Origin of the sequence: Pseudoalteromonas sp. EB27 (assembly GCF_001974875.1) — a bacterium.
In the GTDB taxonomy this organism is placed as follows: domain Bacteria; phylum Pseudomonadota; class Gammaproteobacteria; order Enterobacterales; family Alteromonadaceae; genus Pseudoalteromonas.
Genome location: NZ_MTQD01000013.1, coordinates 1 through 57671, shown reverse-complemented (window position 1 = coordinate 57671; position 57671 = coordinate 1). Strand labels below are relative to the sequence as shown.

General features: G+C 39.5%; 44 protein-coding genes and 2 rRNA genes (1 of these 46 running past the window's edge). 20 read left to right on the top strand and 26 right to left on the bottom strand.

Going from position 1 to position 57671, the window contains the following annotated elements:
* The 3 genes from hutC to hutH all read left to right on the top strand — a co-directional run.
* Positions 1 to 364, top strand: the 3' portion of a protein-coding gene (gene hutC / locus BW142_RS14935) for a histidine utilization repressor (RefSeq protein ID WP_024600420.1). The gene continues 344 nt to the left of window position 1, outside the view; only the last 364 of its 708 coding nucleotides appear in the window; its start codon lies beyond the left edge, outside the window; its stop codon occupies positions 362 to 364.
* A 66-nt stretch (positions 365 to 430) separates the two neighbouring features.
* Entirely contained in the window at positions 431 to 2104 is a 1674-nt protein-coding gene (hutU, locus tag BW142_RS14930) for a urocanate hydratase (RefSeq protein ID WP_076925358.1), read from the top strand.
* Between the two features lie 2 nt (positions 2105 to 2106).
* Positions 2107 to 3642 (top strand): histidine ammonia-lyase, encoded by a 1536-nt coding sequence (gene hutH / locus BW142_RS14925; protein ID WP_076925357.1) that lies wholly within the window; start codon positions 2107 to 2109, stop codon positions 3640 to 3642.
* On the opposite strand, the gene BW142_RS14920 is transcribed toward hutH, so the two are convergent.
* Positions 3639 to 4409, bottom strand: a complete 771-nt coding sequence (locus BW142_RS14920) for an NADP-binding protein (RefSeq protein ID WP_010553812.1) — start codon at positions 4407 to 4409, stop codon at positions 3639 to 3641. The two genes, hutH and BW142_RS14920, sit on opposite strands and share 4 nt — an antisense overlap.
* 116 nt (positions 4410 to 4525) lie before the next feature.
* Between BW142_RS14920 and BW142_RS14915 the strand changes: the two genes are divergently transcribed.
* The 4 genes from BW142_RS14915 (at position 4526) to BW142_RS14900 (ending at position 11229) form a co-directional block, all read left to right on the top strand.
* Complete coding sequence (locus BW142_RS14915; protein ID WP_076925356.1) at positions 4526 to 6553, top strand: methyl-accepting chemotaxis protein; 2028 nt, start codon at positions 4526 to 4528, stop codon at positions 6551 to 6553.
* A gap of 371 nt (positions 6554 to 6924) precedes the next feature.
* A complete protein-coding gene (secA, locus tag BW142_RS14910) occupies positions 6925 to 9639 on the top strand; it encodes a preprotein translocase subunit SecA (RefSeq protein ID WP_024600415.1) in 2715 nt (904 codons plus the stop codon).
* A 67-nt stretch (positions 9640 to 9706) separates the two neighbouring features.
* Entirely contained in the window at positions 9707 to 10105 is a 399-nt protein-coding gene (mutT, locus tag BW142_RS14905) for an 8-oxo-dGTP diphosphatase MutT (RefSeq protein ID WP_024600414.1), read from the top strand.
* Between the two features lie 23 nt (positions 10106 to 10128).
* On the top strand, positions 10129 to 11229 hold the full coding sequence (locus tag BW142_RS14900; protein WP_076925355.1) for a phosphotransferase: 1101 nt from the start codon (positions 10129 to 10131) through the stop codon (positions 11227 to 11229).
* Between the two features lie 36 nt (positions 11230 to 11265).
* Here the strand turns inward: BW142_RS14900 and BW142_RS14895 are convergent, their stop codons facing one another.
* The 3 genes from BW142_RS14895 to pmbA form a co-directional block, all read right to left on the bottom strand.
* Positions 11266 to 13341 (bottom strand): M13 family metallopeptidase, encoded by a 2076-nt coding sequence (locus BW142_RS14895; RefSeq protein WP_076925354.1) that lies wholly within the window; start codon positions 13339 to 13341, stop codon positions 11266 to 11268.
* A 247-nt stretch (positions 13342 to 13588) separates the two neighbouring features.
* On the bottom strand, positions 13589 to 14074 hold the full coding sequence (locus BW142_RS14890) for a DUF721 domain-containing protein (RefSeq protein WP_024605297.1): 486 nt from the start codon (positions 14072 to 14074) through the stop codon (positions 13589 to 13591).
* Positions 14075 to 14146: 72 nt separating this feature from the next.
* Positions 14147 to 15496 carry a metalloprotease PmbA gene (gene pmbA / locus BW142_RS14885; RefSeq protein WP_076925353.1) on the bottom strand — a complete coding sequence of 450 codons (1350 nt, stop codon included), beginning with the start codon at positions 15494 to 15496 and terminating at the stop codon, positions 14147 to 14149.
* A 144-nt stretch (positions 15497 to 15640) separates the two neighbouring features.
* Here pmbA and yjgA point away from each other — a divergent pair, with 144 nt between their 5' ends.
* Together yjgA and hemN are read left to right on the top strand one after the other, a co-directional pair.
* Positions 15641 to 16174 (top strand): ribosome biogenesis factor YjgA, encoded by a 534-nt coding sequence (yjgA, locus tag BW142_RS14880; protein WP_007582068.1) that lies wholly within the window; start codon positions 15641 to 15643, stop codon positions 16172 to 16174.
* 122 nt (positions 16175 to 16296) lie between these two features.
* Positions 16297 to 17670 (top strand): oxygen-independent coproporphyrinogen III oxidase, encoded by a 1374-nt coding sequence (gene hemN, locus BW142_RS14875; protein ID WP_076925352.1) that lies wholly within the window; start codon positions 16297 to 16299, stop codon positions 17668 to 17670.
* 61 nt (positions 17671 to 17731) lie between these two features.
* On the opposite strand, the gene BW142_RS14870 is transcribed toward hemN, so the two are convergent.
* The 3 genes from BW142_RS14870 to BW142_RS14860 form a co-directional block, all read right to left on the bottom strand.
* Positions 17732 to 18247, bottom strand: a complete 516-nt coding sequence (locus tag BW142_RS14870) for a DUF2489 domain-containing protein (protein WP_076925351.1) — start codon at positions 18245 to 18247, stop codon at positions 17732 to 17734.
* 12 nt (positions 18248 to 18259) lie between these two features.
* On the bottom strand, positions 18260 to 18856 hold the full coding sequence (yihI, locus tag BW142_RS14865; protein WP_076925350.1) for a Der GTPase-activating protein YihI: 597 nt from the start codon (positions 18854 to 18856) through the stop codon (positions 18260 to 18262).
* 753 nt (positions 18857 to 19609) lie between these two features.
* Positions 19610 to 20242 carry a c-type cytochrome gene (locus BW142_RS14860; RefSeq protein WP_024600405.1) on the bottom strand — a complete coding sequence of 211 codons (633 nt, stop codon included), beginning with the start codon at positions 20240 to 20242 and terminating at the stop codon, positions 19610 to 19612.
* A 281-nt stretch (positions 20243 to 20523) separates the two neighbouring features.
* On the opposite strand from BW142_RS14860, the gene yihA reads away from it, so the two are divergent.
* A complete protein-coding gene (gene yihA / locus BW142_RS14855; protein WP_076925349.1) occupies positions 20524 to 21192 on the top strand; it encodes a ribosome biogenesis GTP-binding protein YihA/YsxC in 669 nt (222 codons plus the stop codon).
* 9 nt (positions 21193 to 21201) lie between these two features.
* Here the strand turns inward: yihA and BW142_RS14850 are convergent, their stop codons facing one another.
* From BW142_RS14850 to polA, 3 genes are all read right to left on the bottom strand, one after another.
* Positions 21202 to 21720 carry a DUF1285 domain-containing protein gene (locus tag BW142_RS14850; RefSeq protein WP_076925348.1) on the bottom strand — a complete coding sequence of 173 codons (519 nt, stop codon included), beginning with the start codon at positions 21718 to 21720 and terminating at the stop codon, positions 21202 to 21204.
* Positions 21717 to 22304 carry a YceI family protein gene (locus BW142_RS14845; RefSeq protein ID WP_076925347.1) on the bottom strand — a complete coding sequence of 196 codons (588 nt, stop codon included), beginning with the start codon at positions 22302 to 22304 and terminating at the stop codon, positions 21717 to 21719. The genes BW142_RS14850 and BW142_RS14845 overlap by 4 nt, the downstream gene beginning before the upstream one ends.
* Before the next feature lie 490 nt (positions 22305 to 22794).
* Positions 22795 to 25530, bottom strand: coding sequence for a DNA polymerase I (gene polA / locus BW142_RS14840; protein WP_076925346.1), 2736 nt, complete (start codon positions 25528 to 25530; stop codon positions 22795 to 22797).
* 524 nt (positions 25531 to 26054) lie between these two features.
* On the opposite strand from polA, the gene elbB reads away from it, so the two are divergent.
* From elbB to BW142_RS14825, 3 genes are all read left to right on the top strand, one after another.
* Positions 26055 to 26702, top strand: coding sequence for an isoprenoid biosynthesis glyoxalase ElbB (gene elbB / locus BW142_RS14835; RefSeq protein ID WP_076925345.1), 648 nt, complete (start codon positions 26055 to 26057; stop codon positions 26700 to 26702).
* A gap of 226 nt (positions 26703 to 26928) precedes the next feature.
* A complete protein-coding gene (locus BW142_RS14830) occupies positions 26929 to 27324 on the top strand; it encodes a cytochrome c5 family protein (protein ID WP_007582093.1) in 396 nt (131 codons plus the stop codon).
* Positions 27325 to 27488: 164 nt separating this feature from the next.
* The gene (locus tag BW142_RS14825) at positions 27489 to 30053 is read left to right on the top strand and encodes a diguanylate cyclase (RefSeq protein WP_076925344.1); all 2565 of its coding nucleotides are present in this window, start codon (positions 27489 to 27491) and stop codon (positions 30051 to 30053) included.
* Between the two features lie 15 nt (positions 30054 to 30068).
* On the opposite strand, the gene rep is transcribed toward BW142_RS14825, so the two are convergent.
* Positions 30069 to 32087: a DNA helicase Rep gene (gene rep, locus BW142_RS14820; protein WP_024605304.1), complete on the bottom strand. Its 2019-nt coding sequence runs from the start codon at positions 32085 to 32087 to the stop codon at positions 30069 to 30071.
* 161 nt (positions 32088 to 32248) lie between these two features.
* Here rep and BW142_RS14815 point away from each other — a divergent pair, with 161 nt between their 5' ends.
* Positions 32249 to 32512 carry an accessory factor UbiK family protein gene (locus BW142_RS14815; RefSeq protein WP_024600398.1) on the top strand — a complete coding sequence of 88 codons (264 nt, stop codon included), beginning with the start codon at positions 32249 to 32251 and terminating at the stop codon, positions 32510 to 32512.
* Positions 32513 to 32556: 44 nt separating this feature from the next.
* On the opposite strand, the gene BW142_RS14810 is transcribed toward BW142_RS14815, so the two are convergent.
* The 8 genes from BW142_RS14810 to ilvG form a co-directional block, all read right to left on the bottom strand.
* The gene (locus tag BW142_RS14810) at positions 32557 to 33201 is read right to left on the bottom strand and encodes an NAD(P)H-binding protein (protein WP_076925343.1); all 645 of its coding nucleotides are present in this window, start codon (positions 33199 to 33201) and stop codon (positions 32557 to 32559) included.
* Between the two features lie 4 nt (positions 33202 to 33205).
* The gene (gene can, locus BW142_RS14805) at positions 33206 to 33868 is read right to left on the bottom strand and encodes a carbonate dehydratase (RefSeq protein ID WP_007582103.1); all 663 of its coding nucleotides are present in this window, start codon (positions 33866 to 33868) and stop codon (positions 33206 to 33208) included.
* A 30-nt stretch (positions 33869 to 33898) separates the two neighbouring features.
* Positions 33899 to 35074: a methyltransferase gene (locus BW142_RS14800; protein WP_076925342.1), complete on the bottom strand. Its 1176-nt coding sequence runs from the start codon at positions 35072 to 35074 to the stop codon at positions 33899 to 33901.
* A 61-nt stretch (positions 35075 to 35135) separates the two neighbouring features.
* Entirely contained in the window at positions 35136 to 36119 is a 984-nt protein-coding gene (locus tag BW142_RS14795) for an ABC transporter substrate-binding protein (RefSeq protein WP_076925341.1), read from the bottom strand.
* A gap of 147 nt (positions 36120 to 36266) precedes the next feature.
* Positions 36267 to 37820, bottom strand: a complete 1554-nt coding sequence (ilvA, locus tag BW142_RS14790) for a threonine ammonia-lyase, biosynthetic (protein WP_024600394.1) — start codon at positions 37818 to 37820, stop codon at positions 36267 to 36269.
* A 2-nt stretch (positions 37821 to 37822) separates the two neighbouring features.
* Positions 37823 to 39679 carry a dihydroxy-acid dehydratase gene (gene ilvD, locus BW142_RS14785; protein WP_024600393.1) on the bottom strand — a complete coding sequence of 619 codons (1857 nt, stop codon included), beginning with the start codon at positions 39677 to 39679 and terminating at the stop codon, positions 37823 to 37825.
* A 103-nt stretch (positions 39680 to 39782) separates the two neighbouring features.
* The gene (gene ilvM, locus BW142_RS14780) at positions 39783 to 40028 is read right to left on the bottom strand and encodes an acetolactate synthase 2 small subunit (RefSeq protein WP_076925340.1); all 246 of its coding nucleotides are present in this window, start codon (positions 40026 to 40028) and stop codon (positions 39783 to 39785) included.
* Positions 40025 to 41674, bottom strand: coding sequence for an acetolactate synthase 2 catalytic subunit (gene ilvG / locus BW142_RS14775; RefSeq protein ID WP_076925339.1), 1650 nt, complete (start codon positions 41672 to 41674; stop codon positions 40025 to 40027). Before ilvG ends, ilvM begins: the two co-directional genes overlap by 4 nt.
* 552 nt (positions 41675 to 42226) lie before the next feature.
* Here ilvG and BW142_RS14770 point away from each other — a divergent pair.
* The 6 genes from BW142_RS14770 to BW142_RS14745 all read left to right on the top strand — a co-directional run bounded on the left by BW142_RS14770 (position 42227) and on the right by BW142_RS14745 (position 49318).
* On the top strand, positions 42227 to 43897 hold the full coding sequence (locus BW142_RS14770; protein WP_076925413.1) for a phosphoethanolamine--lipid A transferase: 1671 nt from the start codon (positions 42227 to 42229) through the stop codon (positions 43895 to 43897).
* Entirely contained in the window at positions 43894 to 44265 is a 372-nt protein-coding gene (locus tag BW142_RS14765) for a diacylglycerol kinase (protein WP_024605310.1), read from the top strand. Before BW142_RS14770 ends, BW142_RS14765 begins: the two co-directional genes overlap by 4 nt.
* Positions 44256 to 46235 carry an LTA synthase family protein gene (locus BW142_RS14760; protein ID WP_076925338.1) on the top strand — a complete coding sequence of 660 codons (1980 nt, stop codon included), beginning with the start codon at positions 44256 to 44258 and terminating at the stop codon, positions 46233 to 46235. Before BW142_RS14765 ends, BW142_RS14760 begins: the two co-directional genes overlap by 10 nt.
* Positions 46236 to 46298: 63 nt before the next feature.
* On the top strand, positions 46299 to 46973 hold the full coding sequence (locus BW142_RS14755) for a response regulator transcription factor (RefSeq protein WP_076925337.1): 675 nt from the start codon (positions 46299 to 46301) through the stop codon (positions 46971 to 46973).
* Complete coding sequence (locus BW142_RS14750; protein WP_076925336.1) at positions 46954 to 48390, top strand: HAMP domain-containing sensor histidine kinase; 1437 nt, start codon at positions 46954 to 46956, stop codon at positions 48388 to 48390. Before BW142_RS14755 ends, BW142_RS14750 begins: the two co-directional genes overlap by 20 nt.
* A 49-nt stretch (positions 48391 to 48439) precedes the next feature.
* A complete protein-coding gene (locus tag BW142_RS14745) occupies positions 48440 to 49318 on the top strand; it encodes a TraB/GumN family protein (protein ID WP_076925335.1) in 879 nt (292 codons plus the stop codon).
* Positions 49319 to 49364: 46 nt separating this feature from the next.
* Here BW142_RS14745 and BW142_RS14740 read toward each other — a convergent pair whose 3' ends face one another.
* The 7 genes from BW142_RS14740 to BW142_RS14710 all read right to left on the bottom strand — a co-directional run.
* The gene (locus tag BW142_RS14740) at positions 49365 to 50774 is read right to left on the bottom strand and encodes an ATP-binding cassette domain-containing protein (RefSeq protein ID WP_076925334.1); all 1410 of its coding nucleotides are present in this window, start codon (positions 50772 to 50774) and stop codon (positions 49365 to 49367) included.
* Positions 50775 to 51114: 340 nt separating this feature from the next.
* Positions 51115 to 52842 carry a response regulator gene (locus BW142_RS14735; RefSeq protein ID WP_076925333.1) on the bottom strand — a complete coding sequence of 576 codons (1728 nt, stop codon included), beginning with the start codon at positions 52840 to 52842 and terminating at the stop codon, positions 51115 to 51117.
* Positions 52843 to 52969: 127 nt separating this feature from the next.
* A complete protein-coding gene (locus BW142_RS14730) occupies positions 52970 to 55303 on the bottom strand; it encodes a fatty acid cis/trans isomerase (protein ID WP_076925332.1) in 2334 nt (777 codons plus the stop codon).
* Entirely contained in the window at positions 55300 to 55662 is a 363-nt protein-coding gene (locus BW142_RS14725) for a hypothetical protein (RefSeq protein WP_024600386.1), read from the bottom strand. Before BW142_RS14725 ends, BW142_RS14730 begins: the two co-directional genes overlap by 4 nt.
* 86 nt (positions 55663 to 55748) lie before the next feature.
* Positions 55749 to 56543 carry a VOC family protein gene (locus tag BW142_RS14720; protein WP_076925331.1) on the bottom strand — a complete coding sequence of 265 codons (795 nt, stop codon included), beginning with the start codon at positions 56541 to 56543 and terminating at the stop codon, positions 55749 to 55751.
* A 758-nt stretch (positions 56544 to 57301) separates the two neighbouring features.
* Positions 57302 to 57416, bottom strand: a 5S ribosomal RNA gene (gene rrf, locus BW142_RS14715).
* A 150-nt stretch (positions 57417 to 57566) separates the two neighbouring features.
* Positions 57567 to 57671: ribosomal RNA gene (locus BW142_RS14710) — 23S ribosomal RNA — on the bottom strand; the annotation flags it as partial.

Below are 57671 nucleotides of genomic sequence, written 5' to 3'. Positions count from 1 at the left end.
TGTTGAGATTGACAGTGTTGTATACCGAAGTGTACTCGTGCATAACGAAAACGACAGCCCCTTGCAGCTAGAAGAGCGTTTTGTAAACCCTGCTCTTGCGGCTGGTTACTTACAACAAGACTTTAGCACGCTTACACCTCATGAATACCTATCTAGTGTTGCACCACTTACACAAGCAAGGCATACCGTAGAGGCTATTATGCCAAACAGCGAGATGTGCCAATGGTTGAACTTATATAACGAAGAGCCGTGCTTACAAGTTATTCGACGCACATGGTCTGTTAACGGCATTGTAAGCTTTGCGCGCCTTGTATCACCAGGCAGTAAATATCGCTTAGGTGGTCACTTAACATTTAAAAAATAACAAACAATAGCGCTTACTGCGCTTTTTTTATAACAAATCACCTTGTATATACAACAGGAGCAAAACATGAACAACCGACTCGACACAAGTCGCGTAATACGTGCACCTCATGGCGATAAAATAAGTGCTAAAAGCTGGCAAACTGAAGCAGCTAAACGCATGCTAATGAATAACCTAGACCCTGAAGTTGCAGAACATCCTCATGCACTTGTTGTATATGGTGGTATTGGCCGAGCAGCTCGAGATTGGCCAAGTTATGACAAAATTATAGAAACCCTCGATAGGCTCGAAAACGACGAAACCCTACTTGTACAATCAGGAAAACCCGTTGGTGTATTTAAAACCCACAGTAATGCCCCTCGTGTACTTATTGCCAACTCAAACCTTGTTCCGCACTGGGCAAATTGGGAACATTTTAACGAGCTCGATAAAAAAGGCTTGATGATGTATGGGCAAATGACAGCAGGTTCTTGGATTTATATTGGCTCTCAAGGCATTGTACAAGGAACTTACGAAACATTTGTAGCTATGGCAAAGCAACATTTTTTAGGCTGTGCTAAAGGGAAATGGGTATTAACAGGTGGTCTTGGTGGTATGGGCGGTGCGCAACCACTTGCAGCTACAATGGCAGGGTTTAGCGCGCTAGTTGTTGAATGCGATGAAAGCCGTATCGATTTTCGTATAAAAACAGGCTACGTTGATATAAAAGCAACGAACCTTGAACACGCACTGCAATTAATAACCGATGCATGTATAAAAGGTGAAGCCCTATCTGTTGGCTTACTTGGTAACGCTGCTGATGTATTTAGTACACTGGTTAAAACAGGTATTACACCTGATGTAGTTACAGATCAAACATCAGCTCACGATCCACTCAATGGTTACTTACCACAAAACTGGACAATGGAGCACGCAGCAAAAATGCGTGAGCAAGATCCAAAAGCGGTAGTAAAAGCAGCTAAACAATCAATGGCAGTCCAAGTTAGAGCCATGCTTGCTCTGCAAAAAGCCGGTGCTGCAACAACCGACTATGGTAATAATATTCGCCAAATGGCGTTTGATGAAGGTGTTACCAACGCGTTTGATTTTCCTGGATTTGTACCCGCCTATATTCGCCCTTTATTTTGTGAAGGTATTGGACCATTTAGATGGGTAGCTTTATCGGGCGATCCAGAAGATATTTATAAAACCGATGCAAAAGTAAAAGAGCTTATTCCTGATGATGCACATTTGCATAACTGGCTTGATATGGCCCGTGAACGCATCCAATTTCAAGGGCTACCTGCACGTATTTGTTGGGTAGGTTTAAAAGATAGAGCACGCCTTGCATTAGCCTTTAACGAAATGGTTAAAAATGGGGAACTTAAAGCCCCTATCGTTATTGGTCGCGATCACCTCGACTCTGGCTCAGTTGCCAGCCCTAACCGTGAAACCGAAAGCATGAAAGATGGCTCAGATGCAGTATCGGATTGGCCATTACTCAATGCACTCCTTAATACGGCAAGTGGTGCTACTTGGGTGTCACTTCATCATGGCGGCGGTGTAGGTATGGGCTTTAGCCAGCACTCTGGTGTGGTTATTGTTGCCGATGGTACTAATGAAGCTAAAGAGCGTATTGCTCGCGTACTTTGGAACGACCCTGCAACGGGCGTAATGCGCCATGCTGATGCTGGATACGACACAGCAAAAAACTGCGCTAAAGAGCAAAATTTAGACTTACCAATGTTAGACAAGGAATAATCATGTTCGAACTTACTCTCACGCCAGGCTCACTTGATTTAAACACACTGAGAAAAATTAATAATTCACCAGTAAAATTAAGCCTTGTAAAGCATGCTGAATCACAAATAGCAGCCAGCGCACAAACCGTTCAAAACGTTATTAATGAGCACCGCACTGTATATGGGATTAACACCGGCTTTGGGTTATTAGCTAATACCAAAATAGCCGACGACGAACTTGAATTATTACAGCGCTCCATTGTGCTTTCACACGCTGCGGGCATTGGCGAATACATGGATGACAGCACAGTAAGGTTAATGATCACCTTAAAAGTAAACTCGCTTTCGCGCGGCTACTCGGGTATTCGCCTGCAAGTAATCCAATTTTTTATGCAGCTGCTTAGTAGCGAAGTATATCCGTGCGTGCCTAAAAAAGGCTCCGTGGGGGCATCGGGCGATTTAGCCCCTCTTGCGCATATGTGCCTACCTTTATTAGCTGAAGGTCAAATGCGACATAAAGGAAAAATAATTAGTGCAGCACAAGGGTTAAAAATAGCGGGGCTTGAACCTCTTACCCTTGCAGCTAAAGAAGGCTTAGCATTATTAAATGGCACACAAGCGTCGACTGCATTTGCACTACAAGGCCTATTTAGAAGCGAGAACTTATATGCACAAAGCTGCGTTATCGGCTCGATAAGCATAGAAGCTGCAATGGGTAGTCGCGCGCCATTTGATGCACGTATTCATGATATTCGTGGTCAGCGCGGACAAATAGACACTGCTCAAGTATTTAGAGAGCTACTCGATACGCACTCTCAAATTAGTGATTCCCACGTCAATTGTGAAAAAGTACAAGACCCTTATTGCCTTCGCTGCCAACCTCAAGTGCTAGGTGCTTGCCTAACTCAGATACGCCAAGCCGCAGAAGTATTGTTATGCGAGTCAAACGGCGTAACCGATAATCCACTAGTTTTTGCCGATGTAGGCGACATAATATCGGGAGGAAACTTTCATGCAGAGCCCGTTGCAATGGCCGCTGATAACTTAGCTATCGCAATTGCCGAAATTGGCGCATTAGCAGAGAGGCGAATTGCATTACTTATCGATTCAAACCTATCCAAGTTACCGCCATTTTTAGTTGAAAACGGCGGTGTAAATTCAGGTTTTATGATTGCTCAAGTTACCGCAGCAGCGCTTGCGTCAGAAAACAAATCATTAGCGCATCCAGCTTCGGTTGATAGCTTGCCTACATCTGCAAATCAAGAAGATCATGTTTCTATGGCAACCTTTGCAGCAAGGCGCTTAGATGAAATGGCCAATAATACCCAAGGTGTTTTGGCAATAGAATGGTTAGCATCGGTTCAAGGGCTAGAATTTAGAAAACCGCTTGAACCATCAAATAAAGTACAAATCGCTAAAGCATTATTGCGCGAGCATGTGAGTTATTATGATAAAGACCGCTATTTTGCTCCCGATATAGAAGCTGCCAATACATTATTAAGTGAAGGTAAGTTATGCGACTTCATAGAGAGCAGTCCCCTACCTTCAGCATATTAAATACCATATTGGTAAGTAAAGCCTAGCGCTTCGATAGCTGAGCCAATAACTTTGCGCTCAGCTTTATCATCACTGGTAAAGCGTGGTAACTCACCGCCATGCTCTGCACACTTCACTGCGTAGTATTCAGCTTTAGTTGGGTGCGCAGGATTAACCACATTATAAATATTTTGCCCTACTTGCCAGTGCTCTATCACCGCAAAAATAGCATTAATTACATCTTGTTGGTGCACCATATTTACCACTTGCTCACTTGATGTATTGAGCTCTTTACCTGCCACAAAACGCCCAGGTTCTCTATTAGGCCCTAGTAATCCAGCTAAACGCAGCACTTTTCCGTCTTGCTCAAGTACTTGCTCTTCTGCCTCATAGAGCTTTATTTGGCGCTCGTTTGTGCATGAAATATCGCAACTTTCACTATATACACCAGGCTCTTGATCGTATACCCCGGTTGATGAGCACAATAAAAAGCCCTTTGCGTTTAACTCCTTTGAGAGCTTAAGCGCTGCGGTGAGTGTTTCAGGATAATTACTTTCACTGTGCCTGCTACGTGGTGGAATAGCGCATACCCAATAAGCATTTTGTAAATCAACTTGATGTCTTAATTGCCCATCTTCAAGTGTAAACTGACGCTCAAAATCAAACTCGTGTATATCTGTTCTATGCGTTCCTTGTACTTGCCAATCAGTTTTTTGCGCACTTACGCATAAAGCATGCCCTAACCAACCTGCACCTAATACTACTAATTTATTACTTTTATTTGTCATTTTTGTATAAGCCTTTATTTTAAACGCATAATTAGTTCTTTCTATCTAACTTTATAGAGATTTTAAGTAAGATATGATTAGATATAATTTCATAAATAATAAAAATATGCGCACTCATGCTAAATAATTTATCATTACGGAAGAAAATATTATTATTGATTGGTGGAACAATTACCGTTTTACTAATTATCGCCTCAACATTTTTTGTTAAACACATTGCTAATCTCTCTAGAGAAAACATAGAAAACGAAGCACAAAGTTATCTACAGACCGAGCAACTTTCAATGCAAAGTTACTTTGCGATGTACGGTAAAATGGTATCAACCTTTGTTAATAACCCACATTTAATCAATTTTTTTGAAAATTGGGATACTCGCGATCAAGCACTCGAAAGCGCGCCAGGTTACAACGAAGTAAACCAAGACTTTGTGCGTTTAAGCTCAAACGACGAAAACATTTTATCGGCCTTTTTTGCCTCAGCAACCACCGGTGAATACTTTAAAGAAAATGAACGTACAAGTCACTACAACGGCCAGCCTTATTACGCCTACAAGCGTGGTTGGTGGCAAGAAGCCATGCAAGTTAACAAACTTTATGTAGGTCCAATCTCTGTTGATTTAACCACAGGCGTAGCATCTGCAGTAGTACAACAACCTGTTTATAACGCACAGCGTAAACTCATTGGTATGGGCGGTGTTGATTTACAACTAAACAAAATTAACGACATGGTCGAAAATATTCGCTTTAACGGCCAAGGTTATGGATTTTTACTCGATGGAAATCAAAAAGTAGTTCACTTTTCAAAAGCCACTGGACACAAACTTTCAATTACAGATGAAGGTGCAAACGGTAAAGAAGGACTCGATGCGCTTGAACAACAATTCACAGATACCGCAGGCTTTAAAGAGTTAAACACACAAATGCGAAATAACCTTGAAGGCAGCCAAATGGTTACCTTTAAAGGAGAGCAGTTTTATGTGGTTTACCATCGCTTACAGCTAGAGCAGCCTCATATAGATTGGTATGTAGGTCTACTTATTCCTACTAGCATGATTGAAGAGCCCGTAAATGCCGCAGTAACCGCAACAACAACTGCAGTAGTTATTATCTTAATTATTATATTAGCCATGATTTTATGGGCTACCCATATGATTTCAAAACCCATCACAACACTTACGCACATTATGCGTGATATAGCATCGGGCGAAGGCGATCTTACTCAAAAAATTGATATTGATAGCCAAGATGAAGTCGGCCAACTGGCCAATCACATGAATACGTTTATTGATAAGTTACGCGCCATGATGCTCGAAACCGCAGCTCAAGCAGAGCAACTAAGCAACGCAGCAGCTCAACTAAGACATGTTTCTGAGCAAACTAATTCTGAAATTCAACAAGAGAAGCAACAAGTTGATAGCGTGAGCGCTGCGGTAACTGAAATGGCAACTACCGTGCTTGAAATATCACGTAATGCACAACATACAAATAACGCAGCTGAAGAAGTACAAGCAATTACAGCTGAAGGTGCAAGCCGTTCTACACAGGCGCAAAAAGTAATGACTGAACTGGCGTTGCATATTGGTGAAGCATCTAAAGTGGTAGCAGGCCTTGAGCAAGAAAGTAATAATATTGGTGCATTAGTCGATGTTATTAACTCAATTGCCGATCAAACCAATTTACTTGCACTTAATGCGGCTATAGAGGCTGCTCGTGCTGGCGAACACGGTCGAGGCTTTGCCGTTGTTGCGGATGAAGTGCGCTCACTAGCAAGCCGTACACAAGAATCAACTGACGATATTCGTAATATGATTTCGCGCTTGCAGCAAATAGCTCAACAGGCCTCGGTGATGATGCAACAAGGACAAGACCAAACAGAAGGCTCAGTGCTGCAAACTAAAGAAGTACTTAGCTCACTTCACAATATTGCGCAGTCGGTCACTAAAGTACAAGACCAAAGTCATCAAATAGCAACATCAACTGAGGAGCAAACAGTCGTTGCTGAAGATATTAACACGAGCCTTTCGGCAATTAATAACTTAGTGAACAGTACCGCTGACCATGCACACACCCTCGCTGACGAAGCTCGTGACTTAAGTGATTTAGCTGCAGCGCTTAACAAAACGGTTAATCAATTTAAATTATAAAACTCTCATTTAATAGCTGTGTTTAAGCGTCAAACTTAAGCGCAGCTATAACCCTTGTTTTTAATTTATTTAGCACCATATCTTTACAGTTCGCTACTATCTTTACTGTAATTGAGTAATACAAAGTTATTTTTGCGAACCAGATCAAATTTTTCGATTTTATACACAGATCTTTTTATTGAGATAGTTTGTTGTTTGGCAGAGTCTGGTATAGTAGCGCACGTAATAAACAGTGCTTTTTGAGCGGTTTAATACAATATTGCTAATTAATATGTTCTAAGTGTTATTTAAAAGCACATATTAATTACCAATTGTTAAAAATGGGTTAGCCGATACTCGGCTGACAAAGAATACATTGTAACGGTTTTATCATGATATCTAATTTATTTACCAAGCTTTTTGGTAGTCGCAATGACCGCACTATTAAAAACTTAAGAAAGACGGTCGCGCTAATCAATGCGCTAGAAACGCAACTTGAAGCGCTTTCTGATGAAGATTTAAGAGCTAAAACAGCTGAGTTTAGAGAACGTTACGATAACGGACAAGGCCTTGACGACATTCTACCTGAAGCTTTTGCTGTGGTACGTGAAGCGTCAAAGCGTGTAAATGGCATGCGTCATTTCGACGTGCAGTTATTAGGTGGTATGGTTTTACATCAAGGTCGCATTGCAGAAATGCGTACCGGTGAAGGTAAAACATTAACAGCTACCCTACCAGCTTATTTAAACGGCTTAACAGGCAAAGGTGTTCACGTAATTACTGTGAATGACTACCTTGCTAAACGTGATGCTGAAACCAACCGTGCGTTATTTGAATTTTTAGGCCTTACTGTAGGCTGTAACGTACCTGGTATGATGCCACAGCAGAAGAAGCTAGCTTATACTGCTGACATTACGTACGGTACAAATAACGAATTTGGTTTTGACTACCTTCGCGATAATATGGCTTTTAGTATTGATGAACGTGTTCAGCGTCCATTATTTTATGCTGTAGTCGATGAAGTGGATTCAATCTTAATCGATGAAGCGCGTACTCCGCTTATTATTTCAGGCCCAGCTGAGGACAGCTCTGAGCTATACACTGAAATAAATACCATCGTTCCTTTACTTGAACTTCAAGAAAAAGAAGACGAAGAAGGTGTTGAAGGCGACGGCGATTACACTATTGATGAAAAGTCTAAGCAAGTTCATTTAACAGAACGTGGTCAAATTAAAGTAGAAGAGCTACTTACTGAACGCGGCTTAATTGAAGAAGGCGATTCGCTTTACTCAGCAGCAAGCATTACGCTACTAAGTCACGTTTATGCGGCCCTTCGTGCTCACAAGCTATACCAAAAAGATGTTGATTACGTTGTAAAAGAAAACGAAGTAATCATTATCGATGAGCATACTGGTCGTTCAATGGAAGGTCGTCGTTGGTCAGAAGGTTTACACCAAGCTGTTGAAGCTAAAGAAGGTGTAAATATTCAGAACGAAAACCAAACACTTGCATCTATTACGTTCCAAAACTACTTCCGTTTATACGAAACACTAGCAGGTATGACAGGTACTGCCGATACTGAAGCTTTTGAGTTTCAATCTATCTACGGCCTAGATACCGTTGTTATGCCAACTAATAAGCCAATGGTTCGTGATGATCGCGCCGACTTAGTTTATCTAACGCAAGAAGAAAAATACGAAGCAATTTTAATTGACATTAAAGACTGCCAAGACCGCGGACAACCGGTACTTGTAGGTACTATTTCAATTGAAAGTTCTGAGTATTTATCACAGTTTTTACGCAAAGAAAAAATTAAGCACAACGTACTTAATGCTAAATTTCATGCGCAAGAAGCTGACATCGTTTCAGACGCGGGCCTGCCAGGTACAGTAACAATTGCAACCAACATGGCCGGTCGTGGTACCGATATCGTGTTAGGCGGCAACTGGAACAGTGAAGTTGAAAAACTTGAGAACCCAACTGCTGAGCAAATTGCTGATATTAAAGCGGCTTGGAAAATTCGCCATGATGCAGTAATTGATGCCGGCGGTTTACATATCATTGGTACTGAACGTCACGAATCTCGTCGTATAGATAACCAATTACGTGGTCGTTCTGGTCGTCAAGGTGACGCCGGCTCTAGCCGTTTCTACCTATCGATGGACGATGCACTAATGCGTATCTTCGCTGGTGAACGCATGACTAACATGATGCGTAAACTAGGTATGCAACGCGGTGAAGCAATTGAACATCCATGGGTTAACCGTGCGATTGAAAATGCACAGCGTAAAGTAGAAGCACGTAACTTTGATGTTCGTAAGCAATTACTTGAGTACGATGATGTAGCAAACGATCAACGTCGCGTTGTTTACTCTCAACGTAATGAGCTACTTGAAGAAGGCGATATTTCAGAAACTATCACAGCAATTCGTGGTGATGTTCTTGCTGGTGTAATTGATCAGTACATTGCACCGCAAAGCCTTGCTGAAATGTGGGATATTCCTGGCCTTGAAGAGCGTTTAAAGCAAGACTTCTTAATTGAGTTACCAATCACTCAGTGGTTAGCTGATGACAATAAGCTATATGAAGAAAAGCTTCGTGAGCGTATTGAAGAAGCTGTTGAGCAGTCATACAAGCAAAAAGAAGAGCAAGTAGGCGATTCTGTTTTACGTCAGTTTGAAAAAGCGATTATGCTACAAAGTCTTGATCAACATTGGAAAGATCACCTTGCTGCGATGGATCACTTACGCCAAGGTATTCATTTACGTGGTTACGCGCAAAAGAATCCTAAGCAAGAGTACAAGCGTGAATCGTTTGAGTTGTTTTCTGAAATGCTTGAAAACTTGAAAGTAGATGTTGTAAGCATCCTAAGTAAAGTACAAGTACGCGCAGAAGAAGATGTTGAAAAAGTAGAAGAGCAACACCGTAAAAGTGAAAATGCTCCTCGCGAATACCAACATGAAGAAGCTGAGCAAGTAGGTGGCGAAGCGCCAGCACCAGAAACAGCGACTGTAATGGCTCGTACAGAACCAAAAGTAGGTCGTAATGACCCTTGTCCTTGTAAATCAGGCCAAAAATTCAAACAATGTTGCGGTAAATTAAAATAGCCCAATATTGTTATTAGCTTATTAAAAAGCGGCGCTAGCGTCGCTTTTTTTATGGAGTTTTAAAGTAATGACTATAGAAATTGTACATGTAGCTGTTGGTGTTATTAAGAAGAATAACGCTATATTCATTTGTAAACGCGCAGATGAACAACATCAAGGCGGTTTATGGGAATTTCCTGGTGGCAAAGTAGAAGCAGGTGAAAGTGTTTTTGTTGCACTTAAACGCGAGCTTATTGAAGAAGTTGGATTAACAATTCACAGCTCTAGTCAACTTATGGTGATTGAACATGACTACGGCGATAAGTGCGTTAAATTAGATGTACACGTAGTGAGTAACTTTAGCGGTGAAGCACATGGCGCTGAAGGACAACCTAGTGAATGGGTAGCAATTAGTGAATTAGAAAATTATGATTTCCCTGAAGCTAATGCTGAAATTATCCAGAAAATAGTAGCCCGATACGCATAACAAACTAGGTACAAGTGAGCGCAATGAACATCTCAATACAAAATAAGCTAAGCGAACAATTAGCATTAAATCCTGAGTTAACTCAAGTTAGTGTGATTGGTAGCGGCCATATAAATAGTACATGGCTACTTAGATGTATTGATAAACAGTTTATTGTGCAAAAACTTAATACTGAGGTATTTAAATACCCTGCTCAGTTAGTAAGTAATGCAAAACTAATTGAGCAGCATTTAAATACCAAACAACTACAAAGCAACTACCCCCTTGAAACAGTTAAGCATATAGCTACGCAGAACAATGAATACTTAATAGAAATAGATAACGAACACTATCGTGTACTTGATTATATTAGTGACAGCTACAGCGAAGACGTTGTTAAAAACACGCAACAGAGCGAGCAAGCGGCTTACGCTTTTGGTGTATTTACGCATGCCTTGCAAGACTTTGATGCACAACAACTACATACTGTAATTCCTGATTTTCATAACTTAGCGATGCGCTTTGAGCAATTAAATACCGCAATCACAAATAACTCTGTAAATAGAGTAAAGCACTGCGCTGACGAAATAGAATATTGCTTATCGCAGCAGCATTTAATTACTGAGCTTAGTAGTATAGCTAAGCAGATACCACTAAGAGTGTGTCATAACGATACAAAAATAAATAATATGCTGTTTTGTAGTGCAACTCACAAAGCAAAAGCAGTGATTGATTTAGATACCTGCATGGCGGGATTTCGGCTTTATGATTTTGGTGACATGGTACGCACTTTCTGCTCCCCCGAAGCCGAGGATTCAACAAACTTACGCAACGTTGTTATTCGAAAAGATATATTTTCAGCCATTGTTAAAGGCTATGTAACGCCATTAAAAAGTAGCATGAGTAAACAAGAACAAGAAAGCCTGCTGCTAGGCGCTAAAATAATGCCGCTCATGTTAAGTGTGCGCTTTTTAACTGATTACTTAAATAACGATGTGTACTTTAAAGTGGCTCATGCAGAGCACAATTTAGAGCGCGTACAAAACCAACTCGCGCTTTATAAAAACATACTGAGTAACGAAGAATGGATGCACGCGTGCTTAGTCGATGAACAAATTCAAGATACAAAAAAACCAGTAAGCTAAAAACTTACTGGTTTTTATTATTTACATACAATGTAATTACCAGATTTTTACGCGGTCTTCTGGTTTGATATACATTTTATCACCTTCTTTTACGTCAAACGCTTCGTAAAACTCAGGCATATTCGACAAGATACCGATTACACGGTAGTGACTTGGTGAATGAGGGTCTGTTAATAAACGATTACGTAACTCTTCATCGCGATAGTTACGACGCCAAATTTGTGACCAACCCATAAAGAAACGTTGATCGCCTGTGTAACCATCAACCACAGGTGCTTTTTTATCACCTAAAGATAGCATATACGCTTTATGCGCAACCGTTAAGCCACCTAAGTCACCAATGTTTTCGCCAAGCGTTAGCTCGCCATTAACACTTGCATCTTCAAATGGTTTATATTCGTTATACTGTGCAACTAAAGCCGCTGTACGCTCTTCAAATTGCTTAAGGTCAGTCTCACTCCACCAGTTACGTAAGTTACCGTCACCGTCATATTTAGCACCTTGGTCGTCAAAACCATGACCAAGCTCGTGACCAATTACTGCGCCAATTGCGCCGTAGTTTACAGCATCATCCGCTTCTAAATTAAAGAATGGCGGTTGTAAAATAGCAGCAGGGAATACAATTTCATTGTTTACTGGATTGTAATACGCATTTACCGTTTGCGGAGTCATATGCCACTCAGAGCGATCAACTGGTTTACCCAATTTAGCAATCATGTCTGCGTATGCCCATTCGCTATAACGAATGTAATTGCCTACTAGCTCATCTGAGTTAATCTCTAGCTCAGAGTAATCTTTCCACGTGTCTGGGTAACCAATTTTAGGCGTAAATTTGTCTAGTTTTTCTTTCGCTGCAAGCTTTGTTTCAGGGCTCATCCACTCAAGATTTTCGATAGCAACGCCATAACCTTTAATTACGTTATCAACTAACTCTTCCATGCGTGCTTTAGCTTCTGGCGGGAAGTTATCTTTAACGTATACCTTACCTAAAATTTCACCAAGTACACTGTTAGATGCATCAACCGCTTGCTTCCAAAGAGGTGCTTGTTCTTCTACGCCACGAAGTGTTGTGCTGTAAAAGTCAAAGTTAAGGTTAACTAAATCTTCACTAAGTAGCTCTGCATAACCACTTACAAAATGAAATTTTAAGTAGTTTTTCCACGTCGCTAAATCAGTGTCTTTGTAAATAGTAGCGAGTGCTTCTAAGTAGCTTGGTTGACGTACAATAATGTCACTTGCACTCACACCTGCATCTTTAAAGAATGCAGCTAAATCAAGGTCGCCCATCAACTTGCTTGCGTCTGCTACTGTCATCTTGTTATAAGATTTAGTTGCGTCACGGCTTTGCACGCGGCTCCACTGTGCATCAGCTAGTGTTTTTTCAAATGCAAGTACGCTCTTAGCAGCTTCTGCTGCATTCTTAACGCCTGACTTAGCTAAAACATCAGTGATGTATTGCTCGTAAGAAGCGCGAATTTTAGTGAATTTTTCGTCATTGTTTGAGTAATAATCACGATCTGGTAAACCAAGACCCGACTGAGATAAATACAATGCATACTCGCTTGAATTTTTAGCATCGTTATTTACAAACCAACCAAACGGTAAAGTACCACCTTGTTTTTGAATTTTAGCCATTAAACCCACTAAATCAGCTTTAGATTTAACACTATCAATTGTATCTAATGACGGTTGTAATGGCGTAATACCTAGCTCATTACGCGCATCTTTATTCATATAGCTTTTATAAAATGCACCAATTTTGTACTCATCACTGCCTTTTTTAGCGGCTTTGTTTGCGGCTGCACTTTCAAGGGCTATTTTCATCGCTTTTTGCGACTCATCATATAACTGCGAAAAAGAACCGTAGTTAGATTTATCACCTGGTATTTCAGTTTTAGCTAACCACTCGCCATTTACATGGTAGTAAAAATCGTCTTGTGCGCGTACTGAACTATCCATATTAGCTAATTCAATACCAAGCTCTAGTGGTTTTTCAGCAGGTGCTGTCACTACTGGAGTGTCGGTTACTTTAGTTTCTTGTTGTTTTTCACCACAACCTACCAAGCCAAGTGCAAGTGCAATACTTGCAGCGGCCATTGTTACTTTATTCATAATGATTCCGTTTGTTAGTTAGAATTTAATACCAACTCCATTAAATTCTTGAATATAGCAGGAGTAAAAATAGCACTGCCTACACGCTTTTACTTAATGGAATGGGTATCAGGGACTTCAATCAATATACATTACCAGCCAGTATCATAAACCTCATTAGGGCAACAATAAAATGGAATATGTAACAAAGTATTTTGAATGCGGTGAGCTGCCAAATTGACCCCACCAATAACAAGATGGTGGGTAGTTAAGGCTCGCTTTTATTTTTTCCATGAAGCGCTAAACGCTCAAGTTTTTCTTTTAAAGAAGGAGGGGCCGAAGATGCTATGGCGTTTAAGTAATCAGCTGTTTGCTCACTCATTTTACGAGAGTTGGTAACTGCAGGACTGCCCGACTTATTCGCAGTACTTAATCGCTGAGTCGCCTGAGGATTTGCCGTGATTTTTATTTGCCCAAGCTCTGCCATCCCGGCGGCTCTAAAATGTGAAAGCATATCCATTTTTAAATAATTAAGCCTAAGCGCGATAGGTGCAGATACCGCCTCGATCATTAGCGTACCGTCTCGGTAATTACTTACTCGGCATTTATCACCCAACTTAGGACCTAAAAAATCTTTTAATAAGGTTTGCTGTGTATCAAGTGCTTGGCTTTTGCCTGCATAAGCCGATAAACGATTATTTAACCCCGCCATAATATCGGTTAGCGGTTTTGGTGCATATCTATCTTTAGCCATTTTACACCTCGTAAAAGCTCACTTAGACCCAGAGATAATACTCTGGACCCAAGTATACACTGCCTATTAATACTACGCGCCGGCTATTTGCATTTGCTCTATTAATATTGAGCCAGTTTGAATACCACCACGGCGCTCTATGTCACCACCAATAGCAGATATACCTTTAAACATATCTTTTAAATTACCAGCAATGGTAATTTCACTTACTGGATATTGTATTTCACCATTTTCAACCCAAAAACCAGCAGCACCACGAGAGTAATCACCTGTTACTGTGTTTACGCCCTGCCCCATTAGCTCGGTTACTAATAAGCCTGTGCCCATGGTTTTTAATAGTGCAGTTAAATCGTTATGAGTTTGTTCAACAAGCCAGTTATGTATACCGCCCGCATGCCCTGTTGGCGTCATATTCATTTTACGCGCGGCATAGCTTGCTAATAAATAAGTTTGTAACTCGCCGCCTTGAATAATTTCTCTGTCGAATGTTTTAACACCTTCGCTATCAAACGGTGACGATGCCAATCCTTTTAAAATATGCGGGCGCTCAGCTATATTCACACAATTACTAAATACTTGCGTGCCTAAGCTATCGAGTAAAAAACTTGATTTACGATAAAGCGCGCCACCACCAATTGCCGACACTAAGTGACCAAACAATGAGTTTGCAATATCAGCTCTAAAAATAACAGGCACTTTCATTGTGCCTAGCTTTTGACTATTTAATTTAGCGAGCGTTTCAGCTGCCGCTTCAAGCCCAACTGCCGCTGCGTCATTTAAACCCGCTTGATCGCGCGCAACCGTATAAGCAGAGTCGCGTTGCATCTGTTCGCCATCTTGACCTATCACCATAGTGCTAATGCTATGACGAGTACGTGGAAAGCCCGTTATCAAACCATGGCTGTTACCATAAACACGTAGCCCTTGATGCGATGAAAAGCTCGCACCATCAGAGTTAACAATACGCTCATCAGCATTTAGTGCAGCTTGCTCAGCAGCATGACAAAGCTCAATGCCTTCCTCAGGACTTACATCCCAAGGGTGGTATAAATCTAAATCTTTAGGATTAAATTCTAGCAATTCTTTATCAGCAACGCCGTTAAATGGGTCATCAGATGTAAACTTAGCTATATCAATCGCTTTTTCTACTACCATACGCAACGTTTTTGGATTTAAATCAGCGGTTGACGCCGAGCCTTTATTATTACCAACATATACGCTAATGCCTAAGCCGCCATCTTGGTTAAACTCAATGGTTTCTACTTCACCCATTCGAGTACTAACCGATAAACCAGATGTACTAGACATGGCCGCTTCGGCAGCTGTAGCGCCTAATTTTTTAGCATGTTCGAGTACTTCTGCTACCGCATCTTTAACTTGCGATATTTGAGAATAAATTGGATCGTTTTGTTGGCTTTTCATAAATTAAGTCCTGAGCCTTAGAGGCATAATGCACGCATTTCTTATATTTAAATGCTAACACACTCAATGCATCACATCAGCTAATATTCCTAAGTATCATATTCATGTATAATGGCAAAAGTTATTTTTATTTAAGAGCACCCCATGGCAAAGAAAAAAGGCAAGCCTGCTGAAATTGAAGAAGAAATTGAATATGTATCAAGAACGGAGCTTAAGCGCGAAGCGCAAGAGTTTCATCAGTTAGGTACTGAAATTGCCAAAATGGGTAAAAAACAGCGCGAACGCCTGCCATTAAATGACGATTTAAAAGCGGCAATGGTTGTTGCTGATAAAATAAGTAATAAAAGCGATGCGTATCGCCGTCACTTAAACTACATTGCTAAAACGTTGCGTACTGTAGAAAACATTGACGCTATTAGAGCGATTATCGATGTAATGCTTAATAAAAATAACCAAGCTGAAGTATTGGTCAAAAAAATTGAGCAACTACGTTCAGACTTAATTGAACAAGGTGATGATCTTATCAATGAGACTATTGAGCAGTTCCCGTCTCTTGATCGTCAGCAAATGCGTCAATTGGTTCGTAATGCGGCAAAAGAAGCGAAAGCTGAAAAGCCAGGTAAAGGTTATAAAGAGTTATTTCAATATCTCAAAGATGCACATACCGTTACGTATTAATTAGACCGTATTAATTGATATTTTATTAAAAAAGGTGCTTCGGCACCTTTTTTGTTATAGATCAAACCGCCTCCCTGCGTACTTTTTTATAATCCCCCTAAATAAATACTTAGGTGCGCGTGATGATTAAACTTCCACAGTGGGATCAAACCCTAATAAACAAATATAATGTGTCTGGCCCGCGTTATACCTCATACCCCACGGCTCTATCACTGCGTGACGGTTATCAGCAACAAAACTTACTAAACGCGATAGAATCGTCAACGAGTCGTTCACTTTCTTTATATATTCATATTCCATTTTGTAGTCAGCTTTGCTACTACTGTGGCTGTAATAAAATAATTACCCGCCATCAATCTAAAGCAGATACGTATCTCGACTTTTTAGCAAAAGAAATTACTGCTCAAGCGCATTTATTTAAAAGCTACACGGTTGAGCAATTACATTTAGGTGGCGGTACACCCACTTTTTTAACCGCAAAACAAATGACCCGTTTAATAAAGCTTTTAGAGCAGCACTTTAATTTTACGCGAACTACTGAACGCGGTATTGAAATAGATCCACGTTCGCTTGCCGATAACATGCTTGTTGATTTAAGGATGCTTGGCTTTAATCGTGTCTCGTTTGGGATTCAAGACTTTAACGACGACGTGCAACTTGCTGTTAATCGTCCGCAAAATGCAGATACGGTTAAGCAATTAATTACACAAGCTCGCGAGCTGGGATTTCAATCTATTAATGCAGATATGATTTACGGGCTTCCTCTGCAAACACCAGAGAGCTTTAAGCAAACTATAGAGCAACTTATTGAGTTAAGCCCTGACCGAGTATCGGTGTTTAACTACGCGCATTTACCAGAGCGCTTTGCCGCACAGCGAAAGATTAAAGATGCAGATTTACCCAGCGCACATAATAAACTCACCATGTTTAAAAATACGCTGGAGCAGATGACGCAAGCAGGCTATCAATTTATTGGTATGGACCACTTTGCAAAAATCGACAACGAACTAGCTGTTGCGCAAAATGAAGGGAAATTACATCGTAATTTTCAAGGTTATACAACCCATGGAAATTGTGATTTATTAGGCTTAGGCGTGTCATCCATTTCGCAAATTGGCACTGCCATTTTACAAAATCAAAAAGAATTAAAACATTATTACCACAGCGTAGAAACACAAAGCGGCTGTGCTCTTAATAAAGGTATGCATTTAACACATGATGATGTAATTCGTGCTGATGCAATTAAGCAGCTCATTTGCCAGTTTGAATTAGATATACAAGACTTTAGTAAAAAGCATGCGCTTATATTTAATGACTACTTTGAGGATGCGTTAATTGCGCTTACGCCACTTATAAAAGATGAACTAGTCACTATAAATGATAATAAAATTAGCGTAACACCACGCGGCAACTTATTCATTCGTATTATTTGCATGTGCTTTGACGCTCATTTACAAAAACAAATAAATGCGACACGTTTTTCACGAGTGATTTAACTAAAAACTGTCCGGCATAAAAAAGCAGACCAAGGTCTGCTTTTTCTGAGTACTCGAAAAACTAGTTAAAAACCACTTTATCGCTGCCAGGAGCCGCTTTAAACTCAACGATAATTTTAGCGCAATCGGCTTTAACTTCATCTTTAAGTGTTTCTTCAGCTTGCCAGCGAGCCTTATCTAGCTTAAAAATCTCTTTTTTAGCGTATTTTTTACGTGCATCGTGTGTCGGCATTTCTTTAACTACCTGGTACATTTTATAAATGCCAGGATATTGCGTCGTTAAATCACGCTCGCTCTCAAAGCCATATTGAGACATAAGCACCCAAATACGTAAACAGCCTTCAGAAAACTCACACTGCTCTTCATTCATTGCACGCGCAATTAAATGAATACTATCGGCTAGTTTGGCATTTCGCTTTAAACGCGACTTCTCAAGCTTTTGCTTTTGTTCAGCCTGCGTTTTAGCAATTAACTTTTTTTGCGCATTTAACTTGTACAGCAACTGACCCGCATAAAATGCCAGACCAACTATTATAGCAGCGCCTAAAAGTAAGGCTAAAATTACCGCGGTACTCATTATTTATCCTTACTATTTGTCGTCTTCATCTAACCATTCGTTGGCTAAATCGTCAGATAAGTATTGATCGAAATCAGAATTGCCTTTGCTTTCAATATCATCTTCAAGGTCATCTTCAAATTCGTCTTCATCCTCGTCTTCAATACCAAGAATTTCACATAACGCCTGATGACGAGCAATACGGCTATTAAAGTACTTAGCATCTTTACCTGTTAGCATTTCACCTTCTTCATGACGCTCTACTAATTTAAGTAAACGTTCGTCATTCTCAAGTGCTTCTAGCTCTTGTTCAGGTGTGAATTCAGGCTCGATTACCTTTTTCAACTCAATAGTTGGCTTTAAGTTGCGTTTCATTTCAACTTTAGGCTCAGGCGCAGTTGCAATTAATGGTACTGGCTTTTTACTGCCTACACGCTTATCTTTAGGCGCGTGACCACCATTGTGGCTTTCGCTATCTAGTAAATCTGGCGCGTTACGAGAACCTGGCTTAGCGCCTTTGGTTTTTTTAACTCGCTGCTCTTTTAATGCGCGCATTTCTTTAAGCTTATCTTGGCTTAAACGAACAGGTCCGTTTGCTGGGCTTTTGCGTGACTTTTTAGTTCTACTCATATCTTGATCATCTCACTTAAGAGGTTTTGAGCGAAGCGCAAATTAATGGGCATCGCAGTGCTGGCCTAGCCAGAAGAATTCAGTTTGCGCTATAGAGGTTGGGTTTCCCCATTTAAAAGCGCCTTAGCTAATTAATCGCTAATTTTAAACGGTGGGTATTGTAACAGGACAAATAAAAAGGCGGTAGAGAAAACATCTCTACCGCCTGCTAATCTGAGCGCCATTATCTGGACACTTCTCCCTTCGACTTTTTTTAGTCTTTATTATTTTTATTATTATCAGTCCGTATTGTTATTATTTTTACGTTCCTTGTTACATTCCATTTTGTTTTTATTATTAAACTTCCATGAGTTTTTTATTATTATCGGTCATCCTGACACTTTTTTATTATTTCCTTTAGTAGCACTAATCTTATGCTATGTAGTCATGCCGCGTTACTTTCCTTGATAGTTATTTCCGTTTTGTTATTGTTGTTTTGCGACAGTGGTTAATTTACTCGTTAATGATTTTGTTACAACTGGTTTATATAACTTTTATTATATTAATTACATTAGGATATTAAAATTAACATAAATTATAACAACTTAAGGTGCAACAAGGAATAAAAAGAAGACTTATCCTACAACCAAACATGGTCAATGTCTTACATTTAAGCGGGCGATATCGTTAATTTTTGACACAAAAAAAGCAGCCAGGGCTGCTTTTTTAACACATTGTAGTTTATTTATTATTAACTGCTAAATAAATACGACTTTAGTGTAAGCCACCTAAATACTGAGAAAGTACTTCAATGTCTTTATCTGTTAATTTCTTTGCAATGTCGCCCATCATGCCATTTAAGTCATTATGACGAGTACCATCACGGAATTTTTCAAGTTGAGACTTGATGTATCCTGGATGCTGAAAAGAAATTTTTGGAAACTTAGCCAGTGACGAGCCATTACCACGTGGACCATGACATGCTGCACATGATGGAATTCCACGCTCTGCGTCGCCTGCTTTAAAAAGCATTTCGCCAACTTCAACAACATCTTTAGGTGTAGCACCTTCAGACATGTTCATTGAAGAAAAATAAGCAGCTAGATCTTTCATGTCTTGCTCGCTAAGTGGCATAGCCATAGCGCTCATTACTGGATCCATACGCCCTTCTTTGCCGCCTGACGTCATACCTAATTTTAAATCCTGAAGTTGCTTAAGGATATAATCTGGATGTTGACCTGCAATTTTAGGGTAAATATTAACCGGCGCATTACCGTCTGGGCCGTGACAAGCCGCACACGTTGCTGATTTTTCTTTACCTGCGTTTACATCGCCATCAAATGCTGTTGCGTTGCTTGCTGACAACGCACCAAGCAATATTGTTAAAGATAGTGCTATTTTTTTCATGGTGAATTCTCTGTTTCCGACCCTGTATCATCTACAATCGTGATGCTGTAATACATATATTCTACACGATAATAAATTCTCTGGCACGTTTTCTACACATATTAAGCTTATAATTTACAGGGTTTTGACTTAGATTAAGCTTTAACATGTTTTAAATGTACCATAGGTGCTGTTTTTAGGTGGTTAAATACGCTTTTTAATACATCCTTTATAGTATAAAATACGCGCCCTGAGTGAATTTGGTTTACTCAACGTTATTTTTTTAAGTTTTAGGAGAGCCTGTGCTCAAATCTCGTATCAAATATAATACTGCGTCTTTCGTAACAAGCGCTCCCGACATTACTAAATTACCTGCTGATACGGGAATTGAAGTTGCGTTTGCCGGTCGCTCCAACGCAGGTAAGTCGAGTGCATTAAATGCATTAACCGATCAAAAACTAGCACGTACAAGTAAAACACCTGGACGTACTCAGCTAATCAATACATTTGATTTAGCTGATGTTGACGATATGCGCCTTATCGATTTACCAGGCTATGGTTTTGCTAAAGTACCAATCGAAATGAAAAAGAAATGGCAGAAGTCGTTAGGCGAATATCTACAAAAGCGTCAAAGCTTAAAAGGTATTGTTATTTTAATGGATATTCGTCATCCATTAAAAGATTTAGACCGCGATTTAATTAATTGGGCTATTGGCAGTGAAATTCCAGTATTGGCTCTATTAACTAAAGCCGACAAGCTAAAGCAAGGTCCTCGTAAATCACAAGTGCTGCAAGTTCGTCGTGAATTAAGTGCGCTTGATGGGGATATTACAGTTCATGCATTTTCATCATTAAAAGGCACGGGTTTACCAGAAGTGGCTAAAAAACTAGATGAGTGGTTTTTAGGTCCTGTTATTGCTGTACCACCTACCGATGAAACAATCACAGACGAAACTAACCCAGAAGCCTAAACGCTGGCGTTACGATAAATAAAACTGCTTTCCTGCAGATTTAATAAAATAGCCGAGCTTGTCAGTCTCGGCTTTTTCAGCCCACTGATAAAATACACTTCGCGTAACACGCGCACTACAGCCATAAGGTAGCTTTAAATAAGGTACTTTAGACCCTTTGTAATCTTTTATAACTAAGGGTTGCTGAGCGCTCACTAACCACTGCCTAGCTAAATTATCAATACAACACAACACCGGCCCTTGCGCTGTATTTTCAAAACGCCAATCAACAATAATAAACGGCGCATCATCAACCGTTATTGTTATTTTTTCGGCCGGTGTTTTTAAATAAAATAGCTCACCTTCTTTACATAAAACAGAAGCAAACAGCTTCACCATGGCTAGGCGTGTTATTTCGCAGCCATCGTAAAACCATTTCCCCTCATGATTAATGACAATTGGCAGTTCACCACAATGAGTTGGCTGCCAACTATCAAAAGGTTTGCTTGGCTCGCTTAATTGCTTGCTAAGCTCACTTAAAGAAATCACTGCTTTTTAAGTGTAATTGCAAAAGTAACAGGTACTGCTGTTGCAATTGAAGGTAAGCCCGCTAGCTCTTGCAGCTTTTTAACGCCTTCGGTTACACCAAAATCAGCACTATTAATAATAATAGGTGTTAATGATGATACCGTTAAATCACCACTTTGCGTGCTGCTAACGAGTACATCAATTGCCAATGGCTTTTTATTACCGTGAAAATCAAGCTCAGCTTTAATACCCTTCAATACATATTGACCAGGCTTTTTAATATTACTCAGTTCTTTAGTTAAATTTGCAATTAAAACAGCATTTGGAAATTTATTCGCTTCGAACAACAATGACGTTAAACGCTCATTACGAATAGGAATTAAAGTTTCAGCTGATGTTAAATCAACATTAACGCTAAACTCACCTTTATCAGAAAGCATACCTTCAAGGTTAGTAAAATGGTGAGCTTCAGCAATCGAATCTTTTTTAATTGAAACAAAGCTTAGTTGGCTTTTATCATTCACTAGCTGCCAATTGGCCTGAGCAACATTAGAAATAACTAAACTTGATAAAGAAAAACCTGCAATAGCTAATGCTTTAAACATAACGCACTCCTTAGTAATAAAATGAAAAGAATAAAAATAATATCGCTTCGATGGTATCACCTGCGATGTACCCAAACCACCTCGAAATGACGAATGAATAATACAATTGGTATGGCGCAATAAAGAATTAATTAAATAGGATTTTCAGGCGTAAAACAAAAAACGGCCCACCAAACAAGTTGGTAGGCCGGTATAGCAAACTGGGGAGAAGCTATCAATTTGTTGCACCCTTTCAGATGCATCATCAACAGGATGTCCTACAGGATAGGACAGGCGGGACTTTAACAAAAGCACGCATTAAAATACAATCATATTCCTGTAAAACAGCTCGAATTGACGAACATATAACTATTTAATACAAATAGTTGCTTAAATTAACCTTATTTTAACTAAAGCTTGCATATACCTGAATGAACCGCTGTTATTCGCCATTTTTATTAAACATAAAAAAAGCGCCAAAAGGCGCTTTAATTAAAATGCTTAAACTGCATTAATGGGCTTGTTCCCAGTTGTCACCTTCATCGGCTTCAACTATAAGTGGTACATCTAGCGCAGCAGCTTGCGACATCAGTTCGCAAATATGTTTTGTGTATTGTTCTGCGCAGTCTGTTTTAATTTCAAATACCAATTCATCGTGTACTTGCATAAGTAGTTTAATTGTATTTGGTGCTTGTTCGTGTACCCAACGGTTAACGCTCAGCATTGCTTTTTTAATAATATCGGCGGCAGTACCTTGCATTGGTGCGTTTATAGCAGCACGTTCGGCTCCTTTCCTGCGCGCCCCATTACGTGCGTTTATTTCTGGTAAATGTAAACGTCGTCCAAAAATAGTTTCAACGTAGCCATTTTCAGCTGCTTTTTCGCGTGTTGTTTCCATGTACTCTAATACACCAGGAAAACGCTCAAAATATTTATCTATATAATGCTGCGCTTCATGGCGTGGTACATCTAATTGACGTGCTAAACCAAATGCCGACATACCGTAAATTAAGCCAAAGTTAACTGCTTTCGCCTTACGGCGCATATCGGTAGTTACATCATCAAGCTCTACACCAAATACTTCAGCGGCAGTTGCACTATGTACATCTAAGCCGTTAGCAAATGCATTTAATAGACCTTTGTCTTGTGAAAGATGCGCCATAATACGCAGCTCAATTTGACTGTAATCGGCAGCGACAATTTTATAACCATCTGCAGCTATAAACGCTTCACGAATACGACGCCCTTCTTCTGAACGAATAGGAATATTTTGTAAATTAGGATCAGTTGAACTCAAGCGTCCCGTAGCTGTAATTGCCTGATGATAAGACGTATGTACACGCTGGGTTTTCTCATTGACCATTAATGGTAATTTATCGGTGTAAGTTGATTTAAGCTTTGATAAACCACGGTGCTCTATAATTACTTTAGGTAGCGGATAATCATGAGCAAGCTCCTGCAGTACTTCTTCTGCGGTAGAAGGTGCACCTTTAGGTGTTTTTTTAATAATAGGTAACCCAAGCTTTTCAAACAACAATACTTGTAGTTGTTTTGGAGAACTTAAATTAAATGGTTCGCCAGCTATTTCAAACGCCTCTTTTTCAAGCTCAATTAAACGCTCACCTAAGCGCTGGCTATGCGCTGCAAGCATATTGCTATCTATCGCAACACCGGTGCGTTCAATATCAGAAATCACACTAACTAGCGGCATTTCTATATCTTCAAATACCGATTTTAGCTTTTCATCAGCTTCAATTTTTGGCCAAAGCACTTCGTGTAAACGCAAAGTAATATCGGCATCTTCTGCGGCGTAAGGCGCTGCTTTTTCAAGTTCAATTTGGTTAAAGGTAAGTTGCTTTTTGCCTTTTCCAGCAATATCTTCAAAGCTAATATTTTTATGACCTAGGTATTTAAGTGCTAACGAGTCCATATCGTGACGCGTGCCTACACTATTAAATACATACGACTCAAGCATGGTGTCAAACTTAATACCATTTAGCGCAAAGCCTGCATTCGCTAATACGCTTTTGTCATATTTGAGGTTTTGCCCTACTTTTGCTTTATTTTCATCTGCTAAAATTGGACCCAGCTTTTGCATTACAAATTCAAGGCTTAATTGTTCAGGCGCACCCGGGTAGTCATGCGCTATAGGTAAATACACAGCTTCACCCGCTTTTACGGCAAAGCTCATACCCACCAATTGCGCTTTCATGTAATCAAGGCTGGTTGTTTCAGTATCAAATGCAAATAACTCAGCACTATTTAATTGCTCTATTAGCGTACCAAATTGCGCCTCAGTTAAAATAGTTTCGTAATGAGCGTCTTCTACTTTTGGTAATTCAGTCGCTTCGGTAGGTACCGCTAGGTGTGTTTCTGCATCTTTAGGGTTATCAAGTAACTCAGCTAACCAACGACGGAATTCGCACTCACCATATAATGCAATTAATTCGTCTTTGTTAGGCTCTTGAAGTTTGAATGTATCAAGGTCAGATTCCACTTCAACATCGCACTTAATTGTCGCAAGTTCGTAGCTCAAAGGAAGATGATCAAGCGCAATTGCTAACTTTTCACCTATTTTACCTTTAATCTCACTGGCATGATCCATCACACCTTGAAGAGAGCCATATTTTTCTAACCATTTAACCGCAGTTTTAGGTCCACAACCTTCAACACCGGGAATGTTATCGACCTTATCACCCATTAATGCTAAGTAATCGATAATAAGTTCAGGGCCTACACCAAATTTTTCAACCACAGTAACGGGATCTGAAATACTGTCGGTCATCGTGTTTATTAGCGTAACGTGTTCATTAACAAGCTGTGCCATGTCTTTGTCTCCAGTAGAGACTAAGACATGTCTTTTTTGCTCTGATGCTATACGTGCAAATGTACCAATAACATCATCAGCTTCAACGCCTTCAATACTAATTAGCGGAAAGCCCATCGCTTTAATAATACTGTGTATAGGTGCTATTTGAGTGCGTAAGTCATCCGGCATAGGGGGACGATTTGCCTTATATTCGCTATACATATCGTTACGGAACGTTTTACCTTTAGCATCAAATATAACCACCATATGTGAGGGATCATATTGTCTGATCAAGCTTTTAAGCATGTTGATCACGCCATAAATAGCGCCCGTAGCTTCACCTTTAGAATTAGTTAAATGCGGCGGAGAATGATAAGCACGAAATAAATATGACGAGCCATCAACTAAAATAAGTGGGTTTTCGGGGATCTGAGCCATGGTGAATTTGGATCCTAAATGCAAAAAATTAAGGTAATTATAAGCATGCCATAAGGTAGTAAATAAAACGACTGTGAATTACTGCTTATCGTGTTATTAAAACTATAGCAAGCTGTGGATAAGTGTGTAGATAACAGCCACGAGCTATCCTTCCAAAGCATTGTAAAATGCCTAGAAAATACTTTAACTGTATGTTTTAATTTAAAAAAGATAATACGAGGTTCTTTTTTTATTATTTTAAACCAATGTGGAAAAAGGTTTTCTAACGACTGCTTGTGTTGTTATTCACTTTGATTATTCGCGTCCATTTAAATAACCGGAGGAGTATTCTAGCACAATGGATCGAAGATCATAGCGATCCTTTATAATTTTTTTAAAGGCAAAGTGATCGCAAATGGCATAAACCGCAAAACAACTTGCATAGAGAATGATTTTTGAACTAGAAATTTATTTTCGCGAGAAATTTTGAGCATGTTAGACTTCATCCGATCGACTTATAAAAAAGACTTTAGGGGCACAAAAGCATGAAAAACGTAGCGGTAATATTAGCAGGATGTGGTGTGTACGATGGTAGTGAAATTAATGAAGCAATTTTAACTTTATTACATATAGCCAAAAATGGCGCAACTTATCAGTGTTTTGCACCGGATATTGAACAACTTCATACCATTAACTATTTAACGGGCGAAGTAATGCCTGATAAACGTAATGTATTAACAGAAGCGGCTCGTATTGCACGGGGTGACATTAAATCGCTGCTTGAACTAGATGTAACTCAGTTTGACGCATTAATTGTACCTGGCGGTTTTGGCGCTGCAAAAAACTTATGTGACTTTGCAATTAAAGGCGTAAAAGCAAATATTAATAAAGACGTACTTAATGCTTGTAAATCATTTGCAAAAGAAAATAAGCCTGCTGGTTATATGTGTATTGCACCCGCTTTGATCCCATTTATTTACGATAACGCTGTACTTACTATCGGTAACGATGCAGAGACAGCACAAGCGCTAAGCACATTAGGCGCTAAACATATAAATTGTGCAGTAGATGATGTTGTTATTGATCAGCCAAATAAGCTAGTTACCACCCCTGCTTATATGCTTGCGCAATCAATTCTTGAAGCCGATGCAGGGATCGAAAAACTCGTTAGTAGCGTATTATCAATAAATTGATCTTAGGATCTAAAAGTTAATTGTATGACTGTTTGCAATTATTAAATTGCTTAACGAAAAACAGTAAATAATTAAATTTTATTGCGTTAACGCAAAAAGTAGTCAGTTTTATTAATAAAAACGCCTCTTAGCATTTTATAAATTGGCTCAGAGAGTTATAATCGGTTTAATTTCCGTCATCTTTAATCGTGATTGATCACGTTCAAATCGAAGTGAGCAAGGCAAAATGAAAAAATTAACAGCTGCAGCATTATTAATGCTAGCAACCACAGCATACGCACAGCCATATGATAACTCTATGACTGAAGATGCAATTAAAGCACGTCTCGCGCCGGTTGGTGCTGTATACCTTGAAGGCGACAAAGCTGCTGTAGCAGCTGCGCCTACTGGTCCTCGTTCTGGTGAGCAAGTGTATCAAGGTGCATGTTTTGCATGTCACGGTACTGGTGCACTAGGCGCGCCTAAATCGCCTGACGATTGGGCTCCACGTATAGCTAAAGGTAAAGACACTTTACTTGAACATGCACTAAATGGCTTTAATGCTATGCCTCCAAAAGGCACCTGTATGGATTGTTCTGATGATGAGATAAGCGCAGCTATCGACTTCATGACATCTAAGTAAATACAGCTGAAATACACAAAAAAGGTTTACTTCGGTAAGCCTTTTTTAATACCTAAAATAGTGTTTCTAGCCAGTATGGTAGTACGAATATCAACTTGACGATAAGCGCTAAAAGTGAAAGTATAAGGCTAATAACTATACAATAAAAATAGCCGGTTAGATCATTGGAAGATAAACACCCTGTATCGAGTAAATTAGCGTATCAAAATAAACGTCTTAAAGCGCTACTAAAAAAATACAAACAATCACATCACTTACAAAGTGCGCTGATCCAATTATCAGAGCAAGCTAGTACTGTTGCCGAGCTAACTCTATTATACCCTGCCATCCACGATATTTTACAAAAGTATGTACCGAGTAAAAGCTTTTATGTGGTGCTATTAAATCAACACAGTCAATCATTAGAGCTATCTTACTTCTCAGATGAGAAAGACGGTATTGCTGTTGCCCTTAATCAATCAAATAGCTTTGATGAAGGAGCAACTGGTTATGTGTTTAAGCAAGGTAAAACAACATGCTTTACAAAGAAGCAAATGCAAGACGCTGCAACCGAAGGCTTATTTAAAGCATTAGGCACACCAGCAGAGCATTGGGTAGGTGTACCTGTTTACCAAGAACATAATATTATTGGTGTATTAGCAGCGCAAAGTTACGATACAAAACAAGGTTATAGTTCACAACAAATACAATTACTCGAGTTTATGTCGCTTTATTTAGCAACTGCAATAGAGCGTGTAAAAAAACGAGAGCTCCTTGAATCGGAAGTAAAAATTCGCACCCGAGCACTCACTCAAAGTAACGATGCATTAAACCTTGAAATAGAGCAACGTAAACGCGCACTTCAACGTCAACAAATTCTGTTCAAAATATCTGAAATAGCAACGCAAGCTAAAAATCTTGATGATGCTTACTTTAAGATACATCAAATAATAAAAACAATTACCTATGCAGAAAACTTATATATTGCACTTTATGATAAAGAGTCTGGCTGGATAAGCTTTCCTTATTGTGTTGATGAATTTAAAGAAAATACACAACCAAGACGCTTTGCTAAAGGTTATAGTGAATTGGTAATAAGCACTGAAGAAACGCAACTAATACACCCATGTAGGGCAAAAGAATTAATAGAAAGCGGTGTAGTACAAAGAGCCAAGCCTGTACAAAAAGAGCAAATGGCCACCAGTTGGCTAGGCGCTCCACTTAAAACCGCTCAAGGTGTTATCGGCCTTATTGTTTGCCAAGCTTACGATAATAAACATATTTTCAGCCAAGATGATTGCGAGTTAATTACCTTTGTATCACATCAAATTGCAACTGTTTTGCAGGCAAAGCTAGCCAATCAAGCGATTGCAAAAAGCCACCAAGAACTCGAATTTAGAGTAAACGAAAAAACCAAAGAATTGCGCCAAACTAATCTTCACTTACAAATGCAAATTGATGAGCGTAAAAAAATAGAGCAACAGCTTTATCATGATGCACATCATGATTCACTTACTAGCTTACCTAATCGTAGCCTATTTTTAACTCAGCTTGAAAAAACGCTACAACATTATCAACGTTTTCCTGAGCATCACTTTGCCGTTTTATTTATCGATTTAGATAAATTTAAAGATATTAATGACCAGTTGGGCCACCATGCTGGCGATCAGTTTTTAATTAATGTTAGTGAGTTATTCGCCCAATGTATCCGCGAACACGATTTACTAGCACGCTTAGGTGGCGATGAGTTTGTTATTTTATTAACGCATTTAACTGAGCCTCAACAAGCAGAAGATGTTGCAAATCGCATTATCGACTTAATGGAAAAGCCTTTTTGCCTTAAAGGGGAATATTTACAAAGTGGTGCAAGTATAGGGATAACCTATTCAAAGAAAAGCTATATGCATACGGATGAAATTATTCGTGATGCTGATGCCGCAATGTATCACGCTAAAAACTCAGGAAAAAATCGCTACGAGCTATTTCATCCGTTACTAACACAATCAATACCTGCGCAGGCTCTAAAAGCACAACATCACCTTGATATATTACCTATGAGCTTTAGAGGCTCAGAAATAATTACGCTTGATGAGCAGCATCAGTCTGAATCTTTATTTGAAGCATTTGGTGAACACCCAATACTTGGCTTTACTAGCTTTGATATTTTGAAAAAGTTTGCATCAGATAAAGAACAGCACCTCGAGATAGAGTTACAGTTATTACAACGCGCTTATGCACAAGCAATTACCGCAAATGTAACTATGGCGCTGGTTCCTTGTTCTGGTTTACTACTTGAGGAGCACGAATTTGTTTTATTTACAGATACGCTAAATAAACAACAAGGACATAGCCAGCTCTGTTTGCTATTTGATGAGCAAGAGATTCGCCATGCAAGTGCAACACAAATAGAAAACCTCAAAAAGCTGCCGCAACTAGGCTATTCGATTGGTTTAAACAATTTTGCTAAAGATAGATGCGAACTGAATTTACTAACCGATATTAACTTTGATTATCTGTTACTTAGCTCGACCTTTAGTAAACGTGTTTTACAACAAGAAAGTTACGATTTTCAGCTACAAGGTGTGCTAGCAATTACGAAGCTAAAAGCAATGAAAGTTATTGCTAAAGGACCATCGATACTCAATTTTAGAGCTTTACTAGACAAACACGGTTTGGCATTTTTTGTGGGAAAACAACACGCTCTAGTGTGCTCTGAGTTACCTGAAATACAAGTAACCCAGTCTTTATAAAATTAGCCTGAAGTATTACTCAGGCTTTTTAAACATTGCACGAAGGTTAGCGACTCTTGCTTGGCCTTTTTCCATTCGCTCTGCTTGCGTATTTGGCGCTTTTTTGTTTTCGAATGCGAGATCGTCCTGCGGTAATTCCTGTACAAATCGGCTTAACTCAGTTTGTGAGGTTTCACCAAATTGACGACGTATTTTTGCATAAGTAAGTGTTAACTCCTGCTGTGCACGAGTAATACCAACATAAGCTAACCGACGTTCTTCATCTACGTTATCTTCATCAATACTTACCTGATGCGGAAGTAAGCCCTCTTCCATACCCACCATAAATACGTACGGATACTCTAGGCCCTTTGATGCATGTAGTGTTGATAAGTGCACTGCATCGGTTTCATCTTCTTCTTCGTTGCGCTCTAGCATATCCCGAAGGGTTAGCTTGCTAACAACCTCAGCTAATGTCATTGGTTCGTTGTCGGCATCACCTGTCAACATATCGGTGATCCAGCGATACAATTCAGATACGTTTTTCATACGCATTTCAGCGGCTTTTGCGCTCGGTGACGACTCGTACAAATATGCCTCGTAATTAATGTTACGCACTAAGTCTTTAACAGCTTCGAGCGTATCACCACGTACTGCGTTATCAGATAGCTCAACAACCCAGCGTGCAAACCCAGCAAGCGCATTAAAGCCACGCCCTTTTAATCTATAACCTAAATCGTTATCAAAACAAGTAGCAAACAAGCTCGCGTGCTTTTCGTTAGCGAGCGTTCCAAGCTTTTCAAGTGTGACCGTGCCTATTTCGCGTCGTGGTGTATTTACAATACGTAAAAATGCATTGTCATCATCTTGATTAACTAGCAAACGTAAATACGCCATAATATCTTTAATTTCTGAACGAGCAAAAAACGACATACCACCACTAATTTTATAAGGGATACGGTTACTCATTAAAGATTTTTCAAAGCCACGTGCTTGATGATTACCACGATATAAAATAGCGTAATCTTTATAGCTTGTGCGCTTCATAAACTTATGTGAAATTATTTCAGCAACCACACGTTCAGATTCATGCTCTTCATCGCGGCACCCTATTACTTTAATCGGCTCACCATAACCTAGTTCACTAAATAACTTTTTTTCTATGTCATGTGGGTTATTCGCAATTAAAATGTTAGCCGCTTTTAGTATTCGTCCTGCACTTCGATAGTTTTGCTCAAGCTTTATAAGTCTAAGCCCTGGGTAGTCTTTACCTAATAACACTAAGTTTTGTGGGCGAGCACCACGCCATGAGTAAATTGATTGATCGTCATCACCTACCACAGTAAAACGGGCACGCTCGCCTACTAGCAATTTAACAAGTTGATATTGGCTTGTATTGGTATCTTGATACTCATCCACCAGCAAGTATTTAAAGCGTTGCTGCCAGCGCTCACGAGACGTGGCGTTATTAGTAAGTAACAAAGTAGGGATCATAATTAAATCATCAAAATCCAGTGCGTTATAAGCACGTAGCTGATTTTGATAGCGAGCATACAGCTGTGCAAACAATGCCTTTTGCGCATCACGCGCTTCGCGTATTGCTTGCTCTGGCAGTACTAATTCATTTTTCCAACTACCAATTTCCATTTTAAGTAGTTTGAGTAAGTCCTTGTCTTTTTTTAGCTCATCCTCGGTGAGTTCACTAAGAAGCTGATTGGTATCTTGATCATCAAATAACGAAAAGCCGGGTTTAAACCCTAATGTACTTAACTCTTTTTTTATTATTTCTAAACCAAGTGTATGAAACGTTGATACCCATAAACCTTTAGCGTCTTGTTTACCAAGCGTTTGCAGTACTCTCTCACGCATTTCTTTGGCTGCTTTATTGGTAAAAGTAACAGCGGCTATATTTCGCGCTTTGTACTCACATTTTTTCACTAAATAAGCGATTTTATTAGTAATAACACGGGTTTTACCAGAGCCTGCGCCCGCGAGTACTAAGCAGGGACCACTAATATATTTTACGGCTTCATCTTGTTTAGGATTGAGTTTCATAACGACCAAAGAAATTTAAAAGACGCACAATTTTAACGTAACCATTACTGCGAGCATAGCAATTGCCTTAATTAATTAAGGTAAAGATGATCATGTGTTAAATACCGTGGGTATAAGGTAATATTAGTTATTATCATTTAGGCAATGCCGAAGGGACAATTATGATCAACCCAGCAAAACTTGAAGAAATTGCTAAGCAAATTACTAGCAATATGCCACAAGGTGTAAAAAACCTAGCAGACACACTCGAAGGTAAAACAAAGCAAGTTTTACAAAACAAGCTTGCTGAGATGGACTTTGTGAGCCGTGAAGAATTTGATGTGCAAAGCCAAGTACTTATTCGTACTCGCGAAAAGTTAACTGAGCTTGAAGCTAAAGTTGCCTTACTTGAGCAACAACTTAGCACTAAAACTGACGCTGAATAATTAAAAAAAGGCAGCTTAGGCTGCCTTTTTGCGCTTTACTAAGTTTATTCAAATAGCTCATCAAGTACATAGTAAGATAACTTAACCTGCTGCGCGAAACTCACACTCAGCATTTTTTGCGCAACTTGCTCGCCAGTTATTGGTTTGTAACGCTTTAAAAACGCAAATCGTGTAATAACAGGAAAAATAATACTGCCTATCTTTTCTGCCACTCTAAATTGCTCACGATCACCTAATAATAAAGACGGTTGTAAAATACTTATTTTATCAAAAGGGAGTGCTTTAATATGTTGCTCAAGCTCACCCTTCATTTTCAAATAAGCACTATTACTGTGCGTGTTCGCCCCGCTTGATGACACTAAGCAGTAATGCGTAACACCATTACATGCCGCTAACTGCGCCGCTATAAACTGATAATCAAAATCTACTTTACGCTGAGCTTGTGTAGAGCCCGCCCGTTTACGGGTTGTACCCAAACACGAAAACAATACGTCACCTTTAAAAAGCTCAACGTATTGAGTTAATTTTTCAAAATCAATAACGTGATTAACTAGCTTTGCGTGTGTAATAGGCAAAGCCCGACGACTTAACGTAACCACTTTAGTATAACGATCGATATTAAGTAGCTTGTGTAGCAACTCATTACCGACCAAACCTGTAGCACCTATTAATATCGCCGTATTAGTCATAAATTTATTTATTTTCGCCCACTTTATTAAGTACGTGCTGCACTGCTTTTTTGTAGCTTTGCGTTTCTTCACTCGCGCACGTTACAACAGATTCTAAATCATGAAGATGGCCGTTTTCTAAACCATAAACCCAACCATGAACGCTTAGCTCTTGGCCGCGTTCCCACGCATCTTGCACAATGTTAGTACGGCATACATTACGTACTTGCTCAATTACATTTAGCTCAATAAGGCGGCTTAAACGTTCGCTTTCTGGCATTGCATCAAGTTGTTCAAGATGCTTTTCTTTTACATCCCCTACGTGGCGTAGCCAATTATCAATAAAGCCGAATTTTGCATTGTTTAAAACGGCTTGTACGCCACCACAGCCATAGTGACCTACTACCATGATATGTTTTACTTTTAAAACCTCTACAGCGTACTGCATAACCGACAAACAGTTATGGTCAGTGTGTACAACCACGTTAGCAACGTTACGATGTACAAATAATTCGCCTGGTAATAAATCAACTATTTGATTAGCAGGTACACGAGAGTCTGAACAACCAATCCATAGATACTCTGGATTTTGTTGCATTGATAAAATTTTAAAAAACTCAGGATCAGCTTCGCTTGTACGTGCAGCCCAACGTTTATTGTTATCGAATAAATTTTTTAACTTTCTCATTGCATCTCTTATTAAGTCGAGGACGGAAATTTAATGGATATTAGCAAGAATCAAAATATTACGAGGCGTTAACTGCTTTTCACAAAAAGTATTCACGCTCACCTGATAGCCTTGCTGTTGCAAATATAAAGCACGATCGAGCACAAGCCAAACCTCAATTGCCCTTCTGAACACATGTCGAACCAGTTCAACTCGGTCAGTTACTTTTTTTCGAGCAATCCCAATATCCAAATATTTATTATAATCAGTATCTTGCGGTAGGTTTATTGCCTTTTTGTCTGCAGCCCATGCACAAAATGATTTAAACGAATCTGAGAATATAGCTTTGTTAACCGAAGGTACGCTTACATAATATTGCTCGCCAGTAATCGATTTTCTAAGTGCGTCAAAACCAAGTCGCCATTCTAGTTCTGTTTTGCGTACTTTTTCCAGGCGAGAAGGTGCTGTAACGGTTTCTTGTAATGCGAGCTTTAAATCGCGATGCATTAGGTTAAGCTTGCTTTGATTTGCAACCTCACTCATTACACGGTACTCATTAGCCGTAAATAAATGATAGCAACAAGGTGAAAAGCTAATTTGCTGAACTTTCGCCAAACTTGCTTGGCGCATAAATGCTTGGTGCAAACCACCACATGCGTGTAGCGCTACGGCATGCATATCAGCATTAAAAAATTGAGTGATATCGTCTTTTAATACATCAGCTTGGCTAAAGTGCATTGCTAAGCCTTGTTGCTGTGCACTTTTTTGCCCTTGCTCGCATAAGCTTTGTTGCAGCTCAATACTATGCACATTACTTGCGCCATTAAAAGCAAGCATTCGCCCTAAGTGCCCTTTACCCGCACACCACTCTAAAACCGGTTGATTAGTAGTAGGTAATGCAGATACAAAATCTTGTAACTGATCAAACTTACGACCTTTAATCCCGTTACTTATCCAAAATGGATAGTCGACTCGAGAGTGTGCAGAGCTAGGTAACTCACATAGCTTAGCAAGTTCATCAAGTTGGTTTATGTGTTGGCTAAAAAATTTGTATAGCTGATTTTGATCGTTATCAAGAACGGTTACCTGATCATCAGTTAGTTCGTTAAGCATGCCTTGCAGCTCTGGCCAAGGAATAGTGTCAAAATCAAACGCGGTGCACTGCCAATACTGACGATGGCTCATTAAAAGTGAATCAAGTGCAAAAAATTGCTCGGCTAAAGTCATAACAGCTTAAAAAATAAAAAGACAATTAATTATATCAGCTCAGTGAGTTCTCATTAAACAGTTATTTTTGGCTAAGAATCAGACGTAAATACAAAGGTATTGAAATAATACTCACCAAAATAGCGGCTATGAGCATCCAAGATAATTGCATCTTTTCGGGTTCTTGGTATTTATAAATAAAGTGAGGTTTTACTTCGTCAAATTCGTTTTGCTGTATGCCATATAAGTCAGCAATTAAGCGCCATTTTGCTATCGACATATGCCCTAAACTAGTGGTGGGTGGAGTTATATAACTTTTTAGTACTTCAGCCTCAAAGGCGAGCTGATGAAAGCTTTTGCTCGGTGCATAGTTTTGCTGGGTGACTGCAATGGCTTCATCCATATTCATCATTGCATAGCGCCAACCTTTTAAGCTCGCTTGGTAGAATTTTTCGACCGTTTGCGGATTTTTTTTAAGCATGTTTTCGCTGGTAAATAAAATGTCGCTATACACGTCCATTCCATATCGCTGTGGGCAAACAAGCCGATGGGCTACGCCTTGCTGAGTCATATAATAAGGCTCTGTAGTAACATACACTTGCATAGCATCTAGTTTGTTTTCAATCCAAGCCTGAGCTGGATTCTCGCCATCGTAAACTTTGAGATTACCTACTCCTACACCACTGCGTTTAAGCATAACAAGTAACTCGGTGCTATCTTTTAGACTCACCGCTGTAATACGCTTATTAACGAAGTCACGTGGGTGAAAAATATCAGAGGTGTCTTTTACCATCCAGCAATAAGGTGAAAACTGCAGTAAAGCAGCCATAGCAACAAGAGGCTGACCATTAATGCGCTGCTGCAAAATACCAGAATGCCCTACGCCAAATTGCGCTTCACCACTTGCAACAGGACCAAAAGTATCAGGTTTCATTGGATTAGCTTGTTTAATGGTGACATCAAGGCCAACATCATTATAAAAACCTTTTTGCTTTGCCATATAATAACCGGCAAACTGAAATTGATGTGTCCATTTTAACTGTAATGTAACTGATTCTTGCGCCATTATGTGGCTGCAAAAAAAGCACAATCCAATGATTAATCCTTTAAATAGCAACGAGGTGTCCTCAAAAGCATGACGATTACCTGTAACTATATGTAAAACGTGTGATAAAGCAAGCACCCTAGTTAGGTGCCTGCCTTTAAAGAAGGGTTATACTGAGGCGAGTTTTTCGACTTTTTCTGCTTGCGGTTTTGATGTTAAAAATTGGGTAAAACACGGGTTTTGTGTTTCATCTTGTACACTGTAACCTAAGCGATTTAAATGCTCGTTAAACATCTCATACTGACTCGGCTCAATAGCAAAACCGGCTAGTACATTCCCCATAGAACCACCGTGATTACGATAATGAAACAAGGTAATGTTCCAATTACTGCCTAAAGTATCTAAAAAGCGTGCAAGTGCGCCCGGATATTCAGGAAACTCAAAGCGAAGTAGACGTTCATGTAATTGCTCTGGTGCTTTGCCCCCAACCATGTAACGCACATGTAATTTAGCGAGTTCGTTGTCTGATAGATCGCAAAACTGATAGTCGTTACTTGTTAAGTCTTGCTTTAGTTCATTGAGCTCTTGCTCGCCTTGGCGCAGGGCAATACCTACAAATATCTGCGCTTCACCAGGTCCTGCATAGCGGTAGTTAAACTCAGTAATAGCACGGCCACCTAAAGAAGCACAAAACTGCTTAAAGCTGCCTTTTTCTTCTTTAATAGTAACAGCTAATAACGCTTCGTTTTTTTCACCCAACGCAGTGCGCTCTGCTACATAACGCAAACGATCAAAGTTTAAATTAGCACCCGATAAAACAGCGGCTAAGTGCAACCCTTTTAATCCCGATTGCTGACTCCACTTTTTAAGCCCAGCTGTTGCAAGGGCACCTGATGGTTCTGCAATTGCACGCGTAGATACAAAAATATCCTGCATGGCTGCACATATTTCGTCGCTAGTTACTGTAACAACCTCATCACAAAACTTTTGCGCTAAACGAAACGTTTCAGTACCAATAATTTTAACCGCTACGCCATCGGCAAAACTACCAACGCGATCAAGCTCTACTGGCTTACCGGCTTCAAGTGCTGCTTGTAAACATGCACTTTCGTCAGCTTCTACGCCAATTACTTTTATATCTGGACGCAACGATTTAATGTAAACCGCCATACCAGCAAGTAAACCACCACCGCCAACAGGAATAAACACAGCATCAAGCTCGTTTAATTGCTGCATTAATTCACGTGCTACAGTGCCTTGACCAACAATAACGTCTGGGTCATCAAATGGTGGGACAAATATACCGTTACGCTGCTCTGTAAGCTCAAGCGCATATGCTTTTGCTGCATCAAAATGATGGCCATGTAATACAACTTCACCGCCAAGTGCACGGACTGCGCTGACTTTTATTTCAGGTGTTGTTACTGGCATTACAATAGTTGCTTGATGCCCAAGGTGAGATGCACTTAATGCAACCCCTTGAGCATGATTACCCGCAGAGGCAGTGATAACCACCGAGCCTTTAGGTAATTTATTTAATTTGTTATAGGCACCGCGTAATTTAAACGAATACACGGGCTGTTGGTCTTCACGCTTTAACCAAACATGGTTACCTAGCTTTTTACTGAGTTCAGCCATTTCGCTGACCTCAGTAACTTTAGCCAAAGGCTCCATGTTTGCTTGAATAATAGCGCGAAAATAATCGAGCTCTTGAGAGACCATAATTAACTAAGCGCCTCCAATTTAGCTAAATCGCGCACAGCGCCTTTATCGGCACTCGTTGCAAGTAATGCATAGGCTTTTAAAGCAGACGACACATAGCGCTCACGATCAACTGGTTTGTACGCCATTTTCCCGCGTGCTAATTGCTTTTGTTTACGCGCCTCAAGTTCTTCATCGCTTAGCGCTAAAGTGATTTCGCGTGTTGCGATATCAATAATGATTTTATCGCCATTTTCAACATAAGCAATTGCACCACCACTTGCCGCTTCTGGCGACACGTGACCAATTGATAAACCTGACGTACCACCCGAAAAGCGACCATCCGTAATAAGGGCACACTTTTCAGCTAAGCCTTTCGATTTTAAGTAGCTTGTTGGGTATAGCATTTCTTGCATACCAGGACCGCCTTTTGGTCCTTCATAACGAATAACCACTACATCACCGGCTTTTACTTCATTATTTAAAATACCTTCTACCGAATCATCTTGTGATTCGTACACCACTGCGGTGCCTTCAAAATGCAGCATTTCATCAACGACACCTGCACTTTTCACAACACACCCATCAACGGCTAGGTTGCCCGATAGCACAGCCAAACCACCGTCTTGGCGATAAGCGTGTTCAACGCTTCGAATACACCCATTCACACGGTCATTATCGCCTTCATCCCAACGACACTCTTGGCTCATTGCTTTAGTTGTACGAATGCCCGCAGGACCCGCACGATAAAACTTGCGCGCAGCTTCGTTAGTTGGGTCTGTTGCATCCCATTTTTTAACAAGCTCAGCCATCGTTGACCCAGCGACATGATTAACCGACATATCAACTAAACCCGCTTTACCAAGTTCGCGAACAACTGCCATCATGCCACCAGCACGGTGGACATCTTCAATATGGTACTCTGGTGTTGCTGGTGCAACTTTACATAAAAACGGTGTTTTACGAGAAAGCGCATCAATGTGCGACATATCAAAATCAACGCCCGCTTCTTGCGCTGCAGCGAGTAAATGTAATACGGTATTTGACGAGCCGCCCATTGCAATATCAACAACCATTGCATTCATAAAGGCTGTTTTATTGGCAATAGCGCGTGGCAATACATCTTGATTATCTTTTTGATAATACTCACGACATAAATCAACAATACGAGCACCCGCTTCAACATACAGTTGTTTACGGTCTTTATGAGTGGCAAGCGTGGTACCGTTACCCGGAAGTGCTAAGCCTATTGCCTCTAACAAACAGTTCATTGAATTTGCAGTAAACATACCTGAACACGAACCACATGTAGGACACGCAGAACGCTCTACTTGCTCTGAATCTGCATCACTTACCGATTCATCAGCGCCTTTAACCATGGCATCAACTAAATCAAGTTTAATATCGATGTTAGCAAGCTTAGTTTTACCCGCTTCCATTGGACCGCCCGATACAAATATTACCGGTATGTTTAAGCGTAGTGCTGCAAGCATCATCCCTGGAGTGATTTTGTCGCAGTTTGAAATACAGATCATAGCATCGGCGCAGTGACCATTTACCATGTACTCAACCGAATCAGCAATTAAATCGCGCGAAGGCAGCGAATAAAGCATACCGCCGTGTCCCATCGCAATACCATCATCAATCGCAATGGTATTAAATTCTTTAGGAACGCCACCGGCTTGGGTTATTGTCTCACCCATAAGTTCACTAAGCTGATTAAGGTGTACATGTCCTGGTACAAATTGTGTAAACGAGTTAACTACGGCAATAATCGGTTTACCAAAATCAGAGTCTGTCATACCTGTTGCGCGCCATAATGCTCTTGCGCCTGCACGTTTACGTCCTTCAGTTGTTGTTGCACTTCTTAATTTAGCCATAGTTACCTCTGTTTTTGCCGCAATAAAAGCGGGCATTCCTCATTCTAAAATTGGTAAATAACTGAGTGTCTCAGTTACTCGTAAATTATTTTTTAATTCGCAATTACACAGCCTGTTGGTGCTGTAAATTTTGTACAGTGACTTCTTTAACATCCACTAGCTTATTTAGCTGGCTTGTTAATAGGTGAATAGGTTTATCACTATCTACCGTCATGGCTACATTGTATAAACCATCATCTATATTGAGTTGAAAATGCGTAAGGTCAAAACCACGATGACGCACCACTCGTAAAAAGCGCTCTACCGCTATACTTTGGCTTTTTAATGCAATAGTTAGGCTATGTTTCATTTTGCTTTCTCCGTCATCATTTCGTCGTTAGCAGCCCCAGGTGGTACAAGTGGCCAAACATTTTCTTTATCATCAATACAGGCATGTACTATGTACGGACCTTTGCTGTTTACTAATGCAGTAATAGCATCATCAACTTGGTTTGCATGGGTAATTGTTTGCCCTGGAATACCAAATACTGCAGCTAATTGAACAAAGTCAGGGTTATCCGAAAGGTTAGTTTCAGAGTAACGGCCTTCAAAAAATAGTTCCTGCCATTGGCGAACCATACCCAAGCGTTGGTTATCTAAAATTAATATTTTTACAGGTAAATTATTACGGCGAATAGTGGCTAATTCTTGAATATTCATCATTATTGAACCATCGCCCGACACAGTAATAACAAAGTCATCAGGGCGTGCTACTTGTGCGCCAATAGCGGCCGGTAAACCAAAGCCCATTGTGCCAGCGCCACCACTACTTAAATGATTACTCGGGTGGCTAAACTTCATGTGCTGTGCTACCCACATTTGGTGCTGACCCACATCGCAACACACAACACCCGTTTTTGGCATGCGTTGGCTCAGTTGGTTTAATAAGTACGGTGCATAAACCTTCTCACCCGGGTAGTCGTAACGCCACGCGTGCTTAATATTCATTTCTTTGTTTGTGTCACACCACGCTTTAGGTGTTACAAAACACTCAAGTGCGGGTAAAGAGGTTTTTAAATCAGCAATTAATGAAGCTTTAGCTGGTTTACGCTTACCTACTTCAGCGGCATCAATATCTAAATGAATTACTTTAGCTTTAGCTGCAAATTTAGCTAAGTTACCCGTTACGCGGTCATCAAAGCGCGCACCTATACACACAAGTACATCACATTCCTGCACTGCAATATTAGCAGATTGAGTTCCATGCATACCAAGCATGCCTAAGTAATGCTCGTAGTCAGGTAATACACTGCCCAATGCTTTTAGTGTTGATACAGCAGGCATCTGGGTTTTATTTAAAAACTGCATTAACTCGTCTTGCGCATCAGCGGCTTGTACACCACCGCCTACATACGCTACAGGCTGTTTAGCCTCACTCAACAATTGATTAGCAATAGCAACTTGCTTTAAATCTAACTCTGGTAAGTATTCATCAGCTGCTAGCCAAGGTTTAAAAGGGACTTGCGCCATTTGAATATCTTTAGGGATATCGACAAGTACAGGACCTGGACGACCGCTTTGCGCTAAATGGATAGCTTCTTGTAGTATTTCTGCTAAGTCTTCCGCTCGTTCTACCATGTAGCTGTGCTTAGTACACGAAAGCGACATACCTAATACATCTATTTCTTGAAATGCATCTGAACCAATAGCTGCAGTAGGCACTTGGCCGGTGATCGCCAATAATGGCACTGAATCCATCATTGCATCAGCAAGAGCGGTTATTAGGTTAGTTGCACCTGGGCCCGATGTTGCAAAACACACACCTAATTTACGCGTACTGCGAGCATAACCAACAGCTGCAAACCCTGCACCTTGCTCATGGCGAGTAAGGTAATGTTTGACTGGCGCGCCATACAGCGCATCGTAAATTGGCATAATAGCTCCGCCTGGGTAGCCAAATACTTCATTTACGCCGTGTTTGGCCAATAAGTCGATTGTTAGTTCTGCGCCTGTCATTAATAAACCCTCATTCCTCAGTGACAACCCAATTACATTTTTACGCTAAAAATTTTATCCTTAAAACTAAAAAGCCCTCCGAACGGTTAAGTGCGGAGGGCTCTTTAATGCTTAAGTTTTTAAAGCACTACGAAGCCCTCGCGGGAATAATCACCACGATAATAATCAGGACTAGGTTAAGTGCGTTTGTAAGCATGTAATTAATACCAAATTTTGTTCAATTATCGCGAAGGTTATTCCTTCGCTCTCTTTTTATATTAGTACCGCGCTAGGCCCTTTAAGTCAACACCAAAGTTAATCTAACAAAAAGACTAAAACACAATTTATCAGGTTTTAAAATTCACTATATAAGTTGGTAGTGGTTTTTTTATGCTCTAATTTTAATCTCAGAAATTCACTATTCTTATATCCCTTATTTAAGGTTTGATTAATTTTTGAGAATATTTTTATAAATAAAATTATTTATCACCTTCAGGTAATGCGTAGGTTCTCTTAAGCGTCTCTTAAGTGTTGTTGCATAGCATGGCGTTGTTATTTTTAACGAGCCTAAATATGAACGTAATTAGTCAAACACCAGCACAAAAAAAACCAAACCGTAGCAAACGGTTTTACATTCACTGTAGTGCAAATGCCTTTGTAGTGATGATTGCCTGTTATTACTGTTTAGTTATAAACATTCCTTTTATTCAAGGTTCGTTTAGCGCCATAACCTCTCTTGCATCTTTTTCATGGATATTTTTACTTTCAGTCCCGCTACTTTTGTTATGCCTTTTAATTATTTTCTTTTCGATAGTGTCGGTTAGGTGGTTACTAAAACCAATTAACTACCTTTTACTGATAATTTCGAGTGCCGTGCTTTACGGCTCATTAAATTACGGCGTCGTGTTTGACTATTCGATGATTCAAAACACGTTCGAAACAGACTCAAGTGAAGCGCTGAGCTATTTAAATCCGCAGCTCATAGGCTTTCTACTGCTGTTTTGTGCGCTACCTGTTTTTATATTAAGCAAAGTAAAAATACACTTTACCCGCCCTCACCAAGAAGCGATTAGTCGTATAAAACTTATTGTAGCGTGCTGCTCACTAATTGCTTTAGTGGTCGTAAACTTTTACGCCGACTACGCAGCCACTGGCCGCAATAACCGCATTTTAAAAAAAGAACTCATCCCATTTCAGTATCTCTCTAGCGGTTATAAATATATGCGCGATCAGCTGCTGTATACCAATATGGAATTTAAAAATATAGATGCAACACCCACTCTTACTGCGCCTAACACCACCAGCGTAACAGTTATGGTTGTTGGTGAAACCGCACGAGCAGAAAACTTTGCTTATCAAGGTTATGGGCGTAACACCAACCCTTATACACAAAAGCATAATGTGACGTATTTTAATAATGTGGTGTCTTGTGGCACCGCTACTGCAGTGTCTGTGCCGTGTATGTTTTCACTGCAAACACAAGATAACTTTGATCGATTAGCAGCCGACAACCAACAAAACCTGATTGACTTAGCACAACAAGCTGGCAGTGACGTACTGTGGGTTGATAACAACAGCGGCTGTAAAAACGTATGCACCCGTGTTGTTAATATTGATATACCAACCACCCCATCAGCGCTTTGCGATGGGAAATATTGTTTTGATGAAGCACTGCTTGCTCCGCTTAAGCGCAAACTCGCTAATTTAAGCCAAGCTAATACCGTTATCGTCCTACACATGATGGGCTCACACGGACCAACCTACTTTAAACGCTACCCAAATAAATTTAAGCAATTTACGCCCACGTGCGACAGAAGCGACATTCAAAACTGCTCACTCGATGAATTAGTTAATACCTACGACAACACAATTGCGTACAGCGACTTTGTTAACGCCCAGGTAATTGAGCAATTAAAAGCGCTGCCAAGCAATATAGATAAGCAGTTTTTATATGTCTCTGATCATGGTGAATCACTTGGCGAAGCTGGGGCTTATTTACATGGTTTTCCGTATAGCTTTGCACCTAGCACACAAACGCATGTTCCTCTTTATATGTGGGCTGATGAGCATAATCAGCGCATTACCAATACCTGCTCGGCTAATTTAGACACCACTGCTACACGCTCACACAACAATATTTTTCACACCCTTTTAAATTTAATTGGCATTAAAAGTAAAACGTATCAGGCATCACTTGATTTACTTGCTAGCTGCCAAACAACACCAAGCGAAATAAAACTATGAGCAATAAAACCGTTATAAAACGCCAAGGCTTAATGCGCCTTATTTTTACCTTAAGTCATTCTTTTAACGGCTTAAAATGGATGAGTCGATTTGAAGCAGCGTTTCAACAAGAGCTAGCACTGTTTTCGTTACTCGGTGTGTTTGTGTGGCTACAAGAGATTGCACTAAGCGATAAATTACTGCTTATAGCCAGCCTGCTTTTTGTATTGTTTGCTGAGCTGGTAAATACGGCAGTTGAGGTTGTAGTTGATAGAATTGGCAGTGAATACCATGAGCTTTCGGGGCTAGCTAAAGATATTGCCTCTGCAAGCGTGTTTATAGCCATGCTAATTGCCGCACTTATTTGGTGGGCTGTGTTATGGGCATAAAGCTAACTTTTATACCTAAAATAACGAGGCTAATATTTAAAGTAATACCTAAAATACAAAATGCACTTGGCCCTGTATGGATTTTAGTTGTATTTGCTGTTTTAGCACTTAGCTTTTTAACACTTGCTCGCTTTGGTTTAAGTGTATGGCAAGGGGAGCGTGTATTTGGATCGCATGCGTGGGTGTCTATATTTATAGGTGGTTTAAGAGTTGATATAGCCACTCTAAGCTACATTATTATGCCCGCATTACTACTTACTTTACTGATGCAAAGCGTAGGTTGGCAAAATAAAGTACGCGGCCTCATTAAAATTTATTTAGTGACGATGTCTGCTTTACTTGTTTTTTTTGAAGTGATTACGCCTACGTTTATAAACGAGTACGATTTACGCCCAAACCGCTTATTTATAGAATATTTAATTTATCCTAAAGAAGTCTCAAAAATGATTTTTTCAGGCTATAAGTTAGAAGTATTTATTGCTGTTATAACACTTATTTTAAGCTGTAAATTTGCAAGTAAAGTATTTAGTAATCAATGGCAAAGCAAGTCATCACTAACAGGCTTAAACCAATCAATTTTAGCGCTCGTTTTAGTATGCTTAACTATTTTGGGCGCCCGCAACTCATTAGGGCACAGACCACTTAACCCCGCCATGGTCTCGTTTTCTACTGATCACTTACTTAACGACTTAACCCTTAACTCACTTTATAGCGTCGCGTTTGCAGTTAAGCAACTTTCTAATGAGCAATCAAGCCAAGACTATTACGGTAAAATGCCCACCGATGAATTGCTTAGTATTGTGCGTAGTAACATGCAAAATACGCAAGCCGCATTTAGTGATGTAACTGCCCCTACAAAAACGTTTCATGGCGCAAGTAATACAGGTAAACCCAAAAATTTAGTCATTATTTTACAAGAAAGTTTAGGTGCTCGTTATGTAGGCACGCTTGGCGGTTTACCACTTACACCTAATATAGACGCCCTTTATAAACAAGGCTGGGGGTTTGATAATTTATACGCTACGGGTACACGCTCTGTTCGTGGGATTGAGGCGGTAATTACAGGGTTTACACCAACGCCTTCGCGTGCGGTTGTTAAGCTTGATAAATCACAACGCGACTTTTTTACCATTGCTGATTTTTTAGCGAAGCAAAATTACAACACGCAGTTTATTTATGGCGGCGAAAGCCATTTTGATAACATGCGAAGCTTCTTTTTAGGCAACGGTTTTAAAAGTATTGTAGATACAAATAACTTTAAAAAAATAGACTTTAATGGCTCGTGGGGCGCATCAGACGAAGACTTGTACGACCAAGCCGACATAGAACTTACTAAGCTTAAAAAACAAAATAAACCCTTTTTCAGCCTTATATTTTCAAGCTCTAATCATAGCCCGTATGACTTTCCTGACGATAAAATAACGCTGTACGATAAACAAAAACAAACCCGTAATAATGCTGCCAAGTATGCCGATTATGCACTAGGCACGTTTATCGAAAAAGCTAAAAAATCGAGCTACTGGGATGATACTGTATTTATAGTTATTGCCGATCACGACTCGCGCGTATCTGGGGCGAGTTTAGTACCGGTTGATCACTTTAAAATCCCGGCCGTTATTTTTGGTAAAGGTATTACCCATAAACGAGATAGCCAACTAGCCAGTCAGCTCGATATTCCTGTTACTCTACTGTCTTTAATTGGCGCAAGTGGTAAGCACCCTATGATAGGTCATGATTTATCAAAGCCAATTAGCGGCAACAAACAACGCGCAATGATGCAATACGACAAAAACTTTGCCTACATGCACGATAATAAAGTAGTGGTGTTACAACCACAAAAACCAGCAACCACCTATACGTATAGCAATAACCAGCTTGTGCCATGTGAAAACGATGAGCAACTAGTTAAAAAAGCCCTAGCTCACGCGAACTTTGGTAATTTAGCTTATACAAATGGTTGGTACCATTAAGAAAGTGACTTGATAATAAAGCCTTGTTAAAGTAACAAGGCTATTTTTATAAACCGAGTAAACATGAAAATCCTCGTTATTGAAGACTCTGAAGCATTAAGACGCAGCTTGCAAGTTGGCCTTAGCAACCTTGGTTTTACCGTAGATGAAACTAGTGATGGCTCAGAAGGGTTGAGTATGGCACTGAGTGGAAACTACGACCTCCTCGTACTTGATTTAATGCTACCGAGCGTTGATGGCATGAGTATTTTACAAGCACTGCGCAGCAGTAATAGCCAAAGCCGAGTGCTAATTTTATCGGCACGAAGTGAGCCTCAAGATAAAATTAACGGCCTTATGAAAGGCGCTGACGATTATTTAACTAAGCCATTTTCGTTTGAAGAACTCCATGCTCGTGTCCTTGCATTACTTCGTCGCGGTTCACTGCAAAACCAACAAAATACCCTTACCGTAGGTGATTGCGTATTAGATCTGTCACTTAAAACTCTTCACTACAAGCAACATGCCATTGAGCTCACGCGTAATGAATACAAAATAATAGAATGCTTATTTAACGCCCCAGAGCGAGTATTAGGGCTCGAGCTTATAAGTGAGGCCGTGGTAGGTCAGTTTGATATGCTCTCTAAAAATGCGCTTGAAGCACACATCTCAACCATACGTAAAAAAGTAAGACAGATTGATGGCGAACTCCCGATAAAAAACAAACGTGGATTTGGTTATGTCGCAACAACAAAATAAAAGTCACTCAATAAAGCGTAAACTCGTTAATAATATTAGCGCTGTGATCTCAGTTATTTTATTCACCATATTTTTAACCGTTGATTTAAGTGTTGATACTTGGGTGGAAGATCAGTTTAATCAATCTCTAACTAACAAAGCTAACTACTTAAAAACCTTAGTTGAAGATGACAACAACGTGGTTGAATTTGATTTTGCTGGTGAGTTTATGTCGGAGTATGAAGCAGCCGATGCCACGGAGTTTTACCAGTTATGGCATGGCAGTGATGTGTTTGAGCGCTCGGACTCATTAGAGCTTTATGAAAATGCTAACCTGCCTTTTTTAGAAATGCCGATAAACGAATCTAAAATTATAGATTACGAGCTTCCTAACGGGCGTGATGGCCGCGCACTTATAAGTCACTTTGTAGCCCAAAAAGACGATAGAAACCCTACTCATTCTGCTGTTTTTAATACCATGACTCTTGCGATTGCAGCGCCCACCGCCGAACTTAATAAAGTATTGATTATTATTGATCTGGTCTTTATTTTAACCTGTGTGCTTGGTGTGTTTGGTGTGCGCTATTTAGTGACACGTATTGTAAATAAAGGCCTACACCCGCTACACAACTTAAACGACCAAATTAAGTTACTCGATATTACCGGTGTTGCGCAAACAATAGAAAGCGACTTTAAAGTAGAAGAAATAGAACCTATACGTAACGAGCTAAATAAGTTTATTACCGTTAATCAGCAACTCTATAGTAATGAAAAACGCCTAACAAGCGACATTGCACACGAGCTTAAAACCCCAATAGCTGAACTAATAAGCCTCTCAGAGGTGGCTATTCGCTACCCTGACGATAAACGCATTAGCGACACCTATACCAGTGATGTGCTTAATATTTCACAGCGTATGAAAACGATTGTTAGCAACCTATTACTGTTGCAGCGCTCAAGTAGCAGTGCAATGCAATTAAATGCACAAAATATCATTCTAAATAACCTAGTAAATCAAATTGTTGATGAGCTGACCTTTAAGCACCTAAGTATTAAAGCGCGTTTAAATAATGAGATAACTGACGAGTTTACACTTAATGCTGACGAATTTAGTTTAAATACCATTTTATGTAACTTAATCGATAACGCACTATTTTATGGACTCTCTGAGGCACCAATTAAATTAACTGCCGTAAATAACAGCACAAACATGACCATCTCTGTTAGTAACAAAGTAAATAAACCACTAAGTAGTGAACAGCTCACTGCTATTTTTGACCCGCTCTATCAGCTAGATTCATCTAGAACTAATAACCAGCGCCATGGTTTAGGATTATCAATTGTACAGAGCTTATGTAACTTAAATGGCTTTACTATTACGGCCAGTAATACCGAAAGCAATACGCTAACGTTTATATTAACGTTACCTCTGAAGTAAATTTAGGTTAGTATTTACACTACTAATTTTGAGATTTTAAGGACAAACCATGAATGCTCTTATCCGTGTTAGCCACTTTTTTATTGTGGCATTACTTATAACATTTAGCCTTAACAGCTATGCAGCTCCTGCTTTATATAAAATAGAAAAAAATGGCGTCAGCTCTTACTTGTTTGGCACTGTACACGTTGGTGATGCCAGCATGAAAGGCTTACCTAAAAATGTAACCGATGCAATTAGTGCAAGCAAAGAAGTGATTGTTGAAGTTGATATAAGCAAACTTACTCCCCTTGAGATGCAGCAGCGCTCAATGCCATTTATGATGCTAAGTGACGGTAAAACGTTGCAAACTGAGCTTTCAAAAAAAAATTATACCAAGTTAAAAGATTACTTTGCTAAAAAGTCGATTGATATTGCTATGTTTAATGGCTTAAAGCCTTGGGCTGTTATGGTAACTATGATGCAAATTGAATTTCAAAATGCAGGTTATTCGGATAAAACCGGCATAGATAAGCAAGTGCTTAGTTATGCTAAAGAGCATAATATTAAAATTGGCGAGCTTGAAACCCTAGAACAACAACTACAAATGTTTGATGGTATGGCACTATTAAGCAATGAAATGATTGAAGAAACCTTTGAGCAACTCGCCGATATTAATACTTACTTTATCAAGTTAGTTAATGCGTGGAAAAGCGGTGACATGGACACACTAACCGATTACTACAACATGAGTTTTGATGACAGTAATTACGGTGAAATTAGCGAGCAAGTAATGCTAACTAACCGCAATAATAATTGGGTTAAACAACTCACACCGCGTTTAGCAAACGAGCAGCTATTTATTGCTGTAGGCGCCCTGCATTTACCTGAAAAACACGGGTTACTTAAACAACTTCGAGATAAAGGCTTTAGCGTTACTCGTCTTTAAAATAAAATGGGTTGAGTGAGTTTTCGCTCAGCCTTTCTCTGAGTTTTTAATGAAAGTCTTCCATTTTTAAGTAGCTCTCTATTCCTTTAATTTTGTCTGCCGCATGATGATTTACATAAATCACAGTACTTGTATTAGCAGCACAAATTTTCTCTATTAGTAGCAGTACACGCTGCCTGTTTGCTTCATCTAAGCCTAAGCAGGGTTCATCTAAAATAAGTAACGTTGGGTGCTTTACCATAGCTCGCACAATTAATAACATACGCTGATCGCCGTACGAAAGCTGGGTGAATGAGGTGTTTTGTTTATCACTTAAACCAATAAATGCCAGCCACTGCTGAGCAATATTAATTTGTGCGTCGCTCGGTTTTTGATATAAACCTATGCTGTCGTAAAATCCTGAAATAACAGTATTTAAAGCCGATATACTTACGCGGTAATCCATATGTAGCGCGTTAGATATAAAACCAATATGCTGTTTTATATCCCAAATACTCTCCCCTGTTCCACGTTTAAAACCGAACACTTCAATGTCATTGTTATAACACTGTGGGTTATCACCTGTTATTAAATTTAATAAGCATGTTTTACCTGAACCGTTCGCTCCACTGAGCTGCCAATGCTGATGCTTTTTTATAGTCCAATTGAGATTTTTGAATATGCTTACGTCACTATAACTAACTTTAGCATTACTCAATTTAACTAAGGTATTACCAGTGAATGCCTTTTGCTCTTGCTCGGTATCAGGAGATGGCATATCCAATGAAGTATGTTCTAAATGAAGTAGTTTTAGTAAATCACTTAATTGCTCACTACTTGGCTTTGCCAAAGTATGTAACAAGCAGCCTTGGTTTACATAGCCATAGTGAGTAATGAATGAAGGGATTTCGTCTAAGCGGTTTAGTACAAAAACAAAAGTAATTGTTTGGCTAAGTTCTATGAGTATTTTATTAAGTTGCTGGCACGATTGTACATCGAGTCCATGAAATGGCTCATCAAGCACGACTAAGTCACTATGGGAGCTGAGTGCTTTTATAAGTAGGAGTTTACGAGTTTCTCCCGTTGAAAGGTCTCTAAAATGCCTATTTAGTAATGAGCTAAATTTAAATAATTCTATTAGCTGCGCTAATAACTCATCATTATTACTATGCCCTGTAAAAATAAGGTCTTTAACGAGGCTGTGCTTTTCATGCTCTAATTCTTGAGCTAGTAACTGTTTATGCGAATCAGAAGACACGAGCATAAGCTTATTAATACTACTTATACGCTTACCAGTTTCGCACTTAGCCTCACCGATTAACGCAGCTGTCAGAGCAGATTTACCCGCTCCATTAGCACCTAAAAGCAACCAATGCTCTCCTAGGTTCACTTGCCAATCTAGGTTGCATATAGCGTAACGGCTTTTACCTTGCCCTTGTAAATAACCATTAAATTGCTCAAGCGTAATTGACTGCACTAACTTTTCCTAATAAACCTTAAAACAGTAAGTTAACGTATATTAAAAGTGCTTAGCAAGCTTGTTATCTGCAAAATTAATTTATTTCACTAGGGCGTATTGATCTTTGTGGATTGAAATTTGTTCAATCTAGGGGCGATTAAATCGCGGCGCGAGGTTTGTAACCTAGTGGGCTAAGTCAAAACCGAGTAACAAAGAGTTAATCGTCCCTAGAAAGAACCCAATGGGCAGCGCATGTTTGGTATTTATGCTGCGTTATCGCCTATTTATGGGGAATAACCACGCTACATAGGCTCTGCCTAAAAACCAAACAGTCTGCTGCAAATTCAACTACCAAAGATCAACACGCCCTAGCAACGCTAATACTATTTAATGCATCTTCAATTGCTTGTTTATTTATTGGTTTATGAATATGAAGGTTAGCCCCGTATTTATAAACTCGCTCCATATCTTTTTGTGAGGTGTTTGCTGTTATAACAATAATTGGCGTTACCTTATTAAGTTCAGAGCGTATTTTTTTAATCGCCTCAAACCCATCCATTACTGGCATATTTAAGTCCATAAAAATAATATCGTAGTGATTTTTACATACCATATCGCACGCCACTTGGCCATTTTCAGCGCAATCATAGGTTAAATTTAACAAAGTAAGTATTCTGGTCAATAACATGGTATTTAATGGGTTATCTTCTACAACTAAACATTTTAGTTTGTCATTTATTTTACGAGACTCTGGGGGATCTTTACTGACGATTATTGGTAAACTCAACGATACCAACGCTCCATGGACTTCATTATTTTTAAAAGTAATTTCGCCGTGCAAAGCTTTTACAACATACTGAACCCGAGTGAGACCTGTTCTTAACCCTTGGAAGTGGTTTGTTTGTTTAAATGAATCAAATTCAAGCTCAGTAATCTCTTTCGAAAAACCACAGCCAGTATCACTTACCGTTACACACAGCTCGTCATTAAATAGCTTAGCAGATACAGTAATTTTACCTTCAGTCGTAAACTTAATAGCGTTACTAATTAACTCTGTTAATGTGTGCTGAAACCGTTGATGATCCAATTTACAGACAAAATTTAACGACTCATCTAAATAACTTACTAGTTTAAGACCTTTTTGCTGACAAGCATGCTCGTAAGCCATTAGTACTTTATTACACGACTCTAGAAGGTTTTCATTTTTAAAATGCGGTACCCACTTACCAGCGCTTAAAGCCTGCAAGTCTTGTAATTCATCTAATATAGCTATTAACCTAAGCGCGCAATAGTTAGCTTGGGTTTTAACGCTTTGCTGTTTATCAGAAACCTCTAATTCCTCAATAGACGTAATAAGTCCCTGTAAAGGTGTTCTAAATTCATGACTAGCTCTGGCAATAAAATGTTCTTTATTTTGACTTGTTTGATAAACAAAATCTTTTTGTTTTTTTAGCTCTAAAAGCGTGTCTGAAACCTCTTTTTCCATTGGTATAAAAACAAATCTTAACTCAATAAGTAATAATGTCATTGCCAATAACCAGCATAGTATCTCTAGGTTGGCGACCCAATTTACTTTTTTAACAGCTTGAGATTCAAATAAGCTCACTGCCTTATCAAGCTTTGTTAATAACGTTTCAACATGCTCTATTGAAAATAGAGACTGGTTTACCTCACCTTTTTGATACAAAAGCCTTTCAGTTTGTTCTACATATTCTAATACGGTCTTATCCAAGCCAGTAGTTGCACCAAAATATAAATCCACTAATGCTGAATCTAAATAAATGTATTCACCATCAGAATTTTTTGTTAATAATGTTTGGTGGGATTTTTTAAATGTATTGAGAGATTTCTCAAGCGATTCAGTATGAAGTGGTGAGTAATTACTAATGTTGAGTATAGCATTGCTATGCCACGCTATTTTTTGCGACAGCATTCTTTGCTTACCAGCAATATTAATAACTTTTGCATCGTACTTTTGAACGGAAAAGCTATATTGTAACAATAGAGCAGAACCACTGATTAGAAGAGCAATAGTCAATAACGCCCATCGATATCGCTTTCTAACACTTTTAATAATATCGAACATGCAACAGCCTGTTTTTTATTTAAGTGTAGACTAATTTTATAAAACAAAAAATCAGTCAGAGTAATTATGTTTTTAAGTTAATAAGCAATAAAAAGCCCAGCAAAAACTGGGCATATTAAGGTAGGCGTTAACGGTTCTCTAATCGATTATAGTCAAACATTCCATATTCTATACCTCGATATTGTTTAGCCGTTTCGTGCAATATATCGCTGTATTGCCAAAACTGTGGGTGAGTGCGGCGAATACCATATTTACTTTTTAAAGCGCGATAATCAGCTTCAATTTGCATCATTGGTAATTGCTCAGCAAAAGCATTCACTTGTTGCTCGTTATTTAAATACCAAATAGCTGCTGGGTAATCACCGATAAAGCCAGGAACAATAGTCGCGGTATCTTCATCATAAGCACGTTGGCCATCTTCGTTTAATAAACTAGATATATTGTAGTGCGCATTATGATGAATAATAGTGTAGCCCTTATGGCTATTATCTTCTTGCTTTACAAGTATAAAAGAAAGCTGAGGTAATAAGTTAACCGCTTTTGCTGGCATATTACTTACTATATTTAACGGCTTTGGTACTTCAGTGTAGTTGTATCTTTCACTTAAAACTGGCGCTAAGGCTTCTTTCATCAAAGTATATAGCTCATGCTGTGGATCATCAGTTTTATAGTTAATACCACTTGGCTGACTAAATTCTCGGTTATTTTTAAAGAACTTAGATAAGTCAGGTGGTGAATTACGGTACCACTGCTTTTTAATTTGATTACGCTTGTGCTCAGGTAATAGAGCTAAAAAGTTTTGCTCTCCCTCTAAACGTAAAAAATCCATATATAAACGTGTAACCAATTGATGGCCTATATTTCCGTATACATCAAAGCCTGCCACAAGCAAATAATGAATACGTTCAAATAACGCATAATCAAGTATCCACGTGGTTTTAGGCTCTTGACCAATAAAACCTTTAACAACAGTTGCACTATCAAAATGGCGGAAAATAGTCAGCGCAGCATTTTTATTATGCCCATCACCTTTCCAAAGCAAGTCAGTTGTAAGATGCTCACCACCTTTGAACATTTCGTTAGCAAGCTCAACTTTTGCCTGTAAATATTTTTTCTCTCGAACTGAATATTTAACCCAGCTAGAAATAGGTAACGCATTACTTTCTTCTGCAGCAGGAAGTTCTAACGCTTCCTCATGTTGCATTAGCATTTCTCCTACAGCAGGAGTCGCAACCTTATCAGGATCAGCAAATGCCACCCAAAAGTGATCGTTTATAACATTTAAAGCAATCTGACCACGACAAACAGGCCCCTTTATAAAGCCCATAATAATAAGCTCAGACTCATCAAGCATAAACTGATATTTAGACTTAATAGGGATCACTTCGAAGGTTTTAAAAGGATTAGAAGCCGACTCTGCTTTATAGCTAGGCATTTGCGTGACAGTATAATCTGGCGCAATAAACTGCTCGTATAAACGCAGTAACTTAGCTTCATTAAGCTCAAGCGGTAAATGCGTTTTAGAAAGTATTGTTGTACGCTCTTGCATAAAGCGATAATAAACACGGCTAACTTTAGGATCGTCATATGGACGACGCGTATTTATTAACTTTATTGTCTCACCAGGAGGTGTACTCGAGCGAACGAGTTTAAAAAAGCTTTGTGGGTTCTCTGATGTAAAATAAATATGAGCTAAAAACCAATGCTCATAAATATAACGTGCTGATAACTGATACTTTAAATTATCTTGATTTAAAAAGGCCTCCCAGCCCTTTATTTTATTCTGATCATATTCACTTGGAGGCTTAACGTGTGACATTTTACCGCCACTTTTAAGCCAGTTCTGCAAATGATTAAACTCTTCGCGCGAAACCCCAGGTAAGCCATAAGGCATACCACCATGAGGTTGCTCGTCAGCTAATCGGTCAAACTCTCCCATTGTCGCACAGGTTTGCGAACGCCCTAATGAAAAATCAAATTCATCATCTAAAACCTCATTAGCTGGTAATTCATAACTTTGCTTTAACACTAAACTATTAAATAAAACGCTACCCGCTAAGTTAGCCTCTTCACTTTGCACGCGCTCATTTAGCACTGGGGTAAAGTTTTTTTCTCGCCATTGCTGTGTATTGGTTGCATCAAACAATAGACGGCTTGGGGTCGTTGCCAATAAACGAGTTCCATCGTAAACAAGCTCTTTACTCAAACCTCGATCAATTCCTTCAGGGGATGAGAGCTTAAGCTGGCAAGGTGCGTCATAACAACCATGGCAGACGACGCAGCGGGTATCGAGTACTGGTTTTACATTTTGTAAAAAATCAGCTCCAGCAAGAGTAGAATGTGGAACGATACGCTCTTGCGCTTGTTCAGGTCCAAATAAATCATCGTAATGCGCATTACCTAGGTAAGCACAACCACTAAGGATAATTAATACAAATGTACTTATTATTATTTTTTTCATTCGTCCTCGTCACCTAAATCAAAGGTGGGCATCATATCCATTTGAGGAGAAACGAATGTTTTCTGACCTTCAGTATTTAAAACAATACTTAAAAGAGGTCCATGCGTTAATGTTATCTGCGCATCATGCTCTTGCTCTAATATACTTAAATACAGAGAATCCGTTATAAGCAATTCATAACCACTAACGGTAATAGCTACACTGCTATCTTCACTTGGATTTTGGCAAATTTGAGCAAGTAACTCATCATCAAGTCCAATTGATATTTCAAAATCAGGCTGCTCTAAATCTCTAGAGCTTAATGATTCATCTAATAGAAATAAAGGAAGGGTTAAATTGCTATCTTGTTCAAATTCCATTGCGTTCTCTGCACTTTCTGACGATTTAATTGGCGCGTATTATAGCAAACTAACGAGTAAATTAACGCTAAAGCTAATGTAGTTGTTTAAACGTCATCCATAACAGATTCGATCACCGAAAATACAGCACCTTGAGGGTCGCATATAACACTAAAACGACCAACATCGGGGATATCTGTTGCAGGAACACATACTTGCCCACCTAAGCTAGCGGCTTTATTTACTGCTGTATCGCAGCTCTCTACTGCAAAATAAATCATCCAATGAGCAGGAATATCTTCGGGCCACTCATTTGTCATTTCAAGCATGCCAGCAATTGGCTGTCCATCCACTAAGAATAAAGTGTAGTCCATACCTTCCATTGGTTTTATTTCACTTTCCCATCCTAGTAAAGTACAGTAAAAGTCTCTACTTACTTTACTATCTCTGGTTGCTAACTCATGCCAATAAGATGTATTTAATTCACCTAAGTGCTTACAACCTTTATGCTCATTGCCTTGCCATAACGCTACAGTTGCACCTACAGGATCTTTTAACATCAACATTCGGCCTGCATTCATAACATCATGAGGACCTGCAATAACTTCAGCACCCAGTTCTTTTGCTTTTAGCGCACAGTCATCAACATTATCGACGGCAATGTAAGCCAACCAATGACTTGGGATCCCTGCACTAATTTGCTCTTTAGGCATTTCATACATAGCGGCTATATCATCACCTTGCTTTTGTAGCATGGTGTAGTATATGTTCTCTCCAATAGGTTGATCGTCATGCCCCCAATCAAATAATGATGTATAAAACGCCTTACCATCTTTCCAATTGTGCGTACAAAGTTCTGACCAACAAAAAATACCATGCGGATGATTATCAATTTCACTCATTGTTAAACCCTTATTATTCTAATTTTATCTAAACGAGCTCTGTCACATTTTATAAACTACATAATTGAACAGATCATAAATTGAGATTAGAGCAATAACTAAGCGGAGTCGATAAAAGAAGGGCAAAAAATTCGTTATTCAGTTGTTTCATATATGAGGTTTTTAACGCATTTAGCGTCAGGTTTAAACCCTCAAATTGGTTAAATATTATTGCTGATTGATATAAATGATTTACTAAGAAGTTCTTCGTTCTAGAGGAATCCCTGAATCAATTTTTTGCAGACGTAAAAAGCTCAAATCGTTAGATTCGGGCTCTCTATGATTTGAAGTCGGTGCCCTACACAGTAGAATGTCGTAGTGCCCACAGCGGTAAAAAGTCACAGTGAAATGCTACATACTTATCGGCGTGCAGAGATATTGAGTGATTTTGGTGTGATTCTAGCGTCAGGAGTCGCTAAGCTCGCCCTACGTGATGGATGTTGGTGTAAGAGTCTATCAATTGTGCGCATTTTACTTTTCTTCAGACGTAAAAAAGCCCGACTCTTTCGAATCGGGCTTTTTACAATTTGAAGTCGGTGCGCTACGCAGTAGAATGTCGTAGTGCCCACAGCGGTGGAGAGCCACATAGCAAATGCTACACTATCATCGGTAGAAGCTTTGGTTTCACTACTGAGTTCGGCATGGGCTCTTGGCTATTTACTAAATCCCAGACAGCAAAAAACCCGTCACATTTCTGTAACGGGTTTCTTTAATTTGAAGCCTGGTAATGTCCTACTTTCACATAGCAAATGCTACACTATCATCGGCGCTGTTTCGTTTCACTACTGAGTTCGGCATGGAATCAGGTGGGTCCAAAACGCTATTGTCACCAAGCAAATTTGGGCGTTAATCCGTATCGCTACGCACTAACTGAATTTGGAAAATATCTGATAATATTTTTTAAGTCTTTCTAAGTAATATCTACTTTAGTCATATTAACTTCTTCGCTTGTTTCACTATCACATAAAACGCGTTTGGCGTTGTATGGTTAAGCCTCACGGGTAATTAGTACAAGTTAGCTTAATGGCTCACACCACTTCCACATCTTGCCTATCAACGTTGTAGTCTTCAACGGCCCTTCAGAGACTT

Excerpts from the sequence above, each read along its gene's own strand:
- BW142_RS14810 (WP_076925343.1), bottom strand. The coding sequence starts at position 33,201 with ATGACTAATACGGCGATATTAATAGGTGCTACAGGTTTGGTCGGTAAT.
- BW142_RS14915 (WP_076925356.1), top strand. The coding sequence starts at position 4,526 with ATGCTAAATAATTTATCATTACGGAAGAAAATATTATTATTGATTGGT.
- BW142_RS14795 (WP_076925341.1), bottom strand. The coding sequence starts at position 36,119 with ATGGCGCAAGAATCAGTTACATTACAGTTAAAATGGACACATCAATTT.
- BW142_RS14815 (WP_024600398.1), top strand. The coding sequence starts at position 32,249 with ATGATCAACCCAGCAAAACTTGAAGAAATTGCTAAGCAAATTACTAGC.
- BW142_RS14860 (WP_024600405.1), bottom strand. The coding sequence starts at position 20,242 with ATGAAAAAAATAGCACTATCTTTAACAATATTGCTTGGTGCGTTGTCA.
- BW142_RS14725 (WP_024600386.1), bottom strand. The coding sequence starts at position 55,662 with ATGGAATTTGAACAAGATAGCAATTTAACCCTTCCTTTATTTCTATTA.
- BW142_RS14755 (WP_076925337.1), top strand. The coding sequence starts at position 46,299 with ATGAAAATCCTCGTTATTGAAGACTCTGAAGCATTAAGACGCAGCTTG.
- BW142_RS14800 (WP_076925342.1), bottom strand. The coding sequence starts at position 35,074 with ATGACTTTAGCCGAGCAATTTTTTGCACTTGATTCACTTTTAATGAGC.
- mutT (WP_024600414.1), top strand. The coding sequence starts at position 9,707 with ATGACTATAGAAATTGTACATGTAGCTGTTGGTGTTATTAAGAAGAAT.
- can (WP_007582103.1), bottom strand. The coding sequence starts at position 33,868 with ATGAGAAAGTTAAAAAATTTATTCGATAACAATAAACGTTGGGCTGCA.
- BW142_RS14920 (WP_010553812.1), bottom strand. The coding sequence starts at position 4,409 with ATGACAAATAAAAGTAATAAATTAGTAGTATTAGGTGCAGGTTGGTTA.
- BW142_RS14845 (WP_076925347.1), bottom strand. The coding sequence starts at position 22,304 with ATGTTTAAAGCATTAGCTATTGCAGGTTTTTCTTTATCAAGTTTAGTT.
- BW142_RS14765 (WP_024605310.1), top strand. The coding sequence starts at position 43,894 with ATGAGCAATAAAACCGTTATAAAACGCCAAGGCTTAATGCGCCTTATT.
- yihI (WP_076925350.1), bottom strand. The coding sequence starts at position 18,856 with ATGAGTAGAACTAAAAAGTCACGCAAAAGCCCAGCAAACGGACCTGTT.
- BW142_RS14895 (WP_076925354.1), bottom strand. The coding sequence starts at position 13,341 with ATGAATAAAGTAACAATGGCCGCTGCAAGTATTGCACTTGCACTTGGC.
- hemN (WP_076925352.1), top strand. The coding sequence starts at position 16,297 with ATGATTAAACTTCCACAGTGGGATCAAACCCTAATAAACAAATATAAT.
- polA (WP_076925346.1), bottom strand. The coding sequence starts at position 25,530 with ATGGCTCAGATCCCCGAAAACCCACTTATTTTAGTTGATGGCTCGTCA.
- BW142_RS14890 (WP_024605297.1), bottom strand. The coding sequence starts at position 14,074 with ATGGCTAAAGATAGATATGCACCAAAACCGCTAACCGATATTATGGCG.
- BW142_RS14900 (WP_076925355.1), top strand. The coding sequence starts at position 10,129 with ATGAACATCTCAATACAAAATAAGCTAAGCGAACAATTAGCATTAAAT.
- pmbA (WP_076925353.1), bottom strand. The coding sequence starts at position 15,496 with ATGAAAAGCCAACAAAACGATCCAATTTATTCTCAAATATCGCAAGTT.
- hutH (WP_076925357.1), top strand. The coding sequence starts at position 2,107 with ATGTTCGAACTTACTCTCACGCCAGGCTCACTTGATTTAAACACACTG.
- BW142_RS14720 (WP_076925331.1), bottom strand. The coding sequence starts at position 56,543 with ATGAGTGAAATTGATAATCATCCGCATGGTATTTTTTGTTGGTCAGAA.
- ilvD (WP_024600393.1), bottom strand. The coding sequence starts at position 39,679 with ATGGCTAAATTAAGAAGTGCAACAACAACTGAAGGACGTAAACGTGCA.
- BW142_RS14870 (WP_076925351.1), bottom strand. The coding sequence starts at position 18,247 with ATGAGTACCGCGGTAATTTTAGCCTTACTTTTAGGCGCTGCTATAATA.
- hutU (WP_076925358.1), top strand. The coding sequence starts at position 431 with ATGAACAACCGACTCGACACAAGTCGCGTAATACGTGCACCTCATGGC.
- rep (WP_024605304.1), bottom strand. The coding sequence starts at position 32,087 with ATGAAACTCAATCCTAAACAAGATGAAGCCGTAAAATATATTAGTGGT.
- ilvG (WP_076925339.1), bottom strand. The coding sequence starts at position 41,674 with ATGACAGGCGCAGAACTAACAATCGACTTATTGGCCAAACACGGCGTA.
- BW142_RS14770 (WP_076925413.1), top strand. The coding sequence starts at position 42,227 with ATGAACGTAATTAGTCAAACACCAGCACAAAAAAAACCAAACCGTAGC.
- BW142_RS14830 (WP_007582093.1), top strand. The coding sequence starts at position 26,929 with ATGAAAAAATTAACAGCTGCAGCATTATTAATGCTAGCAACCACAGCA.
- BW142_RS14745 (WP_076925335.1), top strand. The coding sequence starts at position 48,440 with ATGAATGCTCTTATCCGTGTTAGCCACTTTTTTATTGTGGCATTACTT.
- secA (WP_024600415.1), top strand. The coding sequence starts at position 6,925 with ATGATATCTAATTTATTTACCAAGCTTTTTGGTAGTCGCAATGACCGC.
- ilvA (WP_024600394.1), bottom strand. The coding sequence starts at position 37,820 with ATGGTCTCTCAAGAGCTCGATTATTTTCGCGCTATTATTCAAGCAAAC.
- BW142_RS14760 (WP_076925338.1), top strand. The coding sequence starts at position 44,256 with ATGGGCATAAAGCTAACTTTTATACCTAAAATAACGAGGCTAATATTT.
- BW142_RS14730 (WP_076925332.1), bottom strand. The coding sequence starts at position 55,303 with ATGAAAAAAATAATAATAAGTACATTTGTATTAATTATCCTTAGTGGT.
- ilvM (WP_076925340.1), bottom strand. The coding sequence starts at position 40,028 with ATGAAACATAGCCTAACTATTGCATTAAAAAGCCAAAGTATAGCGGTA.
- BW142_RS14735 (WP_076925333.1), bottom strand. The coding sequence starts at position 52,842 with ATGTTCGATATTATTAAAAGTGTTAGAAAGCGATATCGATGGGCGTTA.
- elbB (WP_076925345.1), top strand. The coding sequence starts at position 26,055 with ATGAAAAACGTAGCGGTAATATTAGCAGGATGTGGTGTGTACGATGGT.
- BW142_RS14750 (WP_076925336.1), top strand. The coding sequence starts at position 46,954 with ATGTCGCAACAACAAAATAAAAGTCACTCAATAAAGCGTAAACTCGTT.
- yjgA (WP_007582068.1), top strand. The coding sequence starts at position 15,641 with ATGGCAAAGAAAAAAGGCAAGCCTGCTGAAATTGAAGAAGAAATTGAA.